This is a genomic window from Stenotrophomonas sp. 1278 (genome assembly GCF_029892765.1).
GTDB lineage: Bacteria > Pseudomonadota > Gammaproteobacteria > Xanthomonadales > Xanthomonadaceae > Stenotrophomonas > Stenotrophomonas indicatrix.
On sequence record NZ_JARXWD010000015.1, the window covers coordinates 57,672 to 101,674 of the forward strand.

Sequence of the window (44,003 nt, forward strand, 5' to 3'; positions counted from 1 at the left end):
GTTCCGCCGCGACGGCAGCGACTTCCCCGGCGATGTTCAACGAACGTGGCGTCAACGCGCCATTGATGAGGGCCACGTTGCGCCGGGAACCGCCCGGCGTAGCCTCCGGCGGCTCGGCCGTGGTGAGATCAGCCGCGCTGTACTTGCCGGTCAGCACCCCGCTGCCCAGCGGCGACCACGCCACCACGCCCAACCCGAGCGCCTCGGCCATCGGCAGCAGCTCCTGTTCGACGCTGCGCTGGATCAGGCTGTATTCGATCTGCAGGGCCACCAGCGGCGCCCAACCGCGCAGGTCGGCCAGGGTCTGCATGCGGGCGATCTGCCAGGCCGGCGTGTCCGAGATGCCGGCATACAGCACCTTGCCGCTGCGCACGAGATCGTCGAAACCGCGCATCACCTCGTCCACCCCGGTGGTGTCGTCCCAGGCGTGCAGGTACAGCAGATCCAGGTAGTCGGTGCCGAGTCGGCGCAGGCTGTCCTCCACCGAGCGCATCATGCTCTTGCGGTGGTTGCCGGCGTTGTTCGGATCGCCGGGCACGGTCGCCAGGGTGTACTTGCTGGCGATCACCAGCCGTTCGCGGCGGCCCTGGGCGAATCGCCCGAGCAGCGTCTCGGCGCTGCCATTGGTGTAGTTGTTTGCGGTATCAACGAAGTTGCCACCGCGTTCGACGTAGGCATCGAAGATGCGGCGGGCCTCGGCTTCGTCCGCGCCCCACCCCCAATCGGCACCGAAGGTCATCGTGCCCAGCGCCATCGGGCTGACACGCAGGCCGGAGCGACCGAGCAGGCGGTAGTGATCAAGTGACATGTGGCATTCCATTGGAGGAGGCGGTGTGCCGCCGGGAGGGAAAGCATCCGCCCGATGATCCTGTGGATAAACTGGACACATCCGAACTGACAATGAAGAAGGGCTTCACAATGGATCCCTCCGCACCGCTGTCGGCGGTGGTCGCGTTTGTCCACGTGGCCGACCACGCCAGCTTTACCCGCGCCGCAGATGCGCTTGGTGTCTCGACCTCGGCACTGTCACAGAGCGTGCGCGCGCTGGAAGCGCGGATGGGCGTGCGCCTGTTGCAACGGACCACGCGCCGGGTGGGCCTGACCGAGCACGGTGCGCGCTTCCTGCAGCGCGTACGTGGCGGGCTGGCACAGATCGAATCGGCCTTCGAGGACCTGGACAGCGCGCGGACCGTGCCGGCCGGTCGGCTGCGCATCACCCTGCCACGCATCGTTGCCGAGCGCCGGGTCCTGCCGGCGCTGCCGTCCTTCCTGGCCCGGTATCCGCAGGTGGAGGTGGAACTGTGCGTGGAACCGGCGTTGACCGATCTGGTCGCCGAGGGTTTCGACGCAGGCATCCGCCTGGGGGAATCGTTGGCGCAGGGCATGATCGCGGTGCCGATCGGGCCGCCCGAGCGCCAGGTGGTGGTGGCCACGCCGGGCTACTTCGCGCGCCACGGTGTGCCGCAGAGCCCGCAGGAGCTGCAGGGCCACGACTGTATCGTCCATCGCCGCGCCAATGGCCGGCTGATGCCCTGGGAATTCAGCCGTGAGGGGCGTGACCTGGACGTAGCCGTCGAGGGCCGGCTGGTGTTCAACGATGCCGAACTGGCCTATGCGGCGGTGCTGGCTGGGCTGGGCATGGCGCAGGGGTTCGCCTCACTGGTCGCCGACGACCTGGCTGCCGGCCGCCTGCGCAGCGTGCTGGAGGACTGGCAGCCGCCGTTCCCCGGCTTTCATCTGTACTACCCGGCGCGCGAGCATATGGCGCCCAAGCTGCGGGTGTTCATCGACCACCTGCGCGCGGCCTGCCAGGCCGACGGGATCTCAGCCGTTCAGGCCCAGGCGGATGCCGAAGCCGACCAGGAACAGGCCGGCAACACGCCGTAGCGCATCGCTGACCCGCGGGTGCTGGATCAACCGGCGGCGGGCCAGGTTGCCGACCCAGATCAGCAGCGAGCAGTAGGCGATGCTGACCACGAAGATGATCCCGGCCAGCGCGGCGAACGTAGCGATGCCCTGGTGGGCCTTCGGGTCGATGAACAACGGCAGGAAGGCCATGTAGAACAGGATCGCCTTCGGATTGAGCAGGCTGACCAGGATCGCCTGGTGGAAGTAGCGTCCGGGCTGCATGCGCACCGGGCCAACGTCGGCACCGTCACCCTTGGGCGTGCGCAGCAGGCTGATGCCTACCCACACCAGATACGCCGCGCCGAGATACTGCACGGCATGGAACACCGTCGGATTGGCCTTCAGCAGCGCGGCCACGCCGGCCAGTGCCAGCCACATCAGGATCTGGTCGCCGACCAGCAGGCCGGCCAGCGCCGTGTAGCCGCCGCGCACACCGCCGCGACCGGTAGCGGTCAGCAGGGTGAAGGTGCCCGGCCCGGGCAGCGCCAGAAACACCAGCACAGCGAGCAGGAAGGTCCACAGATCCTGGATGCCCATCCACGGCATGGCGCGACTCTCTTACAACGGGGGAGCGCCATTGTCGGCCAGTGCTGGCGCAGGCGACAGGGGCGTGTCGCCATTGCCGGGCATGGCGGACAGCAGCGGTTGCAGATGCTGGCGCAGCTGCGCGTGCAGTTGCCGCACCGCCGGTGAGAACTGCTTGCGATGGGGGCAGACCAGCTGCAGGGGAATGTGGCTGCCGATGCCATCCAGCAGCACCTGCAGGCGCCCTTCCAGCACGTCGTCGCGGACGTCCAGCCAGGACTTGTAGGTGATGCCTTCGCCGGCGACCGCCCAGCGCCGCACCACGTCGGCGTCGTCGCAGACCAGTGGCCCGCGCACCGGGATCACCACGCGGCGCCCCTCAATCTCGAACGACCAGCGATCGTAGGCGCGGCCGCCGAGCTGGTAGACAAGGCAATCATGCTCGCGCAGATCTTCCAGGCGGCTGGGCGTGCCACGCCGCCGCAGGTACCCGGGCGACGCAGCCAGCACCCGCCGGTTCTGTTCCAGCAAGGGCAGGGCGACGTAGCTGGCGTCGTCGAAGTGGCCGATGCGGATGGCCACGTCGACCGGATCGCGGAACACGTCGGCCACTTCGTCGGACAGGCGCAGGTGCAGGCGCAGCCGTGGATGCGCCGCGCGGAACGCGGTCAGCCACGGCAGCAGCAGGTTGCGGCCGAAGTCCGACGGCGCCGACAACTGCAGGGTGCCGTGCAGTTCGGCGTCCTCGCCCTGCACCCGCGCCTGGCCTTCGCGCAGGGTGCTCAGAACCTCCTGTGCGTAGGGCAGATACAGCGCGCCCTCGGCGGTCAGCCGCAGGCTGCGGGTGGTGCGTACGAACAGGCGCAGGTCCAGTTCGCGTTCCAGCCGTGCCACCGCTGCGGCAACCTGGCCCGGCAGCAGGTCGGCCTCGCGCGCGGCCTGGGAGAAGCTGCCCAGCGCGGCGGTACGGACAAACAGCTGCAGATCGTCGAAGCGGACCATTTTCATTGCCGCAGTGAAAGTGTTGACCGATTCTGCGCCTTTCCGCCCCCCTGCGCACGGCGCACGCTGTGGTCTCTCCTCCCTGGATATCCCCCATGCGTGCCATTGCCTACACCCAAGCCGGCCTGCCGATCGACGACCCGCAGGCCCTGATCGATCTCGACCTGCCCCTGCCCCAGCCGGGCCCGCGCGACCTGCGGGTGGCGGTGCGCGCGGTGGCGGTGAATCCGGTCGACACCAAGGTGCGGCGCGGCGCCGCCACCGACGGCCCGCGCGTGCTGGGGTGGGATGCGGTCGGTGTGGTCGAAGCGGTCGGCAGCGAGGTAACCCTGTTCCGGCCCGGCGATGCGGTGTACTACGCCGGTGTGATCGATCGCCCGGGCAGCAATGCCGAGTACCAGCTGGTGGACGAGCGCAGCGTTGGCCGCAAGCCGGCCAGCCTGGACGATGCCGCCGCTGCGGCGCTGCCGTTGACCGCGATCACCGCATGGGAACTGCTGTTCGACCGCCTGCGTATTGCCGAAGGCGGTGGCGAGGGCCAGACCCTGCTGGTGATCGGTGCAGCGGGTGGCGTGGGTTCGATCCTGGTGCAGTTGGCGCGCAGGCTGACGAAGCTGACGGTGATCGGCACCGCCTCGCGGCCGGAGACCCAGGACTGGGTGCAGGCGATGGGCGCGCACCATGTGATCGACCACACCCGGCCGCTGGCCGAGGGCCTGGCCCGGCTGGGCATCACCCAGGTAGACCATGTGGCCAGCCTGACCCACACCGACCAGCACTACGCGCAGCTCGTCGAGCTGCTGGCGCCGCAGGGGCAGCTGGGGCTGATCGATGATCCGGGCCAGATCGATGTGATGGCGCTCAAGCGCAAGGCGCTGTCGCTGCACTGGGAATCCATGTTCACCCGGCCGCTGTACAGGACCGCGGACATGCAGCGCCAGCACGAACTGCTGAACCGGGTGGCCGATCTGGTCGATGCCGGCGTGCTGCAGACCACGCTGGGCGAGCACTTCGGGCGCATTGACGCAGCCAACCTGCGGCGCGCACATGCGCTGCTGGAGAGCCACCGGGCCAAGGGCAAGATCGTGCTGGAAGGCTGGTAACGCCGGGCTGCGCCCGGCACCCGCAGAGGCAACGGCAACAGCGAGAGCCAGAGCCAGAGCAGGCTTCCTGTGGGTTGGCGGGGCGGTGTGGGTGTGCGGGGGCGCCGTGAACCCGTCCATGGGGGCTTGGTCGCCGCATCCATGCGGCTCACACCCCGCAAACCCACACCGCCCCGCCTTCGACGGTTTCCCGCCGCTGTTGGTAGGTGTCGACCTTGGTCGACACAGTAGCTCCACGCCATGCGTGGATGAAGCCAAGCAAGCGTGCTACGCCACGCCGTTGTCCACATGCTCGGCGAAGCCGGGCCGGGGGCGCAGGCGTTCGAACCAGGCGTCTACGTGGCGCAGCACAGGTTTGTTGCCGGGGGTGCTGCGCCAGCGCTGTGTCGACAGGCCGAGGACGATGTCGGCCAGGCTGAAGTCGGTGCCCGCCACGTAGGCATTGCTGGCGGCAAGCTGGTGGTCGAGCACGGTCATCAGGCGGTTCCATTGTTCCAGGCTTGCCTCAGCGCGTGCGTCGTCCGCGAAGTCGGGGTGCTGGCGCACGCGGGCCATGAACACGTGACGCCAAGCGCTGTTGAGCTCGCTGGCCTGCCAGTCCATCCACTGCTCGACCTGGGCACGGGCTTGTGCAGCGGCCGGCAGCAGATCGTCTCGTCCCTGCCGGGTGGCCAGGTAGCGGCAGATGCTGTTGGACTCCCACAGCACGAAGTCGCCATCGCGCAGCACTGGTACCTGCCGGTTCGGATTCAGCGTGGACAGCACGTCCGGCGCAGGTGCCGGATCATGGGAGAACGGCAGATCGAGTTCGGCGCACAGCCACAGCACTTTGCGCACGTTGATCGAGGTGGGCTTTCCGTACAGTACAAACATGGGTTCGTTTCAGCACGTGAGACTGGGCCAGCCTACACTTGCCACATGCAAACCGAATTCCTCCTCGTCGCCGGCCTGCTGCTGGTCGTGCTGATCCTGCAACTGGTGGCGCTGCTGCGCCGCCCGCCCCACGACCGGCTGGAACAGGCCGTGCGTGATGAAGCACGTGCCGGGCGCAGCGAGTTGCGCGAGCAGCTTGATGGGTTCGCGCGCGCGCTGACCGATCTGTCCACCCGCACCGACCAGCGCCTGGACCTGCTGCGTGAAGCGCTGAGCGAAGACGCACGCAAGGCCCGCGCCGAGGCGGCCGACAGCCAGCAGCGCAGTGCCGCCTCACTGGGCGAACGCCTGCAGGAACTGCGCGTGCAGTTGGATGTATTCGGCCAGCAGCAGGAGGCACGTATCCATGCCTTCGGCCAGCAGCTGCAGGAACTGACCGCGCGTACCGACACCCAGTTCGGTGCGCTCCGACAGGCCCTGGTGGAGGATGCCCGCAAGGGCCGCGAAGAGGGTGCGCAGTCGCAGCAGCGCCTGACCGAGAGCCTGGGCCTGCGCCTGCAGGAACTGACCCAGCGCAACGAACAGCGCATCTCGGAAATGCGCGCCACCCTGGAAGAACAGCTGCGCGCGCTGCAGGCCGACAACGCGCAGAAGCTCGAGCAGATGCGCCACACCGTCGACGAGAAGCTGCAGTCCACGCTGGAAACACGGCTGGGCAATTCGTTCAAGCTGGTGTCCGAACGGCTGGAGCAGGTGCAGCGCGGGCTGGGTGAAATGCAGCAGTTGGCGACCGGGGTGGGCGATCTGAAGCGGGTACTGACCAACGTCAAGAACCGCGGCAGCTGGGGCGAAGTTCAGCTGGAGAACATCCTTGAGCAGACCCTGACCCAGGAACAGTATGCGCGCGGGGTGAAGGTGCGTCCTGACGGCAACGAGATGGTCGACATCGCCGTGCGCCTGCCGGGCCGTCGCGACGACGACACGCCGGTCTGGCTGCCGATCGATTCCAAGTTCCCGCGCGAAGACTATGAGCGCCTGCTTGATGCGCAGGAACAGGGCGATGCCGAGGGCGTGCGCCTGCAGGGCATCCAGCTGGAACGCGCGATCCGCGTGCAGGCCAAGTCAATCTGCGAAAAGTACATCGTGCCCCCGCACACCACCGATTTCGCGGTGATGTTCGTGCCGACCGAAGGACTGTATGCCGAGGTGATCCGGCGCCCGGGCCTGGTCGACCTGCTGCAGCGCGAGCACCGCGTGGTGGTGGCCGGGCCGACCACCGTCACCGCGTTGCTCAACAGCCTGCAGATGGGTTTCCGTACCCTCGCCATCGAACAGCGATCGAGCGAAGTCTGGGGATTGCTGGGCGCAGTGAAGAGCGAGTTCGGCAAGTTCGCCGGCATCCTCGAGAAGGCCGAGAAACAGATCACCACGGTGGGCCGCAGCATCGGCGAGGCCAGCCGCAAGACGCGCACCATCGAGCGCCGCCTGCGCGGCGTGGAATCACTGGCGACCGAACAGGCGCAAGGCCTGCTGGGCGACCTCGGCGAAGCCTCCAGCGACGAAGAGGCGGCAGAAGGCGAAGGTGAGGAAGCCTGAGGCCGGCTGACACGCCACCTGCATCGCCGGGTGCGTATGCTGGCGCCGTCCTCACTGACCAGGTACCGCCATGCGCCTCCGATTCCTTGCCAGCGCTGCACTGGGCGTGCTGCTTGCCGCCTGCAGCAGCACCCCACCGGCCAGTGAAGACGCAGGCACGGCAGCCACAGCGGCCGACAGCCCTGAAGCCGCTGCAGCCTATGAAGAAGCACGCGATGTGGACTGCCGCGCGGCGGGCGGTACGTTGCAGCCGTTGGGCCGCCTGCAACGGGTGCAGTGCGTGATTCCCTATGCTGACGCCGGCAAGTCCTGCAGCAGCAAGAGCGACTGCAGCGGCCAGTGCCTGGCGTCCGCCGAGGTGACCGCAGGCGCGGTGGCAACCGGCACCTGCCAGCGTGATGTCAGCCAGAACTTCGGTTGCCGGCAACGCGTCGACGGTGGCAAGGCACAAGGCACGATCTGCGTGGATTGAAGGTAGTGCCGGCCGCTGGCCGGCAGCTGCACGACCGTTCCCGAAGATTCATGAGGTTGCCGGCCAGCGGCCGGCACTACTGGTCACGTGCGGCGGTATGCTGGTGGGCCTTTCCCCGCTGTAGCCGGAGCCCCGCGTGAGCACCTCGATCCAGGATATTTCCCTCACCACCATCGACGGCCAGCCGTCCTCTCTTGCCGACTACCAGGGCAAGGTGCTGCTGCTGGTCAACGTGGCGTCCAAGTGCGGCCTGACCCCGCAGTACGAAGGCCTGCAGGCGCTGTATGCGGAAAAGCACGCGCAGGGGCTGGAAGTACTGGGCTTCCCGGCCAACAACTTCCTCGGCCAGGAGCCGGGCAGCGAGGCGGAGATCCAGCAGTTCTGCCAGCTGACCTACGATGTGAGCTTCCCGATGTTCGCCAAGATCAGCGTGGCCGGTGAAGATACCCACCCGCTGTACCAGCAGCTGACCGCCGCGCAGCCGCAGGCGATCGGTGAAGGCCCGCTGCGCGAGCGCCTGGCCAGCAAGGAGATTCCGATCCACCCGGCACCGGCGGTGCTGTGGAACTTCGAGAAGTTCCTGGTTGGCCGCGATGGCAAGGTCATCGCCCGCTTTGCCCCCGACGTTGCCGCCGATGACGCGCGCCTGCGCGAAGCGGTCGAGGCGGCGCTGGCGGCCTGAAGACGACGTGCCAACCAAGGTTGGCACCTGCCGGTAGAACAAAAAACCCCGCCGAGGCGGGGTTTTTTCATGCGTTGCCGGCAGCGGTCAATTGGTCCACTGCGGCATCGGCATCGCATCGACCGGGATCGGCGAGTTCGCATCGTCGCTGCCACGCTCGCGCTTGCCACGCAGGTCGTTCTCGATCTGGTAATTGCGGCGCTGCATCCAGGCATCGCGGACCAGGGCGTATTCGTCCACCGCGGTATCGCGCAGGTCGTCGATCGCCAGCAGCTGCGCGCGGGTATCGACCAGCTGAAGGCCCTGCAGACCGATGCGGTACTTGTCGCTTTCGATGCGGCGGATCGGCGACAGCGGGATGTCACCGGCCAGGCCGAACACATCACGCACGGTACGCGGGCCGAAGAACGGCAGTTCCACGTAGCGCGAACGACGCCAGCCCCAGGCCCCCAGGGTCTGCCCGAAGTCCTCGTTGCGTCGCGGCACCATCGCCTTGCTGGCCGGGTCGAACAGGCCACCGATGCCCAGCGTGCTGTTCATCAGGAACCGGCCCAGGCTGTCCCAGGCGTCGCCGGGGCGGCCCTGCAGCAGCTGGTTGGTGATGGTCAGCGGCGCACGCAGGTTGCTGAAGAAGTTGCTCACGCCGGTACGGGCAAAGCGCGGCACCACGTGGGTATAGGCGGTTGCCAGCGGGCGAGCGATACCGCGGTCGACGGCGTTGTTGAACCCGTGCACCTTGCGGTTGAAGGGTTCCCACGGGTCGTACGCGGTAGTGCTGGTGGTGCTGCCATTGGCGCCGTACAGCGCGTCGAAGTCGTCATCGCCGCCCGGTGCAGCGGCGGTGGCATCACTGCCGGTTGCACCCTGCGAGGCGGTAGCCGGTGCCGGCGCGGCCGCAGCAGGTACGGGGGCGTCGGCTGCGACGCTCGCAGCAGGCGCATCCGCACCAGCAGCGTTGTCGACCGTGGTGGTGTTCGTCGCCGGCACCACGGTGTCGGCGGTCGGCGCGTCGCTGCGCGCCGGCTTGCCGGCACAGGCGCTGAGCGCGGCGGCCAGGAGGATCAGGGGGAAAACGCGCACGACGTTCATGTCAGCTCGCAGCAGAAGTAGCGTTGAAGTCCAGGTCGGGCGACAGCCGGTAGGCCGCGCTCAGCTCGTTGTAGCCGGCGGGGGCGCCGGAGATTGTCAGCGGATGGCCGCCCTGGCGCGCGCGTGCGGCCAGCTCGGCCAACAATGCCAGGCCGGCGCTGTCCACGCGCTCGACCTCCGCCAGTTCCAGTCGCGACAGCTGCGCAGGCAGGGCCTGCAGTTGCGGCCACAGCGCGATCACCGCTGCACGGTCGAGCACCCCGCGCAGGCGCAGGGTGTCACCTTCCAGCAGCGCCAGCGCCTTATTTGCCATTGCCGGCCGGCCCAGCCTGCATGCTGCCGCTGCGCAGTTCGGTGGCCACCTGCTTGATACCCTTCTGTCGTAGCGGGGCATCGAACTGGTTGCGGAAGGTCTGCACGTAGGAGATGCCTTCGATATTCACGTCGAAGATCTTCCACTGGCCGCCTTCGTTGCGCATCCAGTACTCCACCGGCGTCGGCTCGCTGCCGGCACGCACCAGCTCGGTGCTCACGCGCACGCCGCGGTTGCCCGGCAGCGGGCTCTCGCCCTTCAGGCGGAAGCTCGGCTTGCCCTGGATGTTGAGCAGGGTCGAGCCATAGCGCTGCATCAGGTTGTCGGCCATCGCATTGGCGAACAGCTTGATGTCAGCGTCCGCAGCGCCGCGGGCGTGCGTGCCCAGCACCAGACGCGCGGCATAGTCGCGGTCGAAGGTGCGGTTGAGCTCGCTGTCGATATAGCTGCGCAGGCTGGCCGGGTTGCCGCTGAATTCGGCACGGCGCTGCTGCAGGGTGGTGAGGATGCGCGTGCTGGCGTCGATCACCACCTTGCCGGCCTGGCCCTGGGGGGCGGCAGCAGCGGGGGCGGCAGCCTGTGCCTGGGCCAGGAACGGGGTAGCCAGCAGCAGCGACGAGGCGAGCAGGGCCGGGATCAGTTTCATCTTCATGGTTGCGGTTCCGTTGCAGGCGCCTGCGCGCCATCGTTGGGCTTCGGAGCAGCGCCGCCACCGGCGCCGCCACTGAACATGTATTTGCCGACCAGCTGGATCAGGTCCACGGCCGGCTGGGTGAAGACGATCTCTTCGCCGGGCTTCAGCACGTCGGGATCGCCGCCGGGCTGCAGACCGATATAGCTCTCGCCGAGCAAACCACTGGTGAAGATGCCCGCCGAGGTATCGGCCGGCAGATCCTTGACCTTGCTGTCCATGCGCAGGGTCACGATCGATTCGAACTTCACCGGGTCCAGATCGATCGCTGCGACCTGGCCGACGGTGACACCACCGATCTTCACCGGCGCCTGCTTGCGCAGCTGGCCGACCTGGGAGAAGCGTGCCTTGAGTTCATAGCCTTCGCCACCCCAGCTCCAGCGCTGGTTGGTCGAGGCGACGGCCAGCACCATCAGCGAGGCCAGGGCCAGCAGCAGGAAGGCGCCGACGGAGAATTCGAGTCTGGGACCGCGGATGGCCATGTGGATTACCTGATCAGTCGTGGTGGCCGCGCGCCGATGCGCACCGCCGATGGAGGGGTTAGGTGAACAACATTGCCGACAGTACGAAGTTGAACATCAGCACCAGCAGCGAGGCGTTGACCACCGCACGGGTGGTGGCGACGGACGTGCCTTCGATGGTCGGTTCGGCGTGGAAGCCGACATAGGCGGCCACCAGGGCCGCGGTACCACCGAAGATCGCCGACTTCAGCATCGCCACGCCGAAGTCGTCCCAGAAGTCCACGCTGCCACGCAGCGCCGACCAGAACACGCCGTTGTCCAGGCCCAGCACGTGCACGGCTTCGAAGTAGCTGGCACTGATCGCCAGCGAACAGAAGATGCCGGTCAGCAGCGGCACGGTCAGTACCGCCGCCCAGAAGCGCGGCGCGACGGCCTTGGCCACCGGGTCGATGGCCATCAGTTCCAGCGCCTTGATCTGGTCGGTGGCGCGCATCAGGCCCAGCTCGGCGGCGATCGAACTGCCGGCGCGGCCGATGAACAACAACGCGGTCAGCACCGGTGCCAGTTCGCGGTACAGCGACAGGCCGAGCAGGGTGGACAGCGCGTCGGCCGCACCGAAGGTGGTCAGCGTGCGGTAGCCCTGCAGGGTCAGCACCAGGCCGACGAAGGCACCGCCCACGGCGATGATCGGCAGCGAGCGCGCACCGATCTTGTAGATCTCGCGGGTCAGCTCGGCCAGGAAATCACGGGTCGGCAGCGAACCGCGCAGCACGGTCAGCGAGAACAGGCCGGCACGACCCAGCGAGCGGGTGGCTTGCACGAACGGCATCAGGCAACCCTCGCGCGCGGTGCGGCATCAAACGGGATGGGACCATCGGGCTGGCCATGCAGGAACTGCTGCAGCAGCGGGTCCTGGCTGGTCTGCAGCGCCTCCGGCGTGCCCTGGAACACGATGCCGCCATTGGCGATCGCGATTACCTGGTCGCAGATCGGCAGGGTCTCGTGCACGTGGTGGCTGACGATGATGCTGGTCAGGCCCAGGCTGTGGTTGAGGCGCTGGATCAGGCTCATGATCACCCCCGAGGCGATCGGGTCCAGCCCGGTCAGCGGCTCGTCGTAGATCATCAGCGGCGGGTCCAGGGCCAACGCGCGGGCCAGTGCCACGCGCCGGGCCATGCCACCGGACAGCTCACGCGGCCAGGCATCGGCGGCGGCCAGCAGGCCGACCGAATGCAGCTTCATCTGCACCAGCCGGCGCAGCACCGGTGCCGGCAGGCGGGTGTGGGTGCGCAACGGCAGGGCGACGTTCTCGGCCACGGTCAGGTCGGTCAGCAGGCCATTGCCCTGCAGCAGTACGCCAACGCTCTTGCGCATCTCCAGAAGCTCGGCGGTACGCTGCGGGATGGGTTTGCCGAACAGGGTGACGTCGCCTGCAACCGGACGCAGTTCGCCGGTCAGCGCCGCCAGCAGGGTCGACTTGCCGCTGCCGGACGGACCGAGCACCGCGGTGATGCTGCCCTTGGGCACCTGCAGCGAAACGTCGCGCAGGATCGTGCGCCCGCTCCGGTCGATGCGGACGTTGGACAACTGCACCAGACTGGGAGTGGAAGCCGACATGGGCACCCTTAACGTTTTTTCGACATTGAAGCATCGGGTCAGACTGCTGAACATAAGCAGACTGGACGGTGCAGTATTGTTGCACGGCCGGACCGTCGCCAGACCGGGACAATTCCGAAAACGACCGGAACAATCCGTCGCGATCACCGTACCCCGGGATTGAATAAGGGCGGGTGTGCTGCACACTGTGCACGATGAGTGACCCGGGCAGCGACTTCCGCCTCTACCATTCCAATTCGCTGGACGTGCTGGCTGCCCTGCTGGCGCGCAACGTGCGTGTGCCGGTGCCGGGACAGCCGCTGCTGGCGCCGGAGGTGGTGCTGATCCCGCAGGTGGCGATGCGGCGCTGGCTGCAGGCGACACTGGCTGCCGAGTATGGCGTGGCCGCCAACCTGGAATTCCTGACCCCCGGTGAGTTCGTCGCCCGTGCGTTGAACGCCAATGTCGAGGGCGAAGCCGACGACCTGGACGCGGCCGCCCTGCACTGGCGCCTGTACCAGGCCCTGCGCGATCCGCAGCTGCTGGCGCAGCCACCGATGCGCGCGCTGCAGTCCTATCTTGCCGGGGGCGACGCGCTCAAACCCTGGGCCCTGGCCGGCGAACTGGCCTCGGTGTTCGAGAAGTACCAGGCCTGGCGCCGCGACTGGCTGCTGCGCTGGGAAGCCGGCGCCGACGCGGCCGATCCGCAGGCCATCCTGTGGCGCAGCATCGCCGCCGGCCACGGTTACCGCGCGCGCCGCATCCAGGCGTACCTGGACCGCTTCGAGGGCGCCGGCCAACCGCTGCCGCAGGGCCTGCCGCCGCGGATGTCGGCGTTCGCCACCCTCAACATCTCGCCCGACGTACTGCGGGTGATGGCCACCCAGTCGCGGGTGGGCGAACTGCATTTCTATCTGCCCACGCCGGTGCAGTCCTACTGGGGCGACCTGCAGACCCTGGCAGAGCGCCTGCGCAGCGGTGCGCCGGACCCGTTCGGCGAGGCCGCCGGCGAGAACCGCCTGCTGGAAGCGTGGGGTGCGGCTGGCCGCGATTTCATGGCGGTGCTGGGCAGCTATGAAGTGGTGCATCCGGCCGGCGAGATCGCGGCCTATTCCGACCCGGAGCAAGACACGCGGCCGACGATGGACCAGGGCGGGCTGTCCGACAGCCTGCTGCATCGCCTGCAGCGCGACCTGTTCCACCGTCGTGCCTTGCCTTCCGGTGAACTGCGCGATGGCCTGCGCAGCGACGACCCGAGCCTGCAGGTGCACGCCTGCCACACCCGCCTGCGCGAGCTGCAGGTGCTGCACGACCAGCTGCGCAGCCTGCTGCAGGACCCGCGCTTCGACCCGCCGTTGCAGGCGCGCGAGATCGCCGTGCTGGCGCCGGACATCGATCCGTATGTGCCCTATCTGGAAGCGGTGTTCGGCGGACGGGGGGGCGAGGACGAACACATCCCCTACGCGCTGGCCGACAGCAGTCCGTTGGCTGGCGAGCCGCTGGCCGACGTGTTCGTGCACCTGCTTGGCCTGCCGATTTCGCGCTTCGGCCTGAACGAGGTGCTGGATCTGCTGGCCAGTGCACCCCTGGCCGAGGCCGCCGGCCTGGAAGCGGTGGACTTCGACCGACTGCATGGCTGGTTGCAGCAGGCAGGCGCACGCTGGGGCCTGGATGCCCAGCATCGCGACCAGCTGCAGGCCCCCAGCGATGACGCCTACACCTGGCAGTTCGCGCTGGATCGCCTGCTGCTGGGCCACGCCACCGGCAGCGAGGTGGATCTGGCCGGGGTGGCTCCGTGGATCGAACTGGAAGGCGGGGCGCTGGATGCGCTGGACCGGCTGCTGCGCCTGCTGCGCGTGCTGGCCGTCTACCAGCGCCGGCTGGGCGAACTGTTGACCCCGGCACAGTGGCGGCAGCGCCTGCTGTCGCTGCTCGATGCCCTGCTGCCGACACCACCCAGCTCGCCCAACAGCCAGCGCGCGCTGGAGCGCCTGCGCAAGCTGCTCAACCAGTTCGCCGAGGATGCGCACAAGGCCGGGTTCGCCGATGGCGTGCCACCGGAGGTGGTGCGTGCGCACTTCGCCGGTGCGCTTGCCGAGGCCGATACGCGCGCGCCGTTGCTGACCGGTGGCATCAGCTTCGGCCGCATGGTGCCGATGCGCCTGCTGCCGTTCCGGGTGATCTGCGTGCTCGGCCTCAACGATGGTGATTTCCCGCGTCGCGACCCGGCCGCCGGCCTCAACCAGCTCACCGCCGAACTGGATACGCCGCGCCGCCGTCCCGGCGACCGCTCCACCCGCGAAGACGATCGTTTCCTGTTCCTGCAGTTGTTTGCTGCTGCGCAGGACGTGTTCTACCTCAGCTACCTCGGCGCGGACCCGCGCGATGGCAGCGTGCGCGAACCCTCGGTGCTGGTCAGCGAACTGATCGATGCCGCCGCGGCCTATCACCTCGATCCGTCGACCGCCACGCGGGACTTCACCGTGCGCCACGCGCTGCAGCCGTTCTCGCCGGCCGCCTTCGGTGACGGCGATCCACGCCGCTTCAGCTACCGCCGGCAGTGGCACCCGGCCGCCGGGCGGCTGGGCGGGCAGCGCGGCGGCCTGCTGCCGTGGTTCGACGCCGCACTGCCGCCGCCGGTGGACGACGCGGTGGAAGAAGAGGTCTCGCTGGAGAGCCTGCGTCGTTTCCTGTGTGATCCGGCCGGGCAGTTCCTCGCACAGTCGCTGGGCCTGCGCCTGGCCGACGACGTCGAGGACGTCGACGACCTGGAGCCGCTGGTGCTGTCCTCGCGTGGGCCGGAGAAGCGCAGTGTGCAGCTGGCCGTGGTGCAGGCCACCCTGGCCGGTGACAGCGAGCCGCTGTACCCGCGGCTGCGCGCACGCGGGCTGCTGCCGTCGGGCATCCTCGGCGAGCGCCAGTTTGAAGTGGAGCGGCTCAAGACCCGACCGTATGCCACGGCCATGCTGGGCTGGTTGCAGGGCACGCCGCTGGAGAGCCGCCGCTATGAAGTGGAGATCGACGGCGTTCGCCTGCATGGCCGGGTCGGTGATCGCCATCCCGAAGGCCTGGTGCGCCTGCGCGCCGGCGCCCTCAACGGCAACGCGGTGATCCGCCAGGGGCTGGACTGGCTGCTGGCCAACGCCGCCGGCGATGCCTTGCCGCTGGTGCAGTTCTACGACGGCGGTGATGCCGGCCCCGGTCCGCATGCATTGCCTGCCTTGACCGTGCCCGCAGCACGCGCGGCATTGCGCGCGCTGCTGCAGCTGCGCCAGCGTGGGCTGCGCGAACCACTGCGCTTTGCGCCCTATACCGGCTGGGTGCTGTTCAACGCGCCGGTGGAAAAGCAGCGCAGCGAAGGCTGGAAACAATGGCATGGCAGCGACCGCAGCTGGGGTGAAGCCAACAGTGATGCCTGGCAGCTGCTGCTGCGTGGCGCCGACCCGTTCGCCGACGACGCCAGTTACGCCGACCTGCTGCGCAACAGCCAGGTGGTCTTCAGCGCCGTGCGCGAAGGGCGCAGCTTCGGCAATGATCCACAGGCGGGCCACGCATGAGCAGCGGTGCCGAGGGCGCTTCCATCAACACGCATTGCCCCGACCCTTACCTGGCGTTGCCGCTGCACGGCACGCGACTGATCGAAGCCAGTGCCGGCACCGGCAAGACCTTTACCCTGGCGACGCTGTTCACCCGTCTGGTGGTCGAGCAGGGCCTGCGTATCGGCCAGATCCTGGCGGTGACCTTCACTGACGCCGCCACCCAGGAACTGCGCAAGCGCATCCGCGAGCGCCTGGCCCTGGCTGCGCGCCTGGTCGATCTGCAGCCGGGCGACGATGAAACACCCGATGCGCTGCTGACCCGGCAGGTGCTGCAACGTCATCTGCATGACGGCACGGAAACCGCAAAAGCGTTGAAGCGGCGCCTGCAGGTAGCCGCCGACGAGATCGATCTGGCTGCGATCTTCACCATCCACGGCTTCTGCACCCGCGTGCTGCGCGAACATGCGCTCGAAAGCGGGCATACCTTCGACCCGCCCGAGCTGCTGGCCAGCGATCGCGAGCTGCTGGAAGAGCTGGCCGCCGATCTCTGGCGTGTGCATGCCAACGACCCGGCAACGCTGGAACCGCTGACCTGGTTGTGGTCCCACCCGGACGCGCTGGCGGCTGACCTGCGCGCGCTGCTGGCATCGCCACCGCTGCACCCGCCACTGCAGCCGCTGGCCGTGGACGATCCGCGCCCGGCGCTGCAGGGCACGGCGGCGGAACTGTCGATGGCCGTGCGCGAGCACGGTGAGCGCTTCTTCCTGGACCTGTGCGAAGCGGTCGACAACAAGTGGATCAACGGCGTTTCCTACAAGCTGGGCTGGCTGCACCCGCTGGGCCGGCAGCTGTTGGGCTGGGCCGAGCGCGGCGACGCAGCCGAACTGCTGTCCAGCGACCGCTTGCCGGCGCTGCTGCCCGATGCGCTGGTGGCCAAGACCAACAAGAAGTTCGCCGACCGCACACCGTCCTCGCCGCTGCAGGCACCGCTTGAGCGCTACGTGGCACTGCTGGCCCAGCGCGAACAATGGCTGCGTGCCACGGCACTGAACTTCCTGCACGCCCTGCGCGAGGAAGCCACCCAGCGCCTGTCGGCGCTGAAGCGCGTGCGCCGCGTGCAGACCTACGACGATCTGATCGACGGCGTCGCCCGCGCGCTGGAAGGCCCGCAGCGGCTGGCCCTGGTCAAGCAGCTGCGGGCGCAGTACCGCATCGCCCTGGTCGATGAATTCCAGGATACCGATGACCGCCAGTGGGGCATCTTCCATACCGTGTTCGGTGCCTCGCCGGAGGTGGACGAACTGGGGCTGCAGCCGGCGCTGTTCCTGATCGGTGACCCCAAACAGGCCATCTATGGCTTCCGCGGCGGCGACATCCATACCTACCTGAAAGCCAAGCAGGTGGCCGAGCAGGCACCGGCGCTGGACCAGAACTTCCGCTCGCGCCCGGCCGTGCTGCGCGCGCTGCAGGCGCTGTACGACAACGCTGGCGAAGATGCCTTCCTCGAACGCGACATCCGGTTCGAGCCGGTGCGGCCCGGTGGCGTGCGTGTCGATGAGGACTACCTGCGCGATGGCCGGGCCGCACCGGCGCTGACCCTGCGCCTGCTGCGCAGCGACGGTGAAAAGGCCCTTGGCGCCGATGCGTCGCGCGACGCGGCGACCCAGGCCTGTGTGGCCGCGATCCACCAGATCCTGCTGGAGGCGCGTGCCGGCACCGCGCTGCTGCGTGGGCGCCCGGTGCAACCCGGCGATATCGCCGTGCTGGTGCGCTCGCATCGCGAAGCCACGCTGGTGCAGCGTGCACTGGCCGCAGTCGGCATTCCCGCGGTGGCGGCCGGCAAGCAGAGCCTGTTTGCCACCAGCGAGGCCCGTGACCTGCGTGCGTTGCTGCTGGCGTTGCTGCAACCGGCCGACGAAGGGCGACTGCGTACTGCATTGGCAACGGTACTGCTGGGGCAGCGCGCAAGCGCGATTGCCAGCATGGAGCGTGAGGGGGACCTGCAGCGCGGGTTCCAGGCACAGCTGCTGCACTGGCGCGAGCGCTGGCAGCGTGGCGGCCCGTTCGCGGTGGTGGCCGATGTCTGCGCCGCGCAGGGCGAGCGCCTGTTGGCGCTGATCGATGGCGAGCGGCGCCTGACCAACTACCTGCAGCTGGGCGAACTGCTGCAGGAAGCCTCCGCGCAGGCACTGGGCATGCACGGCCTGCTGGACTGGCTGCAGGGGCAGATGGCCAATGCCGACCAGGATGACGAGCAACAGCTGCTGCGGCTGGAGTCCGACGCGCGACGGGTGCAGATCATCACCCTGCACAAGAGCAAGGGCCTGGAATACCCGCTGGTGTTCCTGCCGTTCGTGGGCATCGATGGCGGCGCGCCGAACACCGCCACCCACTGCACCGTGCACCTGCAGGGTGAGCGCCAGCTGCATTGGAAGCTGGACAGGGACGACGCCTGGGACACGGCCAGCAGCCAGCGCGAGCGCGAACAGCGTGCAGAAGACGCGCGCCTGCTGTACGTCGGCCTGACCCGCGCCGAGCATGCCTTGTGGATCGCCACCGGCGATCTGGCAGGCCATGCGAAGACCCGCCTGGCGCCGTTGCTCGGCGACCTGCAGGCGCTGCGTACGCACGCGGACGTAGACCTGGATGACAGTGCGCCGCCGGGCCGCCTGCCGCAGCTGCTGGCCGAAACCGAAGGTGAGCTGCCTGCGGTGCGTGCCTTGACCCGCCGGGTGCCACATGACTGGTGGGTCTACAGCTTCACCCAGCTGGCGCATGCCGACGCTGGCAACGGCGACGATATCGAAGCGGCGGCCACCGAACTGCCGGCACCGGCTGCCGACGAACCCGCCGGTGCCGAGCTGCCGCTGGAACCGGCGCTGCCGGACGCTGCCGCAGAAGACACTGCGCCGCCGGATCCGCGCTTCATGGGCAGCCGCTTCGGCAATGTGCTGCACGATGCACTGGAGAACGTCGACTTTGCACTGTGGTCGCACTGGCAGCCGCAGCAACCGGCACCGGAGGGACAGGCCGACGTGCTGCGCCGCTCGCTGCACGACGAAGGCTATGCCGACGAGGATCTGGACGATGGCGTGGCGGTGCTGGTGCCGCTGGTCGGCCACACCCTCACCGTACCGCTGCCCGAAGGCGGTGCGCTGTGCAGCGTGCCCGAGCATGAGCGCCGGGCCGAAATCGAGTTCCACTTCGCCATCGAGCCGACCGCAGTACCGGTGCTGCTGCAGCTGCTGCACGAGCACGGCATCTCCAGCGCGCGGCGCGGTTTCGGCCTGCGCAGAAGGCTGGAAGGCCTGATGACCGGCAAGATCGATCTGACCTACGTGCGTGATGGCCGCTGGTATGTGCTGGACTACAAATCCAACCGGTTGCCGGGCTACAGCCCGGACCTGCTGGAGATCGCCATGCGCCACAGCGAGTACGACCTGCAGGCGCTGATCTATACCGTGGCCCTGCATCGCTGGCTGCGCTTCCGCCTGGGCGCGGCATACGACTACGCGCGCGACATGGGCGGTATCCGCTATCTGTTCTGCCGGGGCCTGGATATCGCCGGCAACGGCGTGCACGTGCAGCGCTTCGCGCCTGAGCTGGTGGATGCGCTGGATGCCTTGTTTGCGGGCGGCGAAGCAGCCCAGGCCGAGATGGCGGCGCGCGCGCGCGGAGAAACCGCATGAACCTGCTGCGCGATCTGCATCGCAGTGGCCAGCTGCGCACCCTGGACCACGCCCTGGCCATCAGCCTCAAGCGCCTGCGCGAGGACACGCCGGACGACGTGGCACTGGCCGCCGCACTGGCCTCGCTGGCCGTGGCGCAGGGGCATGCTGGCTTCGATCCGCGCCAGCCCCAGCGCGTGATCGATGGTATTCCGGCATGGCCCGAACCTGCGCAGTGGCTGGCGCAGCTGCAGGCCTCGCCCTGGGTGGCGACCCCGCAGGATGCCGGCGCCGCCGCCGCGGAAGCGCCGCTGGTGCTCGAGAACGGTCTGCTGTACCTGCGCCGCTACCGCGAATACGAGCGGCAGTTGGCTGTCGGCCTGCAACGCATCGGCCGCCATCCGCTGCCTGCACCGGACATGGCTGCGGTGGCGCCCCTGTTCGCGCGTCTGTTCCCGCACGCCGCAACCGGTGAGGACCACCAGGCCCGTGCGGCTGGCGTAACGCTGCGCCACCCGCTGGCCCTGGTCACCGGTGGTCCCGGTACCGGCAAGACCACCACCATCGCCCGCCTGCTGCTGCTGTTGGCGGCACAGGCGCAGCACCAGGGCCTGCCCGTGCCGAAGGTAGCGTTGGCCGCACCCACCGGCCGCGCTGCCGAGCGCATGGCCGAAAGCCTGCGCCTGGCCGTACAGCGGCTGCAGGAGCAGGGGCTGGACCCGGCGCTGTGCACCGCGCTGCCCAGCACAGGCACCACCCTGCATCGCCTGCTCGGCGTGATTCCCGATTCACCGCGCTTCCGCCATCACGCCGACAACCCGTTGCCGGTGGATGTGGTGGTGGTCGACGAAGCCTCGATGATCGACCTGCCATTGATGGCCAAGCTGGTCGACGCGATCGCCAGCGGTACCCGCCTGATCCTGCTCGGCGATCCCGACCAGTTGCCGTCAGTGGAAGCCGGTGATGTGCTCAGCGCCATCCTGCGCGCCAGCGGCGATGGCATCGGCACCCGTGCCGACGATGCGCAGGCGCTGCATGGACTGCTGGCAGCGGCGACGCTGCAGCCGCAGGCACCGCCGCGCGCGTTCGCAGGCCGCCGCGTGCAGTTGCAGCGTGGCTACCGGCAGAGTGATGCGCTGGACCTGGCGCCGCTGGCGCAGGCCGTGCGTGGCGGTGACAGTGGTACCGCCCTGCGCCTGCTGCGCAGTGGCGGGCTGGCTGGTGTCCGTTTCCATGAAGGCGAGGCGGACCCGTTGCGTGGCCAGCGCGAGCATCTGCTCGACCACTGGCGCGCACTGGCCGACGCAGCGGACCCGGCGCAGGCACTGCAGCAGGCCGGCCGCCTGCGCGTGTTGACCGCACTGCGCGAAGGCCCGCAGGGCGCGCGTGGCCTCAACAGCCGCATTGAACAGCTGCTGGCTGGCAACACCCCGGGCTACTTCCAGGGCCGGCTGCTGCTGATCACCGAAAACAGCTACCGCCACCGTCTGTTCAACGGCGATATCGGCATCTGCCTGCGCGATGGCAGCGGTGCGATGGTGGCCTGGTTCCCCGGCGAGACCGCCGACCAGCCGCGCGCCTTCCACCCGGCAGCGTTGCCCGCACACGAGAGCGCGTTCGCGATGACCGTGCACAAGGCGCAGGGTTCGGAGTTCGATGAGGTGTGGTTGCAGCTGCCGAGGCAGGACAGCCGCGTGTTGTCGCGCGAACTGGTCTACACCGGCCTGACCCGCGCCCGCCAGCGCCTGCAGGTGGCCGGCAGCGCCGAGGTGCTGGAGGCGGCATTGAAACGACATGCCAGCCGCCTTGGTGGCCTGGCCTGGCGACTGGGTGCGGAAGAGGTAACCGAGGAACCGGCGCGCGGCGAAGAACCCACCGTGCAAGGCACGTTGTTCTAAACGCCAGCCTTACCATCACGTCGGTCACCTTCATCCACGCACGGCGTGGATCTACCGTGTCGACCAAGGTCGACACCCACCAGAAGCAGGCCATGCCATTCCGACAGATCGCGGAAATCTGTCGAAGGCGGGGTGGGTCCGGTTGCGGGGGCGTGAGCCGCATGGATGCGGCGACCGAGCTTACATGGACGTACTTGCAGCGTCCCCCGCAACCGGACCCACCCCGCCAACCCACGGAGAGCACGCATTTGATGTTGACGTTGCCGCTGCCGTTGATTCGGCGGGTGCAGGGCGCAGCCCTGCCGCCAAATCTATTCCGGCATCAACACCAACCCATCCGGATACACGATCGCCGCTTCATCCGCACTGACATCGAAGAACCCCACGCCGTGCTTCTCGGCCAGGTCCTGCACCCGCCCATGCGCGCGCTCGGCCACCGAGTACGCGAACGCGCCATAGATCACATGGCGGCCGATGCTGTACTCGGTCACTTCGGCGCGATCATCATCGTCATTGCTCAGCGGGCCGTTCATCGGCGGAAACTCCTGCGCCATCTCCGCGAACCATGCCTGCAGCGCCGGGCTGCTGACCGCCGGGTCGTCGTACTCGTGACGTTCGTTCCACTGCGCCTGCTTCTCGAACCAGGCGATGAACGCCGCCGCTTCACGCGGGGCGACGCTGGCCTCGAACACCATCATGTCGTAACTCATTGAACCGTCCTGTTGCCGTGGCGTAAGGATGCCGGGCATGACCCGGCGCTACCGGATTACGATGGTAGCGCCGGGCCATGCCCGGTGGATCGCATCAGACGGACGGCGCTGCGGCGTCCGCTAATCCCGGCGCCAACGCCTTCGCTTCCGGGAACAGCGCAAACCGCAGACCGACCAGGCCCATCAGCGCCTCGTCGCGCGCCTTGCAGGCGGCCACGCTGCCGACCCGGCCCAATGAGGTGTCCAGCCGTTCGCGCAGCGCCTCGGCCGCCACAATCGGCTTGCGTGCGGCGATCTGCCGGCGATAGTGCACGGCCACTTCCTCCAGGATGTGCTCGACCGCCTCACGGCTGCGCTCCGGCAGCTCCAGGCGGGCGCGGCGCAGCTGCAGGATGTTCAGGCCGATGCGCGCCTCGTTGAGCATGTCCACCGAGGCGATGTCGCTGCCTTCCGGGGTCGCCGCCAGGCGCGGTGCCAGCAGGCCGAGCAGATCCAGCATGCGCGCAGCGAAGCGCTGGCGATCCTGCTGGCCACGGCCTTCGGCCGCCTCGGCCAGCGTGGTCCAGCCCTGCCGTACCAGCCGGCGCGCGGTCCATTCGGCACCCACCGAGCGGAACAGCCGGGTCATCACCACCGCAAAGCCAATGCCGATGAACATCGCGATCGACGAGTTGGCGAAGGTCTGCACGTTGGCACTGTAGGTGTTCTGCAGGCTGAGCAGCGCAGCCAGGTTGACCGTCAGCGGCAGCGCGAACAGCGCGCTCTTCGGGTGGTGCAGCAGCAGGCCCAACGGCAGGAACACCACTGCCAGCACCAGCGCCAGCAGGCCGAAGTCGTGCACGGCGGGGAACACGCCGAACAGGTACACGCCGGCGACCAGCGAAGCCACCATCGCCCACACCAGGAACGAGACCATGCTCGGCGCCGGGTCGTCCTGTGCCGCGAAGAACGCGGCGGTCACCGCGGCCATCATCGCGCCGTTGCCACCGCCCTCCCAGCCCAGGCCGATCCACAGCACGCAGTAGCTCATCAGCGCCACGCCGGCGCTGAGCGCGGAGAACAGTGCCATGCCGTAGTCGACGTGCTTGTCGGTGGCGGCGCGTTCGGTGCGGATGCGGTAGTGCGCGCGGTCCAGCGGCGCGGTGCCCTGGTCGATCGCGTGCTGCAGGGTGCGGCAGTCCTGCCACAGGTCCACCAGCTCCTCCAGGCGCAGCAGCAGGCTGGCCAGCTGCAGGTGCTGCAGATCGTGGTCCACCTGTGGCTTCAGCGCACTGATGCGTGCGCGCAGGCGCGCGTAGTCGCTGGCACTGGACGGCGTGTCGATCCAGTCGTGGATGTCATCGACCAGCGTCGGCAAGCCCTCGGGCAGGGTCTGTCCATCGCTGCGCAGCGCACTGAGGCGGTCGGCGATCGATGACAGCACCGGCAGCAGCAACAGCATGCGTTCGCGCAGGCGCTCCATCGAGACGGCCGCGCCGGCATGGCGTGGGTCATCGCGGCGCAGGAACTCGATCAGCGCCTCGAACTGCACCAGGTCGGCGGCCAGCCGGTTGCGTGGGGCATGCGCGCGGCCGCGCTCGAGGATCTGCCGGCACCACTGCGCTGCGTCCTCCATCCAGTTGCCGATGCGCGCGCCGAGCATCGGCCGCACCGAGGCCGGGAACAGCAGCGAGGCGAACAGCACCGCTACCACCGTACCGAGGATGATCTCCTCGCTGCGCGCCACCACGGTGTCGAAGATGGTCTCCGGCGAGGTCACCGCCGGGAAACCGATGAATGCAGTGGTGTAGCCGGCAAGCAGGAACGCGTAGCCACGTGGGCCACGGTTGAGCAGGGCCAGGAACAGGCAGCCGGCCAGCCAGATCGACATCGCCGCGCTCAGGACCAGCGGTGTTTCCACCAGGGCGGGCAACATCAGCAGGGTGGCCAGGCCGGCGGTCAGGGTGCCGAGGATGCGGTACACGCCCTTGGCCCGGGTCGGGCCCAGCAGCGGCTGGCTGACGATGTACACCGTGCCCATCGCCCAGTACGGGCGCGACAGGTTGCCGGCCATGGCGATATACAGCGCGACGATCGCTGCCAGGTAGGTCTTGATCGAGAACAGCCAGGCCTGGCGGTCGGTCAGCCCGTTCATCGCTTACCTCGCCGCCGTCGGCGCAGACGCAGACGCGGCACTGTCCTGCCAGCCACCGCCCAGTACCAGGAACAGGTGGATCTGGTCGCGCGAGACCTGGGCTTCGGCCGCGGCCAGGGTGGCATCGCTGCTGGCCAGGCTGCGGTCGGCATCCAGGCTGGACAGGTACGGCGTGCGGCCACCCTGGTACAGCCGGCGGTTCTGCTCTGCGGCCATCGCAGCCTGCTCCTGCGCCACGCGCAACGACTGCAGGCGGCGCAGATCCTGCGCATAGCGGTCCAGTGCGGTCTGTGTTTCGCGCAGTGCCTGCAGCACGGCATGGTCGAACTCGGCCAGCGCGGCATCGGCGCCAGCCTCGGCGGCATGGATGCGTGCATGCGTGCCCGAGGACGGCAGCGTCCACGAGATCAGCGGGCCGAACGACCACTGCTGGGTCATCGGCTGGCCGAAGTCTTCCAGCAGGCCGGCGGCGCCGACCGAGGCGCCCAGGCGGATGTCCGGGTACAGCTCGGCAGTGGCGACACCAATCCGCGCGGTGGCCGAGGCCAGCTTGCGTTCGGCCTGGCGGATGTCGGGACGGCGCTGCAACAGCGCGCGGCCATCACCGACCGGCAGCGGCTGGGCAAGGGTGGGTGCGTGCGCGCAGTCGATCACCCCGGCCGGCAGCTGGCCCGGGGTCTGCCCAAGCAGTGCCGCCAGCGAATAGGCGGCGGCCGAACGCTGCGCCTGCAGCGGGGGCAATGCGGCTTCCAGCAGCGCGACCTGGGCATTGGCGCGCGCCAGTTCCGGCGGCGTGCCGCGGCCTGCGCTGATCAACCGCTGGGTGACCGAACGGCTGCGCTGCTGCAGCTGCAGGGAATGCTCGGCGACATGCAGCTCATGGTTGGCGTGGCAGATCTCCAGGTAGCTGTCGGCCACCTCGGCCACCACGCTCACCTGGGCCAGGTCACGTGCAGCGGCCACCGACTGTTCGTCGGCGTGGGCTGCTTCGGCACCGCGCTTGAGCTTGCCGAACAGGTCGAACTGGTAGCTCACCGCGAACTTGCCGTCGGCCAGGTTGATCACCGGCAGCTCGTGCTCCTGCAGGAACGACTCGGCCGACAACTGTGCGCGGCTGACGCCGGCTTCGGCCTCGTACTCGAAGCCACCGGCGTCCATCGCCTGCTCGTACACCGCAGCAGCGCGGCGCAGATGCGCGTCGGCAGCCTTCAGTTCGACGTTGTCGCGCAGCGCCTGGGTGATCAGCCCATCCAGCACCGGGTCGTTGTACAGCGACCACCAGCGTGCCGGCAGTGCCTGGTTGGCAGCCACTTCGGGGTTGTGGGTATCGATGAACGCGGCATTCGCTTGCGGCCGCCTGAACGCCGAGCCCTCGGGCAATGCGTAATCCGGGCCGACGGTTCTGCACGCAGCCAGGCTGGCCAGCGCGACGATCAGGCCAAGGCGGGGCAGGGCGGCGTTCACAGGCCCGCCTGTGTCGGCGCAGCGCCGGCCTTCTTGTTCTGCACGTGGCGGCCGGTATCCACGGTCACCGTGGCGGTGCGCCCGGCGATCAGCTCCACGCCGGCAGGCACCTCGTCGATGGCGATGCGTACCGGGATGCGCTGCGCCAGCCGCACCCAGTCGAAAGCCGGGGTCACGTTCGGCAGCAGGGTGCTGCCATTGCTGCGGTAGCGATCCTCGATGCCGGCGGCGATGCTTTCGACATGGCCGTGCAGAGGGGTGTCTTCGCCCATCAGGCGGATGTCCACGCGCTGCCCCGGGGCCACGCCGCGCAGGCGGGTTTCCTCGAAGTAGCCATCGATGCGGAACGAACCGGTATCCAGCAGCGCCAGCACCGGCTTGCCGGCCACCACGTAGTCGCCCACGCGCATGGTGCGGTCGTTGACCCGGCCATTGGCCGGTGCACGTACTTCGGTGCGGGCCAGGTTGAGTTCGGCCAGGTCGACCGCGGCCTGTGCGGTGGCCAATGCGGCCTGTGCGGCCTGCAGCTTGGCCCGGCGGACTTCGGCGTCCTCGGCGGCGACCAGATCCTGCAGGCTGCGGTCGCGTCCGATCTCACGGCGCAGCTGCGCGACCGATGCCTGGCGTTCGGCCAGGCTGGCGCGGCTCTGCTCCAGCGCGATGCGGTAGCGTGCGCGATCGATCACGAACAGCAGGTCGCCCTTTTTCACGGCCTGGTTGTCGGCTACCTGCACCGTTTCGACCAGGCCGGACACATCCGGCGCCACCTGCACCACGTCGGCGCCGACGTGGGCGTCGCGGGTCCACGGCTCATCCATGTAGTAGACCCACAACTGGCGCAGCACCAGCAGGGCGACGATCACGGCTGTGCAGGTAAGCAGCACCGGCAGGGTCTTCTTCACGATCTTGTTCACGATTGCATCCAACGCAGGAGGTGGAACAGCAGGCCCAGCACGATCCCGTACAAGGCCAGGTTGAACAGCGCCGGGTGCCATACGTGGCGATAGGCACCGGCACGCTGCAGCAGCGCGTGCAGGCCGCTGTTGACCAGGTAGGCCAACACCATCAACCCGAGCAGGGTCGGGACGAACACTCCGTGGAGACTGAATTCACCGGGCATCGGTAGGGGCGGGGACGGTAGGGGAAGGGGAGGTGGAACAGGACAACGGCAACGGGCAAAAGCCGCTGGCGCATGCACGGCAGCGGCGGTATTCACCGACAACGGGCTTACGTGATTCGGTCGGCAGCCTCGGCCAGCAGGCGCCATGCCTTCAGCACGGCATGCAGTTCATCCATGGAAAGCTCGCCGAACACGTCCTGGCGCAGGCCGATCAACTGGTCTTCCAGTTCCCGCACCAACGCCTGGCCTTCCTCGGTCAGCCACAGCAGGTTGGCGCGGCGGTCGCTGGCATCGCATTCGCGGCGGACCAGCCCACTGGCGCAGAGCTTGTCCAGCAGGCGCACCAGGGAAGGGCCTTCCATGCCCAGCTGCTGCGCCAGCGCGACCTGGCGGATGCCACCGCCGGAGCGGCCGATCATCAGCAGGGGCATGGTGCAGGCGGTGGAGATGCCGTAGCTGCCCAACCGGCTGTCGGCCAGGCGCTGCCACTGCCGCCCTGCGTACAGCAGGCCGGAGCTGAGCTGCATCTGCAGCAGGGTGCGCTCGTCGAGGGGGCGGTCCATAAGTAATAGATAGGATACTACTAATTTCATTCCTATCAATAGGTTTTACTGAATGGGTGGGTGTATTGAGGAAAGCGTTGCGCCTGCTGGCTATCGGTTGGGGTGGCGGAGGGCTGGGCGGGGCAGGACACGCTGCAAGTACGTCCCTGTAAGCTCGATCGGCGCATCCATGCGCCTCACGGTCCTACCCGCCCGGCCCTCCGCCACCCACCCCACATCCCGCGGGCGCGGAGGGCAAGAGCGGTAGCGGCGGGGGCCCCCCCCCCCGGCCCCCGCCCCCCCCCCCCCCCCCCCCCCGCCCGCCCCCCCCGCCCCCCCCCCCCCCCCCCCCCCCCCCCCCCCCCCCCCCACCCCACATCCCGCGGGCGCGGAGGGCAAGAGCGGTAGCGCCGGGCCATGCCCGGCGGCTCCTGGTAGCACCCGCTCCGCTCGCCGGGCATGGCCCGGCGCTACCAGAGCACTCTCCGAAGCCATGGACCCCAGCTTTTGACCCCGCTTTCGGGCGGACCGGCCGCGCCCGCAGGAAACCGTCGGAGAGGCGGAGGGGCAGGCAGGGCAGGACCGTCCACGGCATGGATGCCGTGGACGAGCCTACAAGGACGTACTTGCGGCGTGTCCTGCCCTGCCTGCCCCTCCACCTCTCGCTCAGCAGCCATGAGGCGCCGGGCGGCCCCCCGATGAACCGTCCCCAGAGGACGACCCACCCCCCGGTCGGGTACGATGCTCGCCCCCCGTTCGGGCGCTGTATGCAATGAGCAAGAACAACGAAAAGGCCGCCCCGCAGGGCGACGTGACCCAGGTCCAGGCCGAGGATGCCGTGCGCACCCTGCTGCGTTGGGCCGGTGAGGACCCGACCCGCGAAGGCCTGCTGGATACCCCGCGCCGCGTGGCCGAAGCCTATGGCGACTGGTTCAGCGGCTACCGCGACGACCCGCGCGCCTACATGGAACGCACCTTCGAGGAAGTGGCCGGCTACGACGAGCTGATCGTCCTGCGCGACATCGAATACGAAAGCCACTGCGAGCACCACATGGCGCCGATCATCGGCCGCGTGCACGTCGGCTACCTGCCGGCCGGCAAGGTGGTGGGCATCAGCAAGCTGGCACGCGTGGTCGAAGCCTACGCCCGCCGCTTCCAGGTGCAGGAAAAGATGACCGCGCAGATCGCCCAGTGCATCCAGGACGTGCTGCAGCCGGTCGGTGTTGGCGTCGTCGTCGAAGGCGCCCATGAGTGCATGACCACCCGCGGCATCCACAAGCGCGGCGTCAGCATGGTCACCTCGAAGATGCTGGGCAGCTTCCGCGAGGACGCCCGCACCCGCGCCGAGTTCCTGCGCTTCATCGAAGTGGGCGGCAAGCGCTGAGCGCCGTCGCCTCCCGGTGGCGGCCGCGCGTGGCCGCCGCTTTCGCCGTGCCTGCGCCGCGCCTTTGCGCGCGCGCTGGCCGCCGCGCCCTTCCGACCGATCTCGCTGCATGAAGCACCGCGAACGCATCACCCGTTATCGCCACCTGCGCGAACAGCCGCAATGGAAGCTGCTCGCCGCCGACCACGCACCGGAAATCATCGGCCTGCTGCAGGGCCTGCTGATGGACGGCGATCGCACGTTGCCGGCATCGGTTCTCAATGAGCGCCTGCAGCGTGCGCTGGACCAGCTCAACGGCGACGAGTTGTCGCGCGAGCTGCCGCGTACCGCGCAGGCCTACGTCGCCCATTGGCTCGCGCAGGGCTGGCTGGAACGCCGGCTGCCTGAAGGCGCCGACCAGGAGCAGTACGAGCTCTCGACCCAGGCGCTGCAGGCGATCCGTTTCGCCGACAGCATGGAGCAGGCCCGCGTGGCCGCCACCGAGAGCCGTCTGGCACTGGTGATCGAACAGCTGTCGCAGCTGGCCGCACAGACCGAGGCCGACCCGGACGCACGCCTGTCCGCATTGCGCGACGAGCGCGACCGCATCGATGCCGAGATCGCCCGTGTCAGCGCTGGCCGTGTGACGGCCCTGGACGGCAAGCGCGCGCTGGAACGTACGCGCCAGATCATCGGCCTGGCCGACGAGTTGACCGAAGACTTCCGCCGCGTGCGCGACGACTTTGAACAGCTCAACCGTGATTTCCGCGAACGCATCATCGATGACGAAGGCGAGCGCGGCGACGTGCTGTCCAAGCTGTTCGAAGGCGTGGACGTGATCGGCGAGAGCGACGCGGGGCGTAGTTTCCAGGCGTTCTGGCGCCTGCTCAACGACGCCGAACAGAGCGCCCAGCTCGATGCCGCGCTGGAGACGCTGCTGGCCCGTGGCTTCGCCCGGCGGCTGGATCGCAACGAGCGCAACTTCCTGCGCGGCTTCACCAGCACCATGCTCGAGCGTGGTGGCCAGGTGCATGACGTGCTGCAGAACTTCGCGCGCAGCCTGCGTGGTTTCGTGCAGAGCCGCGGCTACCTGGAACAGCGCCGCCTCAACCAGCTGTTGAAGCAGGCGCAGTCCGAAGCACTGGCACTGCGCGATGACTTCCCGGCGCAGCGCGCCATTGGCCGCGACCTGCAGCTGACCACCAGCCGCCTGCGTTCGTGGTCGCAGTGGAAGCTGCACGACCCGCGCAGCGCGCAGGTCGATGGCAACGTCGAATACAACGATGCGGCCAGCATCAGCCTGGAAAGCGTGGGCGATCTGGTGGCGTCGTCGGAAATCGATTTCCGCACCCTGCGCCGCGACCTGCACGACCTGCTCGACAGGCAGCCGAAACTCAGCATTGCCCAGGCCCTGTCGCAGCGCGAAGCGCCGCAGGGGCTGGGCAGTGTCATCGGCTACCTCTCGCTGGGCACGCGCTTTGGCAGCGTGATCGCCGGCGAACAGGAGCTTGCCGAATGGCGAGGTGGCGACGGGCAGATCCGTCGTGCCCGCATCCCGCTGGTTTGGTTTACCCAGGAGAGACGCCATGAGCTGGCATGAAGACCCCATCGACGCACCGCATGCGGACCTGGCCGAAGACGCTTACCAGGCCGAACCGGTGGCGACCGTGGCCCAGCCCCGGCGCGGCAACGACGTCTACTACATGGGCGATACCGGCCGCCTGCCGCTGGATGCGCGCCGCGCGCTGTGCCAGCTGCTGATCGGCCCCAGCATCGACCAGCTGCGTCACGCCAAGCTGTGGCCGGCACTGATCCGCAGCGAAGCCGGTATCCGTTCGGCGCTGTCGGACCTGTTCCTGGAACTGGTGCTCGACCGTGACAGTGGCGTGGCGTTCACCCGCCAGGCCGACACTGAAGATGTCGATGCACCGGTACTGCTGCGCACTTCGCCGCTGACCTTCATCGATTCGGTGCTGCTGCTGTACCTGCGCCAGCAGCTGGGCGAAGCCGATGCGCGTGGCAACCGCGCCGTGGTCGCCGATGCTGAAATGGCCGAAGCACTGGCCATCTACGAAAAGAACCTGTCCACCGACCGCGCCGGCTTCAATCGCCGTGTCGCCTCGGCGGTGCAGAAGATGAAGGACAACCACATCCTGACCCGCCTCGGCGGCCAGGAAGACCGCCACGAAGTCTCGCCGGCGTTGAAGCTGCTGTTCTCCGCCGAAGACGTATCCCAGCTGTCGGCGGTTTACCGCCAGCTGCGCGAAACCCCGGCCGCTGAAGCCTGAGAGACCCGAGCACCGCATGGCCATTTCCAAGCACACTCCCGCCCTGTTCAACGAAGGCCTGCCGGACCCGCGCCTGCAGCAGTTCCGCATGCGCCGCCTGCAGGTGCACAACTGGGGCACCTTCAACGGCCTGACCGAAGTGCCGATCGCCGAGCGCGGCTTCCTGTTCGTCGGCCGCTCCGGTTCGGGCAAGTCGACCCTGCTCGATGCCATGTCCGCCCTGCTGACGCCGCCGGCCATCGTCGACTTCAACGCCGCAGCGCGTGAAGCCGAACGCAGCGGCCGCGACCGCAACCTGGTGTCCTACGTGCGCGGCGCGTGGGCCGACCAGCAGGACAGTGGCACCGGTGAAATCGCCACCCAGTACCTGCGCAAGGGCGCGACCTGGACCGCGCTGGTGCTGGAGTACCGCGCCGGCGATGGCCGCGTGGTCAGCCTGGTACGCCTGCTCTGGATCGCCGGCAGCAGCACCTCCGCCGGTGACGTGCGCAAGCACTACATGATCGCCGAGCGTCCGTTCGACATCGCCAAGGATCTGGGCGGCTTCGATCTGGACCTGCGCAAGCTCAAGCAGAAGTTGGCCGACGTCCATCACTTCGACACGTTCTCCGGCTATGCCGAACGCTTCCGCCACCTGCTCGGCATCGACAACGAGATGGCGCTGCGGCTGCTGCACAAGACGCAGTCGGCGAAGAACCTGGGTGACCTGAACGTCTTCCTGCGCGACTTCATGCTCGACACGCCGAAGACCTTCGACGCTGCCGAACGACTGGTCAGCGATTTCGCCGAACTCGATGGCGCGCACCAGGCCGTGGTCACCGCGCGGCGTCAGGTCGAAACCCTGCAGCCGGCGCGCGAGCACTATGGCGATCTGCAGGCGATGAGTCGCCGTCGCGGCGACGACGAAGCGCTCAAGCTCGGCATCGACAGCTTCCGCGAAAGCCGCCGCCAGTTGCTGATCGAAGCACGCCTGCGCGAGATGGACACGCGCGATCGTGGCCTGCTGGGCGAAGAAGCGCAGCGTCGCGCGGCGCTGGACAACCACACCGAACGACTGGCCGAGCTGGAACTGCAGCGCCGCCAGCAGGGTGGTGAGCGCATCGAGGAACTGGAACGCGAGCAGGGCCGCGCCGAAGCCGAACGTGATCGCCGCCTGGCCAAGCAGGCGCAGGCGCGTGACGCCGCACAGAAGCTGCAGGCCGCGCTGCCCGAGGATGCACATGGCTTCGCCGAGCTGGTCGAGCAGGCGCAGTCCGAACTGGAAGACCGTCAGCGTGCATCGAGCGCCCTGGACGACGCCATCAGCGAACGGTTGGGCGGCAAGCGCGACGACGAGCGGCGCTTCTCCGAAGTGCGTGGCGAACTGGAGGCGATGCAGCGCACACCCTCCAGCATTCCGGCGCCGATGCAGAAGCTGCGCGCACGCCTGGCCGAAGAAACCGGCATCTCCGAAGCGGCCCTGCCGTTCGTCGGCGAACTGATCCAGGTCCGCTCGGAAGAGCAGAGCTGGCAGGGCGCGATCGAGCGCGTGCTCGGTGGTTTCGCGCAATCGCTGCTGGTCGATGACAAGCACTACAACGACGTCGCCGAGTGGGTGAACCGCACCCACCTGGGGATGCGCTTCACCTACTACCGCGTGCGTCGCAATGATGATGCGTTCGCCCGCGAACCGTCCGCCAAGTCGCTGCTGCACAAGCTGGAACTGCGCGATCACGTGTTCGAAAGCTGGCTGCGCCGCGAGCTGGGCAAGCGCTTCGACTACGAGTGCGTGGACGCCAAGCAGCTGCGCAACGTCGACCGCGGCATCACCCGCGAAGGCCAGGTCAAGCATCCGGGCGATCGTTTCGAGAAGGACGACCGCAGTGCGGTCAATGATCGCCGCCGCTGGCTGCTGGGCTTCAGCAACCGCGACAAGCTGGCCGTCTTCGAGAAGGAAGCCCAGGAGCTGGCCGCCCGTATCGCCAGCTGCGATACCGACATCGCGCGCCTGCGCAGCCAGCGTGACCGCGACAACGAACGTCGCCTGGCCTGCCACCAGCTGGTGGGCATCAGCTGGAACGAAATCGACGTCGCCGCGCCGCAGCAGCGCCTGGCCGACATCGAGGCCAGCCTGCACGCCCTGCGCGAAGGCAATGCCGACCTGGCCAGGATCGCCCAGCAGATCGACGCCACCCGCGCCGATATCGAGCAGGCCCGCCGCACTTACGAAGACACCCGCGTCGAGCGCGGCCAGCTGGTGCGCGAACGCGACCGCCTGGACCGTGCCCGCCAGCAGAGCCGTGCACTGGTCCTGCCAGCGCTGGCCGAAGACCAGGAGGCCGGCCTGGCCGAGCGCCTGCAGGAGCAGGGCCCGCTCAGCCTGGAAACGCTGGAAGCGCACATGCGCCAGGTCAGCAACGCGCTGAACGAACGGCTCTCGTCTTCGCAGCAGGACGTCAACCGCATCGAGAACCTGCTGCTGGGCTGCTTCCGTCGCTTCATCCAGCAGTGGCCGGAAGAATCGGGCGACTTCACCGTGTCGGTGGCCTCGGCCGAGGATTTCCTGGCTCGCCTCGAACGCCTTGAACGCGATGGCCTGCCGCAGCACGAAGAACGCTTCTTCGACCTGCTGCAGAACCAGAGCAAGAACAACCTGCTCGCGCTGCAGCGTCACAGCGCCGAGGCCCGCAAGTCGATCGGCCAGCGCCTGGACGAAGTCAACGCCAGCCTGGAGCAGGTGCCCTTCAACCGTGGCACCCTGCTGACCATCGAACTGAACGACCGGCGCCTGCCGGAAGTGCAGGAGTTCCACCAGCAGCTGCGCGAGGTGTTGTCGCAGCAGCAGACCGAGCAGCGCGACCTGGCGGAAACGCAGTTCACCGTCCTGCGCCAGCTGGTCAACCGCCTCGGCTCGCAGGAAGGCGAAGACAAGCGCTGGCGCGAAGTGGTGCTGGACGTACGCCTGCACGTGGAGTTCATCGGCGTGGAGCTGGATGTGGAAACGCGCCAGCAGGTCGAGATCTACCGCAGCGGCGCCGGCAAATCCGGTGGCCAGCGGCAGAAGCTGGCCACCACCTGCCTGGCGGCGGCGCTGCGCTACCAGCTCGGCGGCGCCGACAGCCAGCTGCCCAGCTACGCCGCAGTCGTGCTCGACGAAGCCTTCGACAAGGCCGACAACGAGTTCACCGCGCTGGCGATGAACATCTTCGACAACTTCGGTTTCCAGATGGTGGTGGCCACCCCGCTGAAATCGGTGATGACGCTGGAACCGTTCATCGGTGGCGCCTGCTTCGTCGAGATCAGTGGCCGCCACGATTCGGGCGTGCTGCTCATCGAGTACGACGAAGAAGGCAAGCGCCTGAAGCTGCCGGAGCGCAGCCGCCAGCAGGCCGACGAACCGGAAGAAGCCGAAGCCTGACCGCTCTGGAAACGCTGTGCCAACCAAGGTTGGCACCTACCGGGTCATGAACCCCGATAGTGGTGGTGCCGGCCGCTGGCCGGCAACCGCCTTTACGCACTGCGGAACGTATCCCACGCCATCCGCGCGATCAGCACCACCACCAGGCCCACGAACAATTTGCGGATGAACGGCGTGCCGCCCTTCAGCGCCAACCGCGTGCCCACCACCGAACCGATGATGTTGGCCGCCGCCATCGGCAGCGCGAACAGCCACAGGATGTTGCCGGTCGGTACGAAGAACGAGATCGCCGCCACGTTCGTCGCCAGGTTCACCACCTTCGACGCGGCCGACGCGCGCAGGAAGTCCAGCCCGAAGAAGCGCACGAACAGGAAGATCAGGAAGCTGCCGGTGCCGGGCCCGAAGAAGCCATCGTAGAAGCCGATCGCCGCACCGATCGCCAGCGCGATCACCAGCTCGCGGCGGCCGATGTCCTGCGGCCGGTGCAGCGCGCCGAAGTCCTTCTTCCACAGCGTGTAGGCCAGCATCGCCACCAGCAGCACCAGCACCAGCGGCCGCACTGCGTCCTTGGGCAACAGGCTGACCGCCGTAGCGCCCAGGAAGGAGAACACGAAGGCCGTACCGGCGGCGAACAGCACCGGCTTCCACGGGAAGCGCACGTTGCGCGCATAGCGCCATGCCGCTGCGCCGGTGCCGAACATCGAGCTGAACTTGTTGGTGCCAAACAGCATCGCGGGGGTCTGCTGCGGCAGTACCGTGAACAGGCCCGGCAGCTGCACCAGTCCGCCGCCGCCCACGGCCGCATCGACCAGGCCGGCAATGAAGGCGATCACCACCAGCCACCACAACTCAGGAGGAATCAGTTCCAGCACGGCGATCGATCGAAGTGGGGGCGCGACAGCATACGCCTGTCACATTGCCGCCGCCCACGCGACAATACCCGCATGAGCCGAACCGCCCCCGATCCCTGTCCCTGTGGCCTGGCCGCCGACTACGCTGCCTGCTGCGGGCGCTTCCATGCCGGCGCCGCCGCGCCGGATGCCGAGCGCCTGATGCGCTCGCGCTACAGCGCCTATGTGCGCCACCTGCCGGACTACCTGCGTGCCACCTGGCACCCGGACACCCGTCCGGCAGAACTGTCGCTCGATGATGCCCCCGGCCAGCGTACCCAATGGCTGGGCCTGACCGTGCAGGACCACCAGGTGACTGGCAGCGACAGCGCCGAGGTCCGCTTCACCGCCCGTTACCGCGTCGGTGGCGGCAGCGCGGTGAAAATGACCGAGCACAGCCGCTTCCTGCGGGTCGAGGGTCGCTGGTACTACCTCGACGCCGTCTGAGCGTGGCTGCCGCGCACGGCCAGCACGCGCTGGCCGCCATGCGCGCACACGCGGTTGCGGCCTTCCTCCTTGGCCGCATACAGCGCCTGGTCGGCCGCTTTGACCACCCCGGCAGGGCGCCGATCGACCCGGCTGTCGGCCAGGCCGATGCTGACGGTTACCTGCACCACCGCACCGCCACCGCCGCGCCCGCGCTGCTGCTGGCCGAGCGTATCGTCGCGGGTGCGCGTGCTGCGGTCGCGCAGTTGCATGCGGCTCTGCTCGATGCCCTGTCGCAGCGCCTCCACCGCATCCACGCAGGCCGATGCCGGGCGGTCGAGGAAAACCACGGCGAATTCCTCGCCGCCATAACGGAACGCACGGCCGCCGTCGCCCACCCGCGACAACCGTGAGGCCACCAGTTTCAGCACGTCATCGCCGGTGTCGTGGCCGTGGGTGTCGTTGAATTTCTTGAAATGATCCACATCGATCATCGCGATGCTGTAAGTGCCGGTGGCGCGCTTGAGGGTCTCGTTGAACGCACGGCGACCGGGCAGGCCGGTCAGCTCGTCGCCGAAGGCCATGTGGAAGGACTCCTGCAGGGTCGCGCCCAGCATCAGCAGCAGTGCCGCTACGCTCAGCGCCGGCAGCAGTGCCGGCTGCAGGAAGATCCGCGGCAGCATCCACCACAGGCACAGCAGGGCCAGCAGCATCGCCGTATGCAGCGGCCGCGGCTGGCGCCACGCCTGCCATCCCAGCGCAGCGGTGGCCAGCAGGAACAGCACGGCAGGCAGCTGCGCCAGCGCGTTCCAGTCGCTCGGTATCCAGAGGAAGTGCCGGTTCGACAGCAGGTCGTGCATGCCCTGCGGCTGCTGTACGGCAAGCAGGATGAAGATCGCCACCGCAACACCACTGATCGTGGCCCTCAGCAGCAGGTCCTGGCGGCGGCGGCCACGTTCGGGCCACAACGCATGGACGGCGAACAGCAACGGCAGCCAGGTCGAGATCGCGTGGAAGCGCAGTGGCGTCAACGCCGTCACCCGGCCCTCGCGCAGGTAGTGCCCAAGGTCCTGGTGCAGCACCGCGAAGGCCAGCGCCACCAGCAGCAACAGGCACAGCGTGCGCACCTGGTTGTACAGCAGCGCCAGCCCTGCACCCAGGCAGGCCAGCAACCACGGCAGGATGCGCTGCCCGGCGCGGCCGACATCATCACTTTCCAGGCTCGCCCACAGCACCAGCGCGACCAGCACGGCGGGCAGCACGAACAGATAGTGCACAGGCTGTCGAAGCGGATGATGGGACACACGGAATTCCAGCGCGGTCACGACGCGGCCGCAGCACTGCCGTTAGCGGCGCAGCGGCGTCCTTCTTGAATACGCGCAGCCTGATGTGAACACCGCGGCACCGGGCCATGACATCGCGCTCACCGGCCGCGGTCGAAGCTGGTCGCATGGACAGCGTACCCGCCGCCGTCGCTGCCCCGCAGCGTGACCTCGCCCGCCACTTCACCCATGTGCGGGGGCGCAGCGTGCAGCTGGCCGCACCCCTCAGCCCGGAAGACGCCCTGCTGCAGAGCATGGCCGATGCCAGCCCGGCCAAGTGGCACCTGGCCCACACCACCTGGTTCTTCGAACGCTTCGTGCTGGCCAGCCAGCCCGGCTACACACCCTGGGATCCGGCTTGGGACTATCTGTTCAACAGTTACTACAAGAGTCTCGGCCCCGCCCACGCACGGCCTCAGCGCGGGTTGCTGTCGCGGCCCTCGCTGCAGCAGGTCCACGCCTACCGCCAGCATGTGGATGAGCAGGTGCTGGCAGGACTGCGCGATGGCGATCTCGGCAGCGACGCCCTGCAGCACCTGCAGCTCGGGTTGCAGCACGAACAACAGCACCAGGAGCTGCTGCTCACCGACATCAAGCATGCCTTCTGGTGCAATCCGCTACAGCCGCCGTACCGCGAAGACCTGCCCATCGCCGTCAGCGCCCTCGGCACGCAGGGTTGGGTCGAACAGGGCGAACGCATCGTCAGCATCGGTGCGTCCGCCTGGCCGCAGCACACGGCCTTCGCCTATGACAATGAATCGCCCGTGCATCGCGTGCTGCTTCCTGCGCATGCCATCGCCGAACGCCCGCTCAGCAACGCCGAGTACCGCGCCTTCATCGACGCCGGCGGCTACCGCGATCCGCGCTGGTGGCTGAGCGAAGGCTGGGCGCTGCGCGAGGCCGAGCAGTGGCAGCATCCGCTGTACTGGGATGACGACCTGCTGCGCGAGTTCACCCTCGGTGGCTGGCGCGAGCTCGATCCGCATGCGCCGGTCTGTCATCTCAGTTACTACGAAGCCGATGCCTGCGCACGCTGGGCCGGCGCCCGCCTGCCCACCGAATTCGAATGGGAAGCGGTCGCCGCCTCGCAGCCGGTCGAAGGCCACTTCGCCGATGACGACCATCTGCACCCGATGGCAGGGCAGGGCGACGGACTGCGCCAGTTGTTCGGCGACGTGTGGGAATGGACCAGCAGCGCCTATGGCGCCTATCCCGGCTTCCGTCCCTTCGCCGGCAACCTCGGCGAATACAACGGCAAATTCATGTGTGGCCAGTGGGTCCTGCGCGGTGGCAGCTGCGCCACGCCGCGCGGCCATGTACGGGCCAGCTACCGCAACTTCTTCATGCCACCGGCGCGTTGGCAGTTCTCAGGCCTGCGCCTGGCAAGGGATCTTTCATGAGTACCGTCCAGGATGCGCTGCAGGCGCTGACCGACCTTACCCCCGGCCGCCAGCAGATCCTTGCCGACGCCGTGGCGGGGTTGTCGCACGCCCCACGGCAGCTGCCTTCCAAGTACTTCTACGACGCACGCGGCTCGCGCTTGTTCGAGCAGATCACCCACACCCGCGAGTACTACCCCACACGCACCGAACTGGCCCTGCTGGATCGGGTGTTGCCGGAGATCGCGCAGGCGGTGGGGCCGCGCGTGCATGTGGTCGAACTGGGCAGCGGCAGCGGCCGCAAGACCGCGCGCCTGCTGGCTGCCCTGCAGGACCCGGTGGCCTACACACCCATCGAGATCTCGCGCGCGGCGTTGCTGTCCAGCATCGACCACCTGGCCCCGGCGCTGCCGGACGTGGAAATGCTGCCGGTGTGTGCCGACTTCACCCGCCCTGTGCAGGTCCCCGCGTCCGAGCGGCCTGCCGCGCGCCGGCTGCTGTTCTTCCCGGGCTCCACGCTGGGCAACTTCGCCGATGAGGATGCGATCGCGCTGCTGCGCGCAATGCGCCAGACCATGGGCAGGCACGGCCTGGCCCTGGTCGGCATCGATCTGCACAAGGACCCTGCACTGATCGAGGCCGCCTACAACGACGCCGACGGTGTCACCGCCGCCTTCACCCTGAACCTGCTGGCGCGTCTCAACCGCGAGGTCGGCAGCGATTTCGATCTCGACGGTTTCCGTCACCGGGCCCGTTACAGCACCGCACGCCTGCGCATCGAAACCGATCTGGTCAGCCAGCGCGAGCAGGACGTGCATCTCGACGGCCGTACCTTCCACTTCAGCGCTGGCGAACCGATCCGCGTGGAGTACAGCCACAAGTACACCGATGCCAGCTTCGGCCACCTGCTGCTGCAGGCAGGGCTGGAGGTGGCGGCATCCTGGAACGCGGACGATCCCGCCTATGGCCTGCGCCTCCTGCGCCCCTCACCCTAGGCACAGGTAGTACCGGCCGCTGGCCGGCAATCTCGACCAACCTTGCTCTCCCTCCGCGTTACCATGGCTGCAGCACCGGCAACACGGAGGACGCCATGCCCATTCTGACCACGCTCGGCCTGGCCGCCGCGCTTGCCATGCCAGCGGCCGCGCCGCCGGCAGCAGCGGCAACCGCTGATCCCGCGTTCGCCCGCTGCATGGCGGGCCTGCAGGCGACGGCCGCCAGCCAGGGCATTGCCGCTGACCGCTTCAATGCGATCACCGCCGGACTGCAGCCCGACCCTACCGTGCTGCCGCTGCTCGATGCGCAGCCGGAGTTCACCACGCCGATCTGGGACTACCTGGCCGCACTGGTCGATCGCCAGCGCGTGGACGACGGTCGCGCCATGCTGCAGCAGCACCGTGAGCTGCTTCAGCGCGTATCGGCGCAGTACGGCGTCGATCCAGTCACCATCGTCGCCGTATGGGGTGTGGAGAGCGACTACGGCCGCGTGTTCGGCAAACGCCCGCTGCTGCAGTCGCTGGCCACGCTTTCCTGTGCCGGCCGCCGGCAGCCCTTCTTCCGCGGCGAACTGCTGGCGCTGATCAAGCTCATCGACCAGGGTGACCTGCAGGCGCAGGGCCTGACCGGTTCCTGGGCCGGTGCCTTCGGCCACACCCAGTTCATGCCCAGCACTTACGCACGCATTGCCGTTGATGGTGATGGCGACGGTCGCCGCGATCTGGTCGGCAGCATTCCCGATGCATTGGCTTCCACCGCCAACTATCTGAAGCGTGCCGGCTGGCGAACCGGCGAACCCTGGGGCATGGAAGTCCGTGTCCCCGCCGGTTTCAACGCCAGCCAGTCGGGACGCACCCAGCGCCGGTCACTGGCCGACTGGCGCGCACTGGGCGTGACCGGCCTGGACGGCAGCGCGCTGGCACCGTCCGGCCTGCCCGCCGATGCCCGCGCCGCGCTGCTGTTGCCGTCCGGGACAAAAGGCCCGGCGCTGCTGGTGTTCCGCAATTACGACGCGATCTACAGTTACAACGCGGCCGAGAGCTATGCGCTGGCCATCGCCACCCTGGCCGACCGCCTGCGTGGCAGCAACGGCCTGGTCACCGCCTGGCCAACCGATGATCCTGGCCTTGGCCGCGACGAGCGCCGCCAGCTGCAGACCCTGCTGCTCGCGCGCGGCCATGACATCGGCGCCGCCGATGGCATGATCGGTACCGCCAGTCGTCGTGCCATCCAGGTCGAGCAGCGTCGGCTCGGGTGGGCCGACGCCGACGGTCGCGCCGGCCAGCGCATCCTGCGCGCGCTGCAGGCACAACCGCAGGCACAGGCGCCAGCCGCGCCGACCCGCTTCAGCCTTCCCAACAACTACAGTGCCGTGCAGTCGCCGGCCATCCGGAGTCGATCCAGCGTGCAACAGATCCAGGGTGTCAGCAGTGGCCAGTTCCAGGGACTCGACGCCTGGCTGGTGGAAACTCCCCAGGCCACCGCCGCGATCAGCGTGTTCGGCGGCCAACTCCTCTCGTTCGTGCCCAAGGGCCAGCCCGATCTGATGTGGCTCTCGCCCAAGCGTGCCGCGCTGCCCACGCCGATCCGTGGCGGCAGCCCGGTGTGCTGGCCCTACTTCGGCCGCCAGGGGCAGGGCGACGACGTGCCCGCCCACGGTTTCGTGCGCACCTTGCCCTGGGAACTGCAGCAGGCGCGCCGGCTCGACGATGGCAGCATCGAGCTGACCCTGGCCCCGCCGGCGTTGGACAACCTCGGCCTGCGCCTGACCATGACCGTCCGTGTCGGCCGTGAACTGCGCCAGCAGCTGGTCACCGAGAACACCGGCAAGGCTCCGGCCACCATCACCCAGGCGCTGCACAACTACTTCCGTGTCGGTGACGCCAGCAAGGTCGATGTCGACGGCGTCGACGGCCTGGACTACCTCGACAAGTTCGAGAACTACGCCCAGCCGCGCCGCCAGCAGGGCCCCTGGTCGCTGCGCGATCCGCGTGACCCGGGCCGCAGCGACCGCATCTACACCCAGGCCGGCGGACACTATGTGCTGCGCGACCCGGTGCTCAAGCGCCGCATCGACCTCCGTACCGAAGGCAGCCGCTCGCTGGTGGCATGGAACCCTGGCGCCGAAGGTGCCGCCAGGATGGCCGATGTCGGTGACGGCTGGCGCGACTATGTCTGCCTGGAAGCGGCCAACGCCGGGCCCGATGTGGTCACCGTGGCACCGGGCGGGCGTCATGTTCTGCTTCAGATCCTGTCCAGCGCGCCGCTATAGCGGGCTTCCCCCTTGGCACGGATGGCCAGCATGAGCACCCTCGATCCGCAGACCTCGCCCGGTAGCGAGAATCCCTATCTGGCGCCCGGCGCTGACGCCGATGTAGGCACTGCACTGGAAGATGCCGACTACCTGACGCTGGTGGTCGGGCCCAATGCCGCCGCCTACCGTCGTTTCTGGCATGTGGACAGTGCGCTGCCGAAGCCTCCGCGCCGCTGGAACTGGCCCGCCTTCCTGTTCGGCATCCTGTGGATGGTGCATCGCCGGATGTACCTGGCCGCCATCGGCTTCTACCTGGTCACCACGCTGCTGCCGATCCTGATGCTGCTGGCCGACGCGGGCATACCGCAGATCGCCTTTGGCATGCTGCTCCCGCGTATCGCCCTGGCCATTTTCGCCAACGCCCTGTACCTGCGCCATTGCAGCCGTCTGCTGGCGAGGGTGCAGGCGACCCACGCCGGCCAGCCGAACCGCATCCGCGCCGAGCTGCTTCGCCGTGGTGGCACCCGCGCCTCGGCCGTGGTGGTCTGCCTGGGCCTGATCTACGCGCTGCGTTACATCACCCAGGGCCTCCTGCAGACCTATCACTGAGCCGGCGAACGCGGCCGCAGCACCCACAGGCAGAGCGTTCCGGCGACCAGGCCCCAGAACGCAGAACCGACACCGGCCAGCGTCATGCCCGAGGCGGTCACCAGGAAAGTGACCAGCGCGGCCTCGCGGTCGCGCTCCACCGCCAATGCGCTGGCCAGGCTGTTGCCGATGGTGCCGAACAGGGCGATGCCGGCCACACAGGCCACCAGTTCCTTGGGAAAGGCAGCGAACAGGGCCGCTACGGTGGCCCCGAACAGGCCGATGACGATATAGAAGGCGCCGGCCGCCATCGCCGCCGTGTAGCGCCGTGCCGGGTCTTCGTGGGCATCACGGCCCATGCAGATCGCCGCGGTGATGGCGGCCAGGTTCAATGCGTAGGCACCGAAGGGCGCCAGCAGCGTGTTGACCACGCCGATCCAGCCGATCACCGGTGACACCGGCGCGTCGTAGCCGGAGGCGCGCATCACCGCCACACCGGGAATGTTCTGCGACGCCATGGTGACCACGAACAGGGGCAGGGCGATGCCGACCATCGCCGTCCACGACAGCGAGGGAGTGACCCATTGCGGTGCCGCCAGTTGCAGGTGCACCTGCTGTGCATGCAGCAGACCCTGGCTGGCAGCGATGGCGATGCCGACCAGCAGGGTGGCGATCACCGCATAGCGGGGGAAGAGGCGGCGGCCCAGCAGCCACGTAGCGAACATGGCCAATGCCAGCACGCGCTGGGTGTTCATCGCCACGAACACGTCCAGCCCGAAGCGCAGCAGTACACCGGCCAGCATGCCGGCGGCCAGGGCCATGGGCACGCGTTTCATCAGCCGGGCGAACACTCCCGAGAAGCCAGCGAGCATGCCCAGCACTGCCGCAAGCAGGAACGCACCGGTGGCCTCGGACAGAGAGGCACCACCCGCACCGACGACCAGCATCGCCGCCCCCGGCGTCGACCATGCGGTGACCACCGGCACCCGGTAGCGTAGTGACAGGCCGATGCAGGTCACGCCCATGCCCAGCCCCAGCGCCCACATCCACGAGGCGATGTGGGCCTGGTCGGCACCCACGGCCTGCGCGGCCTGGAACACGATCACCGCCGAGCTGGCGAAGCCGACCAGCACGGTGATGAAGCCGGCGACGATCGCCGGCATCGAAAGATCGCGCCACCATCCCTGTCGTACCTTCGTGTCCATCGTCTTCCTTCCTGTATGCATCCGACTATAGATAGCGCCTGCGGCGTTGACCGCGCAACGCGCGGGCAACGCCGCCGTGATCGTTGCACGCCCGTTGTGCATGCAGCAGCCGATGCGTTGTCATGCTCCTGAAAAAAATGTGTTGACGAATTCTGCAGGATCTCTAGAATTCGCTCCCTTGCTGCAGCGCGGCGACTTCTTCGGAAGCCGGCAACGCCAACAGCAACGCCACCACCGCCGGACGAGATCATCGAACGAAGGTGTTGACGGACTCGAAAAGTCCGGCATAATAGGCGGCTCGCAACGACGAAAGGCCTTCGGGTCCAACGCCGAAGCAGCATCGGCAACAACGTCCACTTCGGTGAGACGGCCTTGAAAAAAGGTGTTGACGAAGCGGAAAAGCCGGCTATAATGGGCGGCTCGCTACGAAGGAAACTTCGCAGCACACGGGAGCGGCGCTGAGGCCACTTCCCACGATCTTTGAAAGTATGCGCAGGTATCTTGTGAAG

At 68.3% G+C, this 44,003-nt stretch carries 35 protein-coding genes and 1 pseudogene (1 of these 36 only partly in view); 17 read left to right on the forward strand and 19 right to left on the reverse strand.

What is annotated here, in order from left to right; translation table 11 throughout:
* Nucleotides 1–820: the 5' portion of an aldo/keto reductase gene (locus tag M2299_RS13710; protein ID WP_280884540.1), read on the reverse strand. 269 nt of this gene lie to the left of the window's left edge; only the first 820 of its 1,089 coding nucleotides appear in the window; it begins with the start codon at nt 818–820; the stop codon falls past the left edge of the window.
* Nucleotides 821–918: 98 nt separating this feature from the next.
* Here M2299_RS13710 and M2299_RS13715 point away from each other — a divergent pair, with 98 nt between their 5' ends.
* Complete coding sequence (locus tag M2299_RS13715) at nt 919–1,887, forward strand: LysR family transcriptional regulator (protein ID WP_051585166.1); 969 nt, start codon at nt 919–921, stop codon at nt 1,885–1,887.
* Here M2299_RS13715 and leuE read toward each other — a convergent pair.
* Together leuE and M2299_RS13725 are read right to left on the reverse strand one after the other, a co-directional pair.
* Entirely contained in the window at nt 1,825–2,454 is a 630-nt protein-coding gene (gene leuE / locus M2299_RS13720) for a leucine efflux protein LeuE (protein WP_025875614.1), read from the reverse strand. The genes M2299_RS13715 and leuE overlap by 63 nt on opposite strands.
* A 12-nt stretch (nt 2,455–2,466) precedes the next feature.
* Complete coding sequence (locus M2299_RS13725) at nt 2,467–3,441, reverse strand: LysR family transcriptional regulator (protein ID WP_081794606.1); 975 nt, start codon at nt 3,439–3,441, stop codon at nt 2,467–2,469.
* Between the two features lie 89 nt (nt 3,442–3,530).
* Here M2299_RS13725 and M2299_RS13730 point away from each other — a divergent pair, with 89 nt between their 5' ends.
* Entirely contained in the window at nt 3,531–4,538 is a 1,008-nt protein-coding gene (locus tag M2299_RS13730; protein WP_280884541.1) for a zinc-binding alcohol dehydrogenase family protein, read from the forward strand.
* Nucleotides 4,539–4,805: 267 nt separating this feature from the next.
* Here M2299_RS13730 and M2299_RS13735 read toward each other — a convergent pair whose 3' ends face one another.
* The gene (locus tag M2299_RS13735) at nt 4,806–5,411 is read right to left on the reverse strand and encodes a glutathione S-transferase N-terminal domain-containing protein (RefSeq protein ID WP_099844485.1); all 606 of its coding nucleotides are present in this window, start codon (nt 5,409–5,411) and stop codon (nt 4,806–4,808) included.
* A gap of 45 nt (nt 5,412–5,456) precedes the next feature.
* Between M2299_RS13735 and rmuC the strand changes: the two genes are divergently transcribed.
* The 3 genes from rmuC (at nt 5,457) to M2299_RS13750 (ending at nt 8,161) form a co-directional block, all read left to right on the forward strand.
* Entirely contained in the window at nt 5,457–7,007 is a 1,551-nt protein-coding gene (rmuC, locus tag M2299_RS13740) for a DNA recombination protein RmuC (protein WP_099844483.1), read from the forward strand.
* A gap of 70 nt (nt 7,008–7,077) precedes the next feature.
* Nucleotides 7,078–7,479, forward strand: coding sequence for a hypothetical protein (locus M2299_RS13745; protein ID WP_099844481.1), 402 nt, complete (start codon nt 7,078–7,080; stop codon nt 7,477–7,479).
* A gap of 136 nt (nt 7,480–7,615) precedes the next feature.
* A complete protein-coding gene (locus tag M2299_RS13750) occupies nt 7,616–8,161 on the forward strand; it encodes a glutathione peroxidase (RefSeq protein ID WP_025875625.1) in 546 nt (181 codons plus the stop codon).
* Nucleotides 8,162–8,248: 87 nt separating this feature from the next.
* On the opposite strand, the gene M2299_RS13755 is transcribed toward M2299_RS13750, so the two are convergent.
* The 6 genes and pseudogenes from M2299_RS13755 to M2299_RS13780 all read right to left on the reverse strand — a co-directional run bounded on the left by M2299_RS13755 (nt 8,249) and on the right by M2299_RS13780 (nt 12,332).
* The gene (locus M2299_RS13755) at nt 8,249–9,250 is read right to left on the reverse strand and encodes a VacJ family lipoprotein (RefSeq protein WP_032978521.1); all 1,002 of its coding nucleotides are present in this window, start codon (nt 9,248–9,250) and stop codon (nt 8,249–8,251) included.
* A gap of 1 nt (nt 9,251) precedes the next feature.
* Complete coding sequence (locus M2299_RS13760) at nt 9,252–9,563, reverse strand: STAS domain-containing protein (RefSeq protein WP_025875628.1); 312 nt, start codon at nt 9,561–9,563, stop codon at nt 9,252–9,254.
* Nucleotides 9,553–10,215: an ABC transporter substrate-binding protein gene (locus tag M2299_RS13765; protein WP_025875629.1), complete on the reverse strand. Its 663-nt coding sequence runs from the start codon at nt 10,213–10,215 to the stop codon at nt 9,553–9,555. The genes M2299_RS13760 and M2299_RS13765 overlap by 11 nt, the downstream gene beginning before the upstream one ends.
* Nucleotides 10,216–10,271: 56 nt before the next feature.
* Nucleotides 10,272–10,736, reverse strand: a pseudogene (gene mlaD, locus M2299_RS13770) (outer membrane lipid asymmetry maintenance protein MlaD); the annotation flags it as partial.
* A 58-nt stretch (nt 10,737–10,794) separates the two neighbouring features.
* Nucleotides 10,795–11,544: an MlaE family lipid ABC transporter permease subunit gene (locus tag M2299_RS13775; protein WP_006404088.1), complete on the reverse strand. Its 750-nt coding sequence runs from the start codon at nt 11,542–11,544 to the stop codon at nt 10,795–10,797.
* On the reverse strand, nt 11,544–12,332 hold the full coding sequence (locus tag M2299_RS13780; protein ID WP_025875633.1) for an ATP-binding cassette domain-containing protein: 789 nt from the start codon (nt 12,330–12,332) through the stop codon (nt 11,544–11,546). Before M2299_RS13780 ends, M2299_RS13775 begins: the two co-directional genes overlap by 1 nt.
* A 194-nt stretch (nt 12,333–12,526) precedes the next feature.
* Between M2299_RS13780 and recC the strand changes: the two genes are divergently transcribed.
* From recC to recD, 3 genes are read left to right on the forward strand one after another with little or no spacing between them, the layout of a single operon-like run.
* Nucleotides 12,527–15,868, forward strand: coding sequence for an exodeoxyribonuclease V subunit gamma (recC, locus tag M2299_RS13785; protein ID WP_100437210.1), 3,342 nt, complete (start codon nt 12,527–12,529; stop codon nt 15,866–15,868).
* The gene (gene recB / locus M2299_RS13790) at nt 15,865–19,539 is read left to right on the forward strand and encodes an exodeoxyribonuclease V subunit beta (RefSeq protein ID WP_280884542.1); all 3,675 of its coding nucleotides are present in this window, start codon (nt 15,865–15,867) and stop codon (nt 19,537–19,539) included. Before recC ends, recB begins: the two co-directional genes overlap by 4 nt.
* Nucleotides 19,536–21,416, forward strand: a complete 1,881-nt coding sequence (gene recD, locus M2299_RS13795; RefSeq protein WP_280884543.1) for an exodeoxyribonuclease V subunit alpha — start codon at nt 19,536–19,538, stop codon at nt 21,414–21,416. The genes recB and recD overlap by 4 nt, the downstream gene beginning before the upstream one ends.
* Before the next feature lie 311 nt (nt 21,417–21,727).
* Here recD and M2299_RS13800 read toward each other — a convergent pair whose 3' ends face one another.
* The 6 genes from M2299_RS13800 to M2299_RS13825 form a co-directional block, all read right to left on the reverse strand.
* On the reverse strand, nt 21,728–22,126 hold the full coding sequence (locus M2299_RS13800) for a hypothetical protein (protein WP_099844473.1): 399 nt from the start codon (nt 22,124–22,126) through the stop codon (nt 21,728–21,730).
* Between the two features lie 94 nt (nt 22,127–22,220).
* On the reverse strand, nt 22,221–24,260 hold the full coding sequence (locus M2299_RS13805; RefSeq protein WP_280884544.1) for an FUSC family protein: 2,040 nt from the start codon (nt 24,258–24,260) through the stop codon (nt 22,221–22,223).
* 3 nt (nt 24,261–24,263) lie between these two features.
* Nucleotides 24,264–25,724: an efflux transporter outer membrane subunit gene (locus M2299_RS13810; protein ID WP_280884545.1), complete on the reverse strand. Its 1,461-nt coding sequence runs from the start codon at nt 25,722–25,724 to the stop codon at nt 24,264–24,266.
* The gene (locus M2299_RS13815; protein WP_280884546.1) at nt 25,721–26,638 is read right to left on the reverse strand and encodes an HlyD family secretion protein; all 918 of its coding nucleotides are present in this window, start codon (nt 26,636–26,638) and stop codon (nt 25,721–25,723) included. Before M2299_RS13815 ends, M2299_RS13810 begins: the two co-directional genes overlap by 4 nt.
* Nucleotides 26,635–26,844, reverse strand: coding sequence for a DUF1656 domain-containing protein (locus M2299_RS13820; RefSeq protein WP_025875651.1), 210 nt, complete (start codon nt 26,842–26,844; stop codon nt 26,635–26,637). The genes M2299_RS13815 and M2299_RS13820 overlap by 4 nt, the downstream gene beginning before the upstream one ends.
* 107 nt (nt 26,845–26,951) lie before the next feature.
* Complete coding sequence (locus M2299_RS13825; protein ID WP_280884547.1) at nt 26,952–27,407, reverse strand: MarR family transcriptional regulator; 456 nt, start codon at nt 27,405–27,407, stop codon at nt 26,952–26,954.
* A 751-nt stretch (nt 27,408–28,158) separates the two neighbouring features.
* On the opposite strand from M2299_RS13825, the gene folE reads away from it, so the two are divergent.
* From folE to M2299_RS13845, 4 genes are all read left to right on the forward strand, one after another.
* Nucleotides 28,159–28,770 (forward strand): GTP cyclohydrolase I FolE, encoded by a 612-nt coding sequence (gene folE, locus M2299_RS13830; protein WP_089241981.1) that lies wholly within the window; start codon nt 28,159–28,161, stop codon nt 28,768–28,770.
* Between the two features lie 109 nt (nt 28,771–28,879).
* Nucleotides 28,880–30,349: a DUF3375 domain-containing protein gene (locus M2299_RS13835; protein WP_025875659.1), complete on the forward strand. Its 1,470-nt coding sequence runs from the start codon at nt 28,880–28,882 to the stop codon at nt 30,347–30,349.
* Nucleotides 30,336–31,037, forward strand: a complete 702-nt coding sequence (locus M2299_RS13840; protein ID WP_025875661.1) for a DUF4194 domain-containing protein — start codon at nt 30,336–30,338, stop codon at nt 31,035–31,037. Before M2299_RS13835 ends, M2299_RS13840 begins: the two co-directional genes overlap by 14 nt.
* Before the next feature lie 16 nt (nt 31,038–31,053).
* Nucleotides 31,054–34,434 carry an ATP-binding protein gene (locus tag M2299_RS13845; RefSeq protein ID WP_280884548.1) on the forward strand — a complete coding sequence of 1,127 codons (3,381 nt, stop codon included), beginning with the start codon at nt 31,054–31,056 and terminating at the stop codon, nt 34,432–34,434.
* A 92-nt stretch (nt 34,435–34,526) separates the two neighbouring features.
* On the opposite strand, the gene M2299_RS13850 is transcribed toward M2299_RS13845, so the two are convergent.
* Nucleotides 34,527–35,306 carry a TSUP family transporter gene (locus M2299_RS13850; protein WP_025875666.1) on the reverse strand — a complete coding sequence of 260 codons (780 nt, stop codon included), beginning with the start codon at nt 35,304–35,306 and terminating at the stop codon, nt 34,527–34,529.
* 72 nt (nt 35,307–35,378) lie between these two features.
* Between M2299_RS13850 and M2299_RS13855 the strand changes: the two genes are divergently transcribed.
* Nucleotides 35,379–35,771, forward strand: coding sequence for a YchJ family metal-binding protein (locus M2299_RS13855; protein ID WP_033832616.1), 393 nt, complete (start codon nt 35,379–35,381; stop codon nt 35,769–35,771).
* Here the strand turns inward: M2299_RS13855 and M2299_RS13860 are convergent.
* Nucleotides 35,753–37,054, reverse strand: a complete 1,302-nt coding sequence (locus tag M2299_RS13860; RefSeq protein ID WP_099786384.1) for a GGDEF domain-containing protein — start codon at nt 37,052–37,054, stop codon at nt 35,753–35,755. The genes M2299_RS13855 and M2299_RS13860 overlap by 19 nt on opposite strands.
* Before the next feature lie 146 nt (nt 37,055–37,200).
* On the opposite strand from M2299_RS13860, the gene egtB reads away from it, so the two are divergent.
* The 4 genes from egtB (at nt 37,201) to M2299_RS13880 (ending at nt 42,310) form a co-directional block, all read left to right on the forward strand.
* Nucleotides 37,201–38,472 (forward strand): ergothioneine biosynthesis protein EgtB, encoded by a 1,272-nt coding sequence (gene egtB / locus M2299_RS13865; protein ID WP_099844466.1) that lies wholly within the window; start codon nt 37,201–37,203, stop codon nt 38,470–38,472.
* The gene (gene egtD / locus M2299_RS13870) at nt 38,469–39,446 is read left to right on the forward strand and encodes an L-histidine N(alpha)-methyltransferase (RefSeq protein WP_280884549.1); all 978 of its coding nucleotides are present in this window, start codon (nt 38,469–38,471) and stop codon (nt 39,444–39,446) included. The genes egtB and egtD overlap by 4 nt, the downstream gene beginning before the upstream one ends.
* 137 nt (nt 39,447–39,583) lie before the next feature.
* Nucleotides 39,584–41,719 (forward strand): lytic murein transglycosylase, encoded by a 2,136-nt coding sequence (locus M2299_RS13875; RefSeq protein ID WP_280884550.1) that lies wholly within the window; start codon nt 39,584–39,586, stop codon nt 41,717–41,719.
* A 30-nt stretch (nt 41,720–41,749) separates the two neighbouring features.
* Nucleotides 41,750–42,310 carry a DUF2628 domain-containing protein gene (locus tag M2299_RS13880; RefSeq protein ID WP_099786369.1) on the forward strand — a complete coding sequence of 187 codons (561 nt, stop codon included), beginning with the start codon at nt 41,750–41,752 and terminating at the stop codon, nt 42,308–42,310.
* On the opposite strand, the gene M2299_RS13885 is transcribed toward M2299_RS13880, so the two are convergent.
* Nucleotides 42,304–43,494 carry a benzoate/H(+) symporter BenE family transporter gene (locus M2299_RS13885; RefSeq protein WP_223487045.1) on the reverse strand — a complete coding sequence of 397 codons (1,191 nt, stop codon included), beginning with the start codon at nt 43,492–43,494 and terminating at the stop codon, nt 42,304–42,306. The two genes, M2299_RS13880 and M2299_RS13885, sit on opposite strands and share 7 nt — an antisense overlap.
* Nucleotides 43,495–44,003 lie beyond the last annotated feature (509 nt).

What these genes read in the sequence shown, in the direction of transcription:
- M2299_RS13805 (WP_280884544.1), bottom strand. Translation starts at nt 24,260, where the DNA reads ATGAACGGGCTGACCGACCGCCAGGCCTGGCTGTTCTCGATCAAGACC.
- M2299_RS13755 (WP_032978521.1), bottom strand. Translation starts at nt 9,250, where the DNA reads ATGAACGTCGTGCGCGTTTTCCCCCTGATCCTCCTGGCCGCCGCGCTC.
- M2299_RS13885 (WP_223487045.1), bottom strand. Translation starts at nt 43,494, where the DNA reads ATGGACACGAAGGTACGACAGGGATGGTGGCGCGATCTTTCGATGCCG.
- egtB (WP_099844466.1), top strand. Translation starts at nt 37,201, where the DNA reads ATGGACAGCGTACCCGCCGCCGTCGCTGCCCCGCAGCGTGACCTCGCC.
- rmuC (WP_099844483.1), top strand. Translation starts at nt 5,457, where the DNA reads ATGCAAACCGAATTCCTCCTCGTCGCCGGCCTGCTGCTGGTCGTGCTG.
- recB (WP_280884542.1), top strand. Translation starts at nt 15,865, where the DNA reads ATGAGCAGCGGTGCCGAGGGCGCTTCCATCAACACGCATTGCCCCGAC.
- M2299_RS13820 (WP_025875651.1), bottom strand. Translation starts at nt 26,844, where the DNA reads ATGCCCGGTGAATTCAGTCTCCACGGAGTGTTCGTCCCGACCCTGCTC.
- M2299_RS13735 (WP_099844485.1), bottom strand. Translation starts at nt 5,411, where the DNA reads ATGTTTGTACTGTACGGAAAGCCCACCTCGATCAACGTGCGCAAAGTG.
- M2299_RS13760 (WP_025875628.1), bottom strand. Translation starts at nt 9,563, where the DNA reads ATGGCAAATAAGGCGCTGGCGCTGCTGGAAGGTGACACCCTGCGCCTG.
- M2299_RS13715 (WP_051585166.1), top strand. Translation starts at nt 919, where the DNA reads ATGGATCCCTCCGCACCGCTGTCGGCGGTGGTCGCGTTTGTCCACGTG.
- recC (WP_100437210.1), top strand. Translation starts at nt 12,527, where the DNA reads ATGAGTGACCCGGGCAGCGACTTCCGCCTCTACCATTCCAATTCGCTG.
- M2299_RS13800 (WP_099844473.1), bottom strand. Translation starts at nt 22,126, where the DNA reads ATGAGTTACGACATGATGGTGTTCGAGGCCAGCGTCGCCCCGCGTGAA.
- M2299_RS13745 (WP_099844481.1), top strand. Translation starts at nt 7,078, where the DNA reads ATGCGCCTCCGATTCCTTGCCAGCGCTGCACTGGGCGTGCTGCTTGCC.
- leuE (WP_025875614.1), bottom strand. Translation starts at nt 2,454, where the DNA reads ATGCCGTGGATGGGCATCCAGGATCTGTGGACCTTCCTGCTCGCTGTG.
- M2299_RS13855 (WP_033832616.1), top strand. Translation starts at nt 35,379, where the DNA reads ATGAGCCGAACCGCCCCCGATCCCTGTCCCTGTGGCCTGGCCGCCGAC.
- M2299_RS13765 (WP_025875629.1), bottom strand. Translation starts at nt 10,215, where the DNA reads ATGAAGATGAAACTGATCCCGGCCCTGCTCGCCTCGTCGCTGCTGCTG.
- M2299_RS13780 (WP_025875633.1), bottom strand. Translation starts at nt 12,332, where the DNA reads ATGTCGGCTTCCACTCCCAGTCTGGTGCAGTTGTCCAACGTCCGCATC.
- M2299_RS13880 (WP_099786369.1), top strand. Translation starts at nt 41,750, where the DNA reads ATGAGCACCCTCGATCCGCAGACCTCGCCCGGTAGCGAGAATCCCTAT.
- M2299_RS13825 (WP_280884547.1), bottom strand. Translation starts at nt 27,407, where the DNA reads ATGGACCGCCCCCTCGACGAGCGCACCCTGCTGCAGATGCAGCTCAGC.
- M2299_RS13840 (WP_025875661.1), top strand. Translation starts at nt 30,336, where the DNA reads ATGAGCTGGCATGAAGACCCCATCGACGCACCGCATGCGGACCTGGCC.
- M2299_RS13730 (WP_280884541.1), top strand. Translation starts at nt 3,531, where the DNA reads ATGCGTGCCATTGCCTACACCCAAGCCGGCCTGCCGATCGACGACCCG.
- M2299_RS13845 (WP_280884548.1), top strand. Translation starts at nt 31,054, where the DNA reads ATGGCCATTTCCAAGCACACTCCCGCCCTGTTCAACGAAGGCCTGCCG.
- M2299_RS13725 (WP_081794606.1), bottom strand. Translation starts at nt 3,441, where the DNA reads ATGAAAATGGTCCGCTTCGACGATCTGCAGCTGTTTGTCCGTACCGCC.
- egtD (WP_280884549.1), top strand. Translation starts at nt 38,469, where the DNA reads ATGAGTACCGTCCAGGATGCGCTGCAGGCGCTGACCGACCTTACCCCC.
- recD (WP_280884543.1), top strand. Translation starts at nt 19,536, where the DNA reads ATGAACCTGCTGCGCGATCTGCATCGCAGTGGCCAGCTGCGCACCCTG.
- M2299_RS13875 (WP_280884550.1), top strand. Translation starts at nt 39,584, where the DNA reads ATGCCAGCGGCCGCGCCGCCGGCAGCAGCGGCAACCGCTGATCCCGCG.
- folE (WP_089241981.1), top strand. Translation starts at nt 28,159, where the DNA reads ATGAGCAAGAACAACGAAAAGGCCGCCCCGCAGGGCGACGTGACCCAG.
- M2299_RS13775 (WP_006404088.1), bottom strand. Translation starts at nt 11,544, where the DNA reads ATGCCGTTCGTGCAAGCCACCCGCTCGCTGGGTCGTGCCGGCCTGTTC.
- M2299_RS13835 (WP_025875659.1), top strand. Translation starts at nt 28,880, where the DNA reads ATGAAGCACCGCGAACGCATCACCCGTTATCGCCACCTGCGCGAACAG.